Here is a 56,746-nt window from a genome sequence, read left to right on the forward strand (position 1 = left end):
TTGATGTATCATTGATAACTACAGGCTACAATTACCCATGCCAATACTTCGTCACTACCTGACGCAGGATGGCCGGGATCCTTTCAATGCTTTTTTAATGGACGTCAAAGACCCGATAGCAAAAGCAATGATTGCTGTTCGTGTCGCCAGGATGGGTGCAGGGAACTATGGAGACTGTAAGCCATGCAGGGAAGGCGTATCGGAATTAAGAATTGATCGGGGTCCGGGCTACCGTGTTTATTACTCGCCGGTTCCTGGCTCCTTTACCGGCGATATTGTTTTGCTGCTGCTCGGCGGTACCAAAAAGAAGCAAAATCAGGATATTGAGAAATCAATACGCTATCTGAAAGATTACAAAGAGAGGAAATAATATGGCTAAGTCGGTATTACATGATGATGCGATGGTGCAGCTAATCAAGGACGATCCGGCCTTTGCTCAAGTCTATTTGCACCAGGCGCTGATAGAAATTGATGAGGAAGGCGGCTACGAAGCTTTTATGATGGCACTGCGCCACGTTATTGAAGCCAGTGGCGGTATGTCCGCGGTGGCAAAACGGGCCGGAGTTTCGAGAGAGTCGCTGTATAAAACACTTTCTCCAACGGGTAATCCCTCTTTCAAAAGTATCAGAATTCTCGCATCTGCAACCGGATATCCTCTTTCCAGCATCGTAAAAGCCGTAGCCTGATTGCCGAAGATAAGCCCGCATAATGCGGGCTACGGTAATTACTGAGCCAAAGAACAGCTGTAGTCCAGCATCTCTTCAGCGGACCCCTGGTTACCGCCCAGCAGCTGGCGAGGATTGGCTAACAACATCACATCGCCTTTCGCGGTCACTACCCGCGCCAGACCAAAGTTTTCCATTTCATCGCCCTGAGCCTTCACATAAGCCGCCAGGACGCTAAACGGGTTTGCGTGAGCAGAAACTTTTATCGCCAGATATTTATGGCCAAGGATCTCCTCGCCAAACGGCTGCCATTGGTCGGTAACTTTATCCGCAAGCTGGTTAATCGACTGATAAACCTCGGGTCGCAGGCATGAAAGATGAATATGCAGCTGGTTCTGAGAACGCCCGTAGCGAGAGTTAATCGCCAGCACTAAATCGTCATCCTTCACCGGCTTAGTGGTTTCATCCAGCAGATAATGGCGGTTATCCCACGCATCCTGGAAGTAGTTCGGCGCCCCGTTTTCCAGAATCTTCGGGCTTTCAATGCCGGTAATTTTATCGGTTGGCATCAGCAAAGTATGGAGCGGGCCTTTCGCATCTTTGAACACCAGGTAGCGCTGCTGTAATTCAACCTTCAGGCACGGCGCCGGCGAATTGTGCTGCTGCTGGTTCGGTATGCACTGCTGGCTAATGATGTTCCACAGCGCATCGCTATGGCGGTGCAAAAGCCACAGGCGAATGGCGACGGCGGCTACCAGTAAAATCAGCAGCACAACCACCACACGCAGGATCTTCTTCATCTCGGGTTTTCCTTGTTAAATCAGGGCATTTTTCGTTGTTGTAATACTCGGACAATCAGTTGGAAGCAGGCTTCAATCTGCGGCGCAAACGGCTCGGTACTGCGCATCAGCGCCACGGTGCGGCTCAGGGAAGGTTGCTGCAGGTGGATAACCTTCAGCTCCGGGTCCTGCAAATAGGTCGTGTAAAGCTGCGGCAGGATTGCTACCGCCAGCTGCGAGCGCACCAGCCCGTAAAGTGTTTCAATAAAATCAACCTGATAGCGGGTGTTAAGCTTCAGGCGCTGGCTTTCCGCCATCGCCGCCACCAGCCGGCTGATGTTTCCTTTTGAAAACACCGCAATATCCCGTTTGACCAGGCTACGCCACGGAGCATGGCTGGATTCTGCCAGAGGATCGTGACGATTGACTACCGCTACGAAGGGATCTTCTTGTAACGGATTGATCTCAAGCGTGGCGGGCACCGAACTGTCCAGTCCGCCAAACCCGAAGTCGAGCTGGCCGTTTTCCAGCTGGGCTATCAGCGCATCATTGGTGCGATCGTGAAACTCCACCCGCAGGCGAGGAAAAGCGTCGGCCAGCAGTTGCGGGATATGAGGAAACAGCAGGCTGCCAACGGACGGCACCAGACCGATACGCAACGTGCCGTCCCCGCCGTCCTGCACAATGCGCTGCATATCATCGAAGGCTCGCTGGGCAACGTTGAGCACGCGCTCGGCGTGGGGCAGCAGCGCAGCCCCCAGCTCCGTCAACGTTACGGCAGAAGCGGTGCGGTTAACCAGCTTGCCTCCCAGCACCGACTCAATTTGTCGTAATGCGCTGCTTAGCGCGGGCTGACTGATAGCCAGCCTGCTGGCGGTATCGGTAAAATGACGAAGTTTCGCCAGCGTCACAAAATACTGGATCTGTTTTAACGAGAGAGCGGGAAGGCGCTGCCAGGGTTCAGCCATTGGAGTATCAGGGTTACCAGGTAAACGTTTGCGACAGGATAAACGTTTCTTATCGGCTGATAAATTAAATCATCTGGGCAAAGTTCACGCACCTGCCTAGAGTAGCCGCCAGAGCACATTTTTTGGACCCCAGCCATGACACCTGCTGATTTACGCCGCCGCGCGGTAAAAGCCGCCCTCGGTGAAGTTCCCTTCGACCTGCTGCTGACCAACGGCCAGCTTATCGATATGGCAACCGGCGAAATCCGCCAGGCCGATGTCGGCATTGTCGGCACGCTTATCGCCAGCGTGCATCCGCGCGGAAGCCGCGAAGATGCCGTAAAAATTCACGATCTTGCCGGAAGCTATCTTAGCCCGGGCCTGATGGACACTCACGTCCACGTCGAAAGCTCGCACCTGCCGCCCGCACGTTACGCCGAAATCGTCGTCGCGCAGGGGACCACCACCATTTTCTGGGACCCGCACGAGTTGGCAAACGTGCTCGGTATTGAAGGCGTGCGCTACGCCGTTGACGCCAGCCGTAACCTGCCGCTGCGCGTGATTTGCGCCGCGCCTTCCAGCGTGCCTTCCACGCCGGGGCTTGAGATGTCCGGTGCGGATTTCGCCGGGAAAGAGATGGAAACCCTGCTCTCCTGGCCTGAGGTGGCGGGCGTGGCCGAAGTCATGGACATGCACGGCGTACTCAACGGCAGCGAAAGAATGCTGGAGATCCTCAACGCCGGGCTAAACAGCGGCAAGCTTATCGAAGGGCACGCTCGCGGTCTTAGCGGTACGGGTTTGCAGGCTTATCTTGCCGCAGGCGTCACTTCCGACCACGAACTCACTTCCGCCGCGGACGCGCTGGAAAAACTGCGTGCCGGCCTGACGCTGGAAATTCGCGGCTCTCATCCTTACCTGCTGCCGGAAATTGTTGAAGCGCTCAACGGGTTACCGCACCTGTCATCTCAGGTTACGGTCTGCACCGACGACGTGCCGCCGGACATGCTGCTGGAAAGAGGCGGTATTGTCGCCCTGCTGAACCTGCTGATTGAGCACGGCATGAAAGCGACGGACGCCCTGCGCCTCGCCACGCTGAACGCCTCTCTGCGTTTACAGCGCCCCGATCTCGGGCTGATTGCCGCAGGCCGCACCGCCGACCTGGTAGTGTTTGATTCGCTGGAGAAACTCAGCGCCCGCACGGTCTTCGTTGCCGGTAAGCTAATGGCCGAACGGGGCAAAATGCTCGAACCCGTTACCGCACCGTCCATTGTTCCACCTCGTGATACCGTGCGTTTACAGTCGCTTAGCCCAAATGATTTTGTGCTGAAAGTGCCGGTAAACAATGGTCGCGCTCGCCTGCGTCACATAAAAGGGGCTCGTTTTACCCAGTGGAGCGAAGTCGAGGTTGAGGTCCGCGGCGGCGAAGTTCAGCTCCCGGAAGGCTTTAGCCTGATTTGGGTTCAGCACCGCCATGGCCGTCACGAAGCGAAGCCACAGCTGGCGCTACTCGAAGGCTGGGGGGAACTCAGAGGCGCGATTGCCACCACCTACTCGCATGACTCCCACAACCTCGTCGTGCTGGGCCGCAACCCGCAGGATATGGCGCTGGCGGCCAATCAGCTTATCGCCTGCGGCGGCGGCATGGCGCTAAGCCAGAATGGCAAAATGCTGGCGAAAGTTGAAATGCCCATCGCCGGGATGCTTTCCGATCTCCCGGCCAGCGAGCTGGCGCAGCAGTTTGCACAGCTACGCGAGCTGAGCAATAAAGTTGCCGACTGGGAACCGCCGTACCGCGTTTTCAAGGCAATTGAAGGCACCTGCCTCGCCTGCAACGCCGGGCCGCACCTGACAGATCTCGGGCTGACCGACGGCAGTACGCGTCAAATCGTCGACCCGCTTATTGAATGCCATGAATATCCGGCAGACACACACACAACACACTAGTCCAGGAGAGCCAAATAATGGCCGAAAATTCAGTGTCACAGGCAGCCGGCGAAAGCTGGCTGGAGCGGCGGTTCCAGCTCCGCGGTCGCCAGACTAAAGTTAAAACCGAATGCCTCGCAGGCGTCACCGGTTTTCTCGCCGCCGCCTACCTGCTGGTAGTCATTCCTGGCCTGCTGGCCGTTGGCGGGATGGACAAAGGCGCGGCCACCACCGGCACGATTATCGTGTTCGTGCTCGGCACGCTGCTAATGGCATTTTATGGCAACCTGCCGTTTATCGTCGGGCCGGGGATCGGCGGTTCGGTGCTGGTGGGCGTAACGCTTGCGGGCAGCGAACATATTGGCTGGCAGATTGGGCTAGGTATCGCCTGCTGGTCGGGTATTTTGTTCTTCGCTCTGACTCGCCTGGGCCTGCGTGAAGTCGTCACCCGCTCGGTGCCGCAGTCGATAAAGCTCGGCCTCACGGCGTCCATTGGCCTGTTCGTCGCCATCCTTGGCTTCCGCAATGCCGGGCTGGTGCTGGCTAACGCCAAAACCAATGCTCTGGCAATGGGTGACTTTACCGCACCCGGCGCGCTGGTTGCTCTGTGCGGGCTGTTCCTGGCGATTGCGCTTCAGGCTCGCCGCGTACCGGGCGCCATTCTGTGGGCCATTCTGTTTGCTACGCTGGTCGGCATTCCATTTGGCGTCACCCACCTGCCGCAAAGCTTTATCGCCATGCCGCATTCTCTGGCTCCGGTGCTGGGCCATGTTGATATGCTGGGCGCGCTGAACATCGCCTTCCTGCCGTTCCTGTTTGTCTTCTTTGCCTCGGAGTTTTTCTCCACCATGGGCACTACGCTGGCAGTAGGCGGCGAAGCAGGTCTGCTGGACGAGCACGGCAATATGCAGCACATCAACCGTCCGTTTATGGTGGACTCCATCGCCGCCGCGCTTGGCCCGTGGGTCGGCATTCCTGCGGCAACGGCGCTGATCGAGTCTTCAGCCGCTGCCGAAGCGGGCGGCAAAACGGGCCTTACGGCACTGGCCGCTGCGGTTATGTTTCTGCTGATGCTGCTGTTCACGCCGGTTGCGCTGATGATCCCAAAAGAAGCCACCGCGCCTGCGCTGATCCTTATCGGCCTGAATATGTTCAGCGGGCTGCGTAAAGTGGATCTGGGGAATTTTACCGACGGCCTGCCGGTGCTGATGATGGTAATGATAACGCTCATCGCCAACAGCTTCGGGACCGGTATCGCAGGCGGCCTGCTGTTCTATGTGGTAATCAAAGTGATTGCGGGTAAATGGCGTGAAATTCCGGTGGGGCTGTATCTGCTGGCTATTCCTCTGGTTTATTACTTCGCGACGCTGGTGAAGCACTAGAAACAACAAAGCCCTCTTTCGAGGGCTTTTTTCTACCGGCTGGATCAGCCGTTGTTCTGGATCTTCTTGATGATATTGGTGGTGGAGCAACCGTCTTCGAAGTTCAGCACCATCACTTCACCGCCGTTGGCCCAGACCTCTTTGCTCCCGGCAATCTGCTCAGGCTTGTAGTCACCGCCCTTTACCAGGCGATCCGGCAGGATCTCGCCAATCAGGCGCTGCGGAGTGTCTTCTTCGAACAGCACCACCCAGTCCACCGCTTCCAGCGCCGCCAGCACGATCATACGCTGATCCTGCGGGTTAACCGGGCGGGTTTCACCTTTCAGGCGTTTAGTAGAAGCATCGCTGTTCACCGCCACAATCAGGCGATCGCCCAGCTTGCGGGCATTGGCGAGGTAGGAAACGTGGCCCGCGTGCAGAATGTCGAACACGCCGTTGGTCATCACCACGCGCTCGCCGCGCTTGCGTGCTGCCGCAACAGCCACTTTCAATTCGGCCTCGGTCATCACGCCAAAGCCGGTTTCTGAACGACCGCGCACCGCGTTCTCCAGCTCAACCGGAGAAACGGTAGAAGTCCCGAGCTTGCCGACTACAACGCCCGCCGCCGCATTGGCAAAGTAACAAGCTTCTTCCAGAGAATTGCCCGCCGCAAGCGTGGCCGCCAGCACGCCAATCACCGTATCACCGGCACCGGTCACGTCGTAAACCTCCTGCGCCTGGGTCGGCAGGTGGAACGGCTCAATACCGGGTTGAAGCAGCGTCATGCCCTGCTCGGAGCGAGTCACCAGCAGCGCAGAAAGCTCGAAGTCGGCAATCAGCTTCATGCCGCGATCCACCAGCTCGGCCTCGGTTTTGCACTTGCCGACAACCGCCTCAAACTCGGACAAGTTCGGCGTCAGCAGCGTCGCGCCGCGGTAGCGCTCAAAGTCACTGCCTTTCGGGTCGATTAGCACCGGCACTTTAGCTTCACGCGCCAGGCGAATCATCTGCTGCACGCTAGCCAGCGCGCCTTTAGCGTAGTCAGAGAGCACCAGGGCACCAATATGCGGCAGCGCCTGGCTAATACGTTCGTGCAGCGGTTCAGGATCTACGCCCTCAAAACCTTCTTCGAAGTCGAGGCGGATCAGCTGCTGGTTGCGCGAAAGCACGCGCAGTTTGGTAATGGTCGGGTGGGTCGGAACGGAAACGAAGTCACACTTCACGTTTACGCCGGCCAGGCTCTGGCTGAGCGCACGAGCCGCGTCGTCGATACCGGTCAGGCCAACCAGGCGAGAAGCCGCACCCAGTGAAGCAATGTTCATCGCCACGTTAGCCGCGCCGCCGGGGCGCTCTTCGATGGTGTCCACTTTTACCACCGGCACCGGGGCTTCCGGGGAAATACGGCTGGTTGGGCCATACCAGTAGCGATCCAGCATCACATCACCAACTACCATGACGCCTGCACGGCTGTATTCGGGCAGCGTTACTTTCATTCCTGACTCTCCAGAGAGGGGATTATTTTTGCGCGGGATAATAACATATTTACACCTCCACGCGCGTTTGCGGCTCGCCAAGCCACGTTTTCCAGCTGTGCCGCACCTGTTCGCGCTCTACAAAAAACAAGTCCAGGGCAACGTTACCCGGCAGCTCCTGTAGCGCCAGATGGTGAAGCTCATCGCGCAGCGTGACGTAAGCGTGGGTCAGGGCTTTGGCCTCTTCCTCGCTCATAATGTCGTTTTGCGCCATCAGTTCCAGAATACGCACGTTATCCGACCAGCGGGTTAACTTCGGCGCTTCGCTGGCGTAACGCAGCACCAGATACTGAGTGATAAACTCGATGTCGGTTATCCCGCCTTCATCGGCTTTAATATCAAAGCGATCGCGGTGTTTATTGCCGAGGTGGGCGCGCATTTTTTCACGCATTTCGCGCACTTCAACCTGCAACTTTTCACCTTCACGCGCGGTACAGAGAATATCGCGGCGGATCGCCTCAAACTGGCGGTTAAGCGCCGGGTCGCCGTAGACAACGCGGGCGCGCACCAGGGCCTGATGTTCCCACGTCCAGGCTTCGTTTTTCTGGTAATCGGCGAAAGCTTCAGCGGTGGTGACCAACATGCCCGCCGCGCCCGACGGCCTGAGGCGAGCATCGACTTCATACAAAATCCCCGTCGAGGTGCGCGTGCTGAACAGATGCATGATTCGCTGCGCCAGGCGCAGGTAGAACTGACGGCCGTCGATTTCACGCTCGCCGTCGGTCATCACTTCCATCGGGCAGTCGTGCAGGAACACCAGATCCAAATCAGAGCTGTAGCCCAGCTCCCAGCCGCCGAGCTTGCCGTAGCCCAGCACGGCAAAACCGCGGCCTTCTCTGTCCTGCAAATGCTTCGGCTGGCCATAGCGCGCCACTATTTGCGTCCAGGCTCGCTGCACGACCGAGTCGAGAATCGCCTCCGCCAGCCAGGTAAGGTGGTCGCTGACCTTCATCACCGGCAGCGTTCCGGCGATATCTGCCGCCGCCACGCGCAGCATCTGCGCCTGCTTAAACTGGCGTAACGCCTCGAGCTGTTGCTCTTCGTCTTCGTCCGGCACCCGCAGCAGGTACTGGCGCAGCTCGTCGCGGTAGGCATCCATCGCCGTTGGCTGGTAGAGCGTACTCGGGTCGAGCAGCTCGTCGAGCAGCAGCGGATAGCTGGCCAGCTGCGCGGCAATCATTGGCGAGGCGGCGCAAAGAGAAATTAAATGCTTCAGCGCGCCGGGGAATTCGCTCAGCAGTTCCAGATAAGTGGTACGGGTGAGAATACCGAGCAGCAGCGGGATAAGGCGGGAAAACGCCAGCGGTGCGTCACCCCGGGAGCAGGCTTCGCTCAGCAGGCGCGGCATCAGATGATCCAACACCTGGCGGCCACGCGGGCCAAGGGTTCGCTTATCAATATCCCGGCGGAAATCGCCGAGCTGCTTCAGGACTTCATCCCGCTCCTGCGCCGTCAGATGAGCGAGCACAGGTGTGTTTTCATCGGCGTCCAGGGCGTCAATCCACAGCTCGCGCCACGCTTCGGAAACTTTGTCCTCACCGGCTTCCGGCTCGTCGTCGCCAATCAGGTCGTTAAAGACCTGGCGTACATCGCTCATGTGCTGTTGCAGCGCGCCCTGGAGTGCATCCCAGTCGGCGGCCTGCATGCCCCACGCCAGCCGGGCGCGATTTAACTCGTCGCCGGGCAGGGTTTGCGTCTGCTCGTCGTTGATGCTTTGCAGCAGGTTTTCCAGCCGCCGCAGGTAGAGATAGGCCGCACGCAGCTTTTGCGCATCCTCTTCGGGCAGCAGATGAAGCTGCTGAATAGCTTCCAGCGTGGGCAACAGCGAGCGGGATTGCAAAGAAGGCTCACGCCCGCCACGAATCAGCTGGAAGACCTGAACGATAAACTCGGTTTCGCGGATACCGCCCGCGCCAAGTTTAATATTGTCCGTTAGCCCCCGACGCCGCACTTCGCGGGCAATCATGCCTTTCATGTTTCGCAGGGACTGAATGACGCTGAAGTCGATGTAGCGGCGGAACACAAACGGCCGCAGCATGTTGCGCAGCTCCTGGCTCCAGACATCGCCGTTATCGCCCATTATCCGCGCTTTCACCATCGCGTAGCGTTCCCAGTCGCGCCCCTGCTCCTGGTAATAATCCTCCAGCGCGGCAAAACTCAGCACCAGCGGGCCGCTCTCGCCAAACGGACGCAGGCGCATATCCACGCGGTAAACAAAGCCGTCCTGGGTCGGCTGGTCGAGCACCTTAATCAGGCGCTGCCCCATGCGGGTAAAGAACTGAGCATTATCCAGCTCCCGCCGCCCACCGCGGGTGGATCCGTTTTCCGGCCAGGCAAAAATCAGGTCGATATCCGAGGAGAAATTCAGCTCCCCGCCGCCCAGTTTGCCCATACCGAGGATCAGCAGCGGCTGCGCCTCTCCCTCCGCATTGCCCGGAGTGCCCCATTCGCGGCAGCAGGCGTCATAAAGCCAGTCGCGAGCGGCAACAATCAGCGTCTCCGCCAGCACGCTCAGCTGTTGCAGGGTGCTTTCGGTCGCCACCTGCTCCAGCGCCTGCGACCAGGCGATACGCACCATAATGCGACGACGAAAAAGCCGCAGCGCCTTCATCAGCGCCGCTTCGTCATACACTTCCCGTAAATCATGCTGCAACCAGGCGGCGTAGTGCTGCCATTCGTCCGCCTGCGGCGCGGCCTGCTGCAATTCCTGCAGCCAGGCCGGATGCGCCACCACGCTATCACCAACAAAATCACTAATAGCCAGCACCGCGCGAGCTTCGTCGCTGAGTGTCCGGGAGTCAATCTCTTGCGGCAGGCGCGGTAAAAACGCCTGCAGGTGCTGCTGTAATAAAGGAGTAAGCGGCATCATGGTGGGTATCCGTTGCCAGTCAGTTATTTCCCGCTATGCAGCCAGAAAGGTGCCTGCGAGATCGCTTCGTTTCTGTAATGCTCAATTTCGATGTGCTGGCGCGTCATAATGGCGTGGCGCAGGCCCTGCCAGTTTTCCAGCCAGGGCTGAGATTGCTCATCGGGGTAAACGCCGGCAAGCAATCGAATGGCGTCAGTTTCACGCGTCAGGCGCGGCAGCTGGTCGCCGTAGCTGTCGCCGAGCGGGCGCTGGAAGGCACCTTTCAGCTCCGCTGCATGACGGGAGAGGTTTACGTCGGCAAAGCGTTTGAACGAGCCGTCCAGCTTGTTGCGGCTTTTCTCATCGATATACGGCTGCCACTGGCGCTCCACCAGCCAGCGGGTCAGCGCCAGTTTGGTCGCGCTTGCCTGGGCGCTGTAAACCACGGCCTCGGCTTTCTCACTCCCGGCAAGGCGGGTTTCAAAAGCGATCAGTTGGTTACGTAAGTGAGTGCTCGCTTTACGAGGGATAATGCCGCCAAACAGCGCCAGGGCATGGCGCACCAGGCCTACGGCATCAATCACCTGCTGCTTAGCCGCTTTGCTGCCGGAGAGCCACAGCTCTTCGTGATAAAGCCAGTGGCCCAGGGCAAGCTCCAGAGAACCTTCCAGGCCCTGCTCAACCGTGGCCTTAGCCGCCGGATGCAGTACGCCAAGCGGTTTAATCTCTCTTGCCGCATTACCCTGAGCGAGATGATACCCGCGTGCCGCCTTGCTCAGGCTTCCCTGACGCAGCCCCGGCTCGGTCACCAGGCTTTCCGCCAGCGCCAGTAAATCCGCGGTTTCCCCCGACAGCAGCTCAAGCTCCAGCTCGCAAATAGGCTCCCGGTGCTCCCCGGCTTTGACTTCACCGCGGTCCAGAGCAAGTTCGATGCGGCTTGTACCCTGAGTAACTACCCACTTTTCACGCTCAAAATCGGTGCTGAATAGCGGCTGAACTTCCGTCTGCAAAGCGGCAACGTCCAGCCCTTCAGGCCACACTTCAGCGGGCAGCAGAGCGAGATCCAGCTCGGGCTTGCTCAGCTCTACATTGTATTCAGGGCGCTGATGCAGGCCGCCAGTGACGCGCCCGGCGATTTTCATCGTCATTTCGTAGCGCCCGGCATCACCTCGAATGCGCAGCCCCATATCGTGACGACGCAGCAGTTTATCTGCGGTTTCGTAATAGATATTCAGAAGCTGACGAGGGTCGCTGTGTTCGCCCGGCAGGGCATTCAGCTTGTCACGCAGCGCATCAAGCGCCGCAGGGTTAACGATAAATTTAAGTTCGATTTCCTGAGCCATGTCTTATTTACTTTCGTTTACGTCACGCCGGGCAATTTCCCGGCGAACTAAATAGCGTCGATTAGGTCTGTAGATAGTACGACAAAATACCCTCTCGGGTAGCGAATTTGCGGTAGTGCAGCAGCGCCAGTGGTTAAAATGACATCAGGATGATTCTCATTCAGGTTTCCGGATTGCGCCTTCAGACTGTTGCCACTACTATCGTTCCACACTTAATGAAAATAACGACGAACTAATGCACAAATTACGCCTGATTTGCCTTACTTTGCTCTCTCTTAGCGTTTCCGTAGTGGCCCATGCCGAAGAAAAACGTTATGTCTCTGATGAATTAAACACCTGGGTCCGTAGCGGCCCGGGCGATAACTACCGCCTGGTTGGCACAGTCAACGCAGGGGAACAAGTCACGCTGCTGCAAAGCAATGAAGAAACCAAATACGGCCAGGTGCGCGACAGCAGCGGCAAAACATCCTGGATACCGCTGGCGCAGCTCAGCACCAATCCAAGCCTGCGTACCCGCGTGCCGGATCTGGAAAATCAGGTAAAAACCCTGACCGACAAGCTGAATAACATCGACACCACCTGGAACCAGCGCACCGCAGAAATGCAGCAGAAAGTTGCCCAGAGCGACACGGTGATTAACGGCCTGAAAGAAGAAAATCAGCAGCTTAAGAACCAGCTTATCGTCGCCCAGAAAAAGGTAAATGCCGCCAACGTGCAGCTGGATGATAAGCAGCGCGCCATCATTATGCAGTGGTTTATGTACGGCGGCGGCGTGGCTGGCTTTGGCCTGCTGATTGGCCTGCTGCTCCCGCACATGATCCCAAGCCGTAAAAAGAAAGACCGCTGGATGAACTAAAGGCGATACATTAGCCGTTGCTTCACCCTCGCATCTACACTTACCATTCGTGGTTCAAAAATGGCGCTTGGGGTGCAAAGGGTGAAGATTTATCTGGTCGGTGGTGCAGTACGTGACGGGTTATTAAAACTGCCGGTTAAGGATAAAGACTGGGTTGTGGTCGGCGCGACGCCGCAGCAAATGCTGGACGCTGGCTACCAGCAGGTTGGCAAAGATTTTCCGGTGTTTCTGCATCCGCAGTCCCGCGAAGAGTACGCCCTGGCGCGTACCGAGCGGAAGTCGGGCCAGGGTTATACCGGTTTTACCTGTTATGCCGCACCGGACGTCACGCTGGAGCAGGATTTACTGCGCCGTGACCTCACCATCAACGCCATTGCCCAGGATGAAACCGGCGAGCTAATCGACCCTTATAACGGGCGTTCGGATATTGAGCGTCGTTTATTACGCCACGTTTCCCCGGCCTTTAATGAAGATCCGCTCCGCGTTCTGCGCGTGGCGCGTTTTGCCGCACGTTACGCCCATCTGAATTTCCTTATCGCTCCCGAAACGCTGGCCCTGATGCGCGAAATGGCCGATAACGGCGAGCTGGCCCATCTCACCGCCGAGCGGGTCTGGAAAGAGACGGAAAATGCCCTTAGCAGCCGTAACCCACAGGTTTACTTCTCGGTGCTGCGCGAGTGTGGCGCGCTGAAAGTTCTGTTCCCGGAAATCGACGCTCTTTATGGCGTACCGGCTCCGGCCAAATGGCACCCGGAAATCGACACGGGGATCCACACGCTGATGACCCTGTCGATGGCGGCCCAGCTCAGCCCGGAAATTGATGTTCGCTTTGCCACTCTCTGCCACGACCTGGGCAAAGGGCTGACGCCGAAGGAAAAATGGCCAAGCCACCACGGCCACGGCCCGGCTGGCGTCAAGCTGGTGGAACAGCTCTGCGCTCGCCTGCGCGTGCCGAATGAAATCCGCGACCTGGCGAAGCTGGTGGCCGAATTCCACGATCTGATCCATACCTTCCCCATTTTACAGCCAAAGACGGTGGTCAAGCTGTTTGACGCCATTGACGCATGGCGTAAACCGCAGCGGGTAGAGCAAATCGCCTTAACCAGCGAAGCCGACGCGCGCGGAAGAACAGGCTTTGAAGCCAGCGATTATCCGCAGGGAAGAATGCTGCGAGCCGCCTGGGTTGCCGCTCAGAGCGTGAGTAATAAAGAGGTTATCGAGGCAGGCTTCAGCGGCCCGGCTATCCGTGAAGAGTTAACGAAGCGAAGAATAAAAGCGGTTGCGGCCTGGAAGGAACAGCATTGCCCTCAGCCTCAAGGCTAAGGGCAATATAAGCACTAGGTAAAGATGAAGAACACTACTGCGGCAACCACGAAGCGATAAATCGCAAACGGGATAAACGAAATACGTTTAATCAGCTGCAGGAAGGTTTTGATGGCGATAAGCGCAACGATAAAGGCGGTGACAAAACCGACGGCAAACATCGGCAGGTCGCCCATCGTCAGGAAACCGATGCTCTTGTAGAGATCAAGCACCGTTGCGCCCATCATCATCGGCACCGCCAGCAGGAAGGAAAACTCGGAAGCCGCATAGCGGCTAACGCCCATCAGCATCCCACCGGAGATGGTTGCGCCCGAGCGGGAGAAACCGGGCCACAGCGCCAGACACTGGAAGCAGCCAATCATAAAGGCCTGACGATAAGTAATATCGTCCACCCCTTCCGCAAGCGGCTTTTTCGGCTTCAGGCATTCCGCCGCAATCAGCAGCACGCCGCCAACGACCAGGGCATACATCACGTTAATCGGGTTAAACAACGACTTAATCATGTCGTGGAAAATAAGCCCAAGCACCACCGCCGGAACCATACCTAACAGGATATGAATCAACGAAAGACGCCCGGTTCCGGTGCCTTCATGCTGAGGCGGACGGCCAAAATGAATGCCAATCAAACCAAACAGACGACGCCAGAACATCACCACAACCGCGAGAATAGAACCAAGCTGAATCACCACTTCGAAGGTTTCGGCGGTCTTGCCTTCAAAGCCCAGAAGGTGACCAACGATAATCATGTGCCCGGTAGATGATACCGGCAAAAACTCGGTTAACCCCTCAACTACGCCAAGAATGGCGGCAATCGCCAGAGTTGGTAGATCGCTCATTACTTAACCCTCATCCCCAAAATAGACACAAAAAAACGGCCTACGCTGCGCGTCTGCCGCAAAAGATACGTTGATAAGACCAGGCTACCGTGGTTTGGTTTTATGGCCGCAGTAATTATTTGCTTTGTTTCAGATTATTGCCACGTTCAATCACCACCCCAACGTTAGCCGCCTGAGCAACCGCGCCGGGTTTACTGACTTTGAGACGCACCCAGGGCGAATTAAAGCGGGCAAGTAGCAGTTGAGCAACTTCTTCAGCTACGCGTTCAACCAGCGCAAAACGGCCGCCGCTAACGTGCTTAATGACCGCCTCGCTGACATCCGCATAGCTGAGACAGTCGCTCACGTCATCGCTCCCTGCCGCCTTACGATTATCCCAGGCCATTTCGATATCGAACACCAGCTTCTGCTCAATGGTCTGTTCCCAGTCGTAAACACCAATGGTAGTGATTACGGTAAGTTGCTCTATAAATACAATGTCCATCACGCCCTGCCCGGTTTTTAGTCATGCCGGATACCACTTCCGGCGAAATATGCGTATTATCCACAGATGCAAAGAAGACTTCGACACTTTCAACATGGAACAGCGTTATGAGTGCAATCGCGCCTGGTATGATCCTCCTCGCGTATCTTTGCGGCTCCATTTCTAGCGCCATTCTGGTTTGCCGCATTGCCGGTCTCCCCGATCCACGCGAGAGCGGCTCCGGTAACCCAGGAGCAACCAATGTATTACGTATTGGTGGTAAAGGTGCAGCCGCAGCGGTACTAATTTTTGATGTGCTGAAAGGCATGCTGCCGGTATGGGCCGCCTATGCATTAGGCGTCACGCCCTTCTGGCTCGGGCTGATAGCCATTGCCGCCTGCCTGGGCCATATCTGGCCAGTCTTCTTTAAATTCCGCGGCGGTAAAGGCGTAGCGACGGCATTTGGCGCCATCGCGCCCATCGGCTGGGACTTAACCGGCGTGATGGCCGGAACCTGGCTGCTGAGCGTGCTGTTGAGCGGCTATTCTTCTCTCGGCGCGATTATCAGCGCGCTGATCGCCCCGTTCTACGTGTGGTGGTTCAAACCGCAGTTTACCTTCCCGGTAGCGATGCTCTCTTGCCTTATCCTGATGCGTCATCACGATAATATCCAGCGCCTGTGGCGCGGGCAGGAATCAAAAATTTGGTCGAAGCTGCGCCGCAAGAAAAAAGCAGCAGCGCCGGAAGAAATAAAAAAAGAAGCAACAAAAAAGGAGTGATTTCTCACTCCTCTTTTCAACGCTTATCAGGCGGCGGGTAATTCTGCCAGCGGCCAACGCGGCCTGACGCTGACGCTCAACTCACCCGATGATCCGGCCTTAAGGCGGATCATGCCGGCATAGGCAATCATCGCGCCGTTATCGGTGCAAAACTCAGGGCGGGCGTAGAACACTTCGCCGCGGCGTTTTGCCATCATCTCTGCCAGCTTTGCCCGCAGCGTGCGGTTGGCGCTCACGCCTCCGGCCATCACCAGGCGCTTAAAGCCGGTTTGGTCGAGGGCTCGTTTGCATTTAATCGCCAGCGTATCAACCACTGCATCTTCAAAAGCGCGGGCGATGTCGGCTCGAGTCTGGTCGTCGGCTTCGTTCCCACGGATAGTATTCGCGGCGAAGGTCTTCAGGCCGGAGAAGCTGAAGTCCAGCCCCGGGCGGTCGGTCATCGGGCGCGGGAAGGTAAAGCGCCCTTCGGTGCCCTGCGCGGCCATTTTCGACAGCAGCGGTCCGCCTGGATAGTCCAGCCCCAACAGCTTGGCGGTTTTATCGAAGGCTTCACCAGCCGCATCGTCAACAGACTCGCCCAGCAGCTCATATTCACCGATGCCGGTCACGCTAATCAGCTGCGTGTGGCCGCCGGAAACCAGCAGCGCCACAAACGGGAACTCAGGAGGATTATCTTCCAGCATCGGCGCCAGAAGGTGCCCTTCCATATGGTGTACCGGTACGGCAGGAACATCCCAGGCAAACGCCAGCGCGCGGCCGACGGTTGCACCAACCAGCAGAGCGCCAACCAGGCCCGGTCCGGCGGTATAGGCCACGCCGTCAATATCTTTTGCGGTTAAGCCCGCCTCTTTTAACGCAGCCTGAATCAGCGGCACGGTTTTGCGTACGTGATCGCGGGAGGCAAGCTCCGGCACCACGCCGCCGTAGTCAGCGTGAAGTTTCACCTGACTATACAATTGGTTGGCTAATAACCCTTTCTCATCGTCATAAATGGCGATGCCGGTTTCATCACAGGATGTCTCGATTCCCAGTACACGCATGGCTAGTTTTACCTCTTTGACCCGGCGCGAAGTTTAATCCCGCCGCCCTCCTTTGTAAAACTTTGCTGCCCCAGGCCCCTGCTAATCGTGTATAATCCTCGGTCCTGGAAGATACCGGCCCTAAAAGCCAGGTTTCTGGTCGTTCGGTGCTTTACAAAGCAGCAAGAGTTGCAGTAAAATTCCGCACCATTTTGAATTAAGCTGGCACGTAGGCCAGCGGCAAACCGAATTATTAAAGGTGAGAGTTACATGCCGGTAATTAAAGTACGTGAAAACGAGCCGTTCGACGTAGCACTGCGTCGCTTCAAACGTTCCTGTGAAAAAGCAGGCGTTCTGGCGGAAGTTCGTCGTCGTGAGTTCTATGAAAAACCGACTACCGAACGTAAACGCGCTAAAGCTTCTGCTGTGAAACGCCACGCGAAGAAACTGGCTCGCGAAAACGCACGCCGCACTCGTCTGTACTAATCTTCTGAGGATTCACTCCTCAAATCAGACCGAGTAGTAGTTATAAGGCCGTGCTTCCGAAAGGAATGCGCGGCTTATTCTCGTTTATAAACTGACATATCCCTGAGCTTTTAGGCCACCGCCTGAGAGATGACGGATATAGCATGGGGCCTATGGCTGGACGAATCCCGCGTGTCTTTATCAATGACCTGATCGCTCGCACCGACATCGTCGACCTGATCGATGCTCGCGTGAAGCTGAAAAAACAGGGCAAAAACTATCACGCGTGTTGTCCATTCCATAACGAGAAAACCCCCTCTTTCACCGTGAACGGTGATAAACAGTTTTACCACTGCTTCGGCTGTGGCGCACACGGTAACGCCCTCGACTTCCTGATGAACTACGACAAGCTCGAGTTTGTAGAAAGCGTTGAAGAGCTGGCGACCATGCACAACCTTGAAGTGCCGTACGAAGCTGGCAACGGCCCAAGCCAGATAGAACGCCACCAGCGCCAGAGCCTGTATCAACTGATGGACGGCCTTAACGCCTTTTATCAGCAATCCCTGAAGCTGCCCGCTGCCGAACCGGCTCGCCAGTACCTGGGAAAACGCGGCCTGAGCGACGAGGTTATTGCCCACTTTGCTATTGGTTACGCGCCCCCGGGCTGGGACAACGCGCTAAAACGCTTCGGCGGCAACAGCGAAAACCGTCAGGCGCTGACAGACGCAGGCATGCTGGTCACTAACGATAAAGGCCGCAGCTACGACCGCTTCCGCGAGCGGGTGATGTTCCCGATTCGTGATAAACGCGGCCGGGTAATCGGATTTGGCGGGCGCGTGCTGGGCGACGGCATGCCGAAGTACCTGAACTCCCCGGAAACCGATATTTTCCATAAGGGCCGCCAGCTGTATGGCCTGTATGAAGCCCAGCAAAGCCAGCCGGAACCGGCGCGCCTGCTGGTAGTCGAAGGATATATGGATGTGGTGGCCCTGGCGCAGTACGGCATTTCTTACGCCGTCGCCTCCCTTGGCACCTCCACAACGGCAGACCACATCCAGCTCCTGTTCCGGGTAACGGATAACGTGGTTTGTTGCTATGACGGCGATCGCGCCGGGCGGGACGCGGCATGGCGAGCGCTGGAAACTGCGCTACCTTATATGACGGATGGTCGTCAGCTGCGTTTCATGTTCCTGCCCGACGGTGAAGACCCGGATACGCTGGTTCGTAAAGAAGGGAAAGAAGCTTTTGAAACGCGGATGGAGCAGGCTCAACCGCTCTCCACTTTCCTGTTTAACAGCCTGATGCCGCAGGTTGACCTGAGCACTCCGGACGGCCGGGCGCGTTTAAGTACCCTCGCGCTGCCGCTGATTAGCCAGGTGCCTGGCGAAACGCTGCGCATCTATCTGCGCCAGCAGCTGGGCAACAAGCTCGGCATTCTGGACGACAGCCAGCTTGAAAAGTTGATGCCCAAACAGGTCGATGGCGTAACGCCTCGCCCCGCGCCTCAGCTAAAACGCACAACCATGCGTATACTAATAGGGTTATTGGTACAAAACCCGGAACTGGCTCCGCTGGTCCCGCCACTTAGCGGGCTGGACGCGGCAAAACTGCCGGGGTTAACGCTTTTTAGCGACCTGGTAAATGCCTGCCTGGCCCAGCCTGGGTTAACAACCGGGCAGCTTTTGGAACAATATCGCGGAACAAATGAAGCCGCCACCCTTGAAAAACTCTCTGCGTGGGACGATATAGCAGATAGAGAGATTGCTGAAAAAACGTTCACCGACTCGCTGGATCATCTGTTCGATTCCGCGCTCGAGCTGAGGTTTGAAGAATTAATGGCACGTTCCAGGACCGAGGGGCTAACCCCGGCGGAGCGTGAAGAAGTTCGTGTGATAACTGAGTCACGCGCCAAAAAGTAGATTCGCGGCTTAACTGCCGAACATTGATCGGGTCACCCCCGAACGCCGCACGGACGGGCTGCGGCATAAAAATAAATTGGCCCTCGTAACGTTATTGTTGGCGGCAACGCCTACCGACACAACCCTAATACTGAAGTGTGGATACCGTCTTATGGAGCAAAACCCGCAGTCACAGCTCAAGCTTCTTGTCCAACGTGGTAAGGAGCAAGGCTATCTGACCTATGCCGAGGTCAATGACCATCTGCCGGAAGATATCGTCGACTCCGATCAGATCGAAGACATCATCCAAATGATCAACGACATGGGCATTCAGGTGATGGAAGAAGCCCCTGATGCCGATGATCTTTTGCTTGCTGAAAACTCTAACAGCACCGACGAAGATGCGGAAGAAGCTGCCGCTCAGGTGCTGTCCAGCGTGGAGTCCGAAATCGGACGTACCACCGACCCGGTGCGCATGTACATGCGCGAAATGGGTACCGTTGAGCTGTTAACCCGTGAGGGTGAGATCGATATCGCTAAGCGTATCGAAGACGGTATCAACCAGGTACAGTGCTCGGTTGCCGAGTACCCGGAAGCGATCACCTATCTGCTGGAGCAGTACGATCGCGTTGAGGCTGAAGAAGCCCGCCTGTCCGACCTGATTACCGGCTTTGTCGATCCGAATGCCGAAGAAGACCTCGCGCCGACCGCCACTCACGTTGGTTCTGAACTCTCTCAGGAAGAGTTGGACGACGATGAGGACGAAGACGAAGAGTCCGACGACGACAGCTCCGACGACGACAACAGCATCGACCCGGAACTGGCTCGCGAGAAATTTGGCGAACTGCGTAAGCAGTACGAGCTGGCTCGTGACACCATCAAAGCGAAAGGCCGCAGCCATGCTGACGCCGCCGCCGAGATCCAGCAGCTGTCTGAAGTCTTCAAGCAGTTCCGCCTGGTGCCGAAGCAGTTCGACTACCTGGTCAACAGCATGCGTGTCATGATGGACCGCGTTCGTACTCAAGAACGTATCATCATGAAACTCTGCGTTGAGCAGTGCAAAATGCCGAAGAAAAACTTCATCACCCTGTTCACCGGCAACGAAACCAGCGAAACCTGGTTCAACGCTGCAATCGCAATGAACAAGCCATGGTCTGAAAAGCTGCACGATGTTTCGGATGACGTTCACCGCAGCCTGCAGAAATTGCAGCAGATTGAAGAAGAGACCGGCCTGACCATCGAGCAGGTAAAAGACATCAACCGTCGCATGTCCATCGGTGAAGCGAAAGCCCGCCGCGCGAAGAAAGAGATGGTTGAAGCCAACTTACGTCTGGTTATTTCTATCGCCAAGAAATATACCAACCGTGGCCTGCAGTTCCTCGACCTGATTCAGGAAGGCAACATCGGCCTGATGAAAGCGGTTGATAAGTTTGAATACCGTCGTGGTTATAAGTTCTCAACTTACGCCACCTGGTGGATCCGTCAGGCTATCACTCGCTCCATCGCCGACCAGGCGCGTACCATCCGTATTCCGGTGCATATGATTGAGACCATCAACAAGCTCAACCGTATTTCGCGCCAGATGCTGCAGGAGATGGGCCGCGAGCCGACGCCGGAAGAGCTGGCTGAACGTATGCTGATGCCGGAAGACAAAATCCGTAAAGTGCTGAAGATTGCTAAAGAGCCTATCTCCATGGAAACGCCAATCGGCGACGATGAAGATTCGCATCTGGGTGACTTCATCGAGGATACCACCCTCGAGCTGCCGCTGGATTCTGCCACCTCCGAGAGCCTGCGCTCCGCAACTCACGACGTGCTGGCTGGCCTGACCGCTCGTGAAGCGAAGGTTCTGCGTATGCGTTTCGGTATCGACATGAATACCGACCACACGCTGGAAGAAGTGGGTAAACAGTTCGACGTTACCCGCGAACGTATCCGTCAGATCGAAGCGAAGGCGCTGCGTAAACTGCGCCACCCGAGCCGCTCTGAAGTGCTGCGTAGCTTCCTGGACGATTAATCGGTTTCGAAAATTAATCGGTTCCAAAAACAAGAAGCTCCCGTCCGGGAGCTTTTTTTTGCCTTAAATTTAACTACCGCCCGCGCGCCGCCAGCGACTCATCAAGCTCCTTATAGGCCTCGACCAGCTTCTCCAGCGTCGCCCGATTCAACCCGCTGGGATTCGGCAAAATCCATACCTCGGTCTCACCAATCGTAATATCCTGCCTGCCCCACTTTGCGCCACGCTGGTTAAAGGCCTGCTCAAACGCCTGCTTCCCGAGAATAGCCAGCACGCCCGGCTGGTAGTCCAGCATCTTCTGTACCAGCGCTCTGCCGCCGTCCCGAAGTTCCTGGAGCTTCACCTCGCTGGCCTGCACCGTGGGCCTTTCTACCAGCATGGTAATGCCGCAGCGGGTATCCAGCAGCTGCTGTTCTTCTTCGGGCTTGAGCAGCTTCTCGGTAAACCCGGCCTGATGAATCACCTTCCAGAAGCGATTTCCCGGATGGGCAAAATGAAAACCGGTATGTGCCGAGGACTTGCCGGGATTAATGCCGCAGAACACCACACGCAGCCCCGGAGCCAGAATATCGTGGATCATGCCTGGTACCTGAAGTTATGAATGAGCGATAAGTATAAAGGTTTGATTCACAATTGTTTATAAAAACAGCAGACGCCATATAAGCGCTGGATTGCAGCTAACAGTTACATTATAATTCAGCGCCACGGCCCCTTAGCTCAGTGGTTAGAGCAGGCGACTCATAATCGCTTGGTCGCTGGTTCAAGTCCAGCAGGGGCCACCAAATTTTAGCTTTAAATTCATATAATTAAGCCACTTTATTGAGTGGCTTTTTTTGTTTCTGCGGTCACTGTCCCCTTTTCCCCGGCAACCCTATGCAAAGCAATCGAGCGTATTCATTCGCAGCTCACTACTGCGTGAAAAAACCAACTACCGCTCTGTCCAGGATTGCGCACTTCTGCGCCGTTAACAGCAGATACATTTCCCCATTTTGGTTTTCCTGCCACAGCACATTCTGACAGTTAACTTCCTCAAACGCCTTCAGGTACACCGTTGAATTGTAAGCGGTCAATAGAGGATGTTTCTGTCCATTATCTCCTTCATGCATCAACAATTTCGATAGAGATATCGAAATTATCCATTAGAGCCAGCGCGGTAATTACTCTAATAATACTGGCTGGGGCATGGAGATGTTTCACTTTTTCACCAACAAGTCAGGGTGAATGAGCCTGCATTACGTTCTGTGGAACCCGGGGTAAAACTAAGAATAAAAATACGGAGTATGAAATGTTTATCCGACCGCTTAAGTTAACTCAGCATGTCGATGTAGAGGGGCCTGAAGAGGCTACGACATTGATACTTATCCACTCTTTGGGAACAGATTTGCATTTGTGGGATTTGCAAATTCCACGATTAACCGAGCGCTATCGTGTGGTCAGGCTGGATATTCGAGGGCATGGGCTAAGCGCGGTTGATGCGCAGCCGTTTTCAATGTCTGACCTGGCCGATGATGTTATCGCCGTAGTGGATCACCTGAAAATCGATAAATTTTATGTTGCCGGCGTTTCGATAGGCGGCACGATAGCGCAATGGATTGGATTCAAACTGCCTAAACGAGTCCAGGGCATGGTTATCATCGATACCTCACTGGTGAATGCCGCCCCTCCTTCCCTGTGGCGGGCCAGGGCGGAAGATGTCTTCCAGCATGGTCTTGAGCACCTTGAGAGGGGGATTATCAGCAACTGGGTTACGCAGGCATTTATCGACTCACCCGAGGCGGATGGTCTCAGGCAGATGCTGCGCCGTACCACGGTCGAAGCTTTCGCGGGCTGCTCTTTAGCGATTGCCGATACGGATTTGACAGATATGCAGATCCCCGGCGTCAAAGCGGTTGTCGTCCGGGGAGCGGAAGACAAGCTGACGCCGCAAGACTACGCCCAACGCCTGGCGAAAAAACGCAATGCAGAATTGCATATCATACCCGGTGCTTCTCATTTGCCGAATTTTGAGCGACCAGATGCGCTCACAGATGAAATCATATCGTTTATCGATAAGGCCAATACGCATTAATGCCCGCCAATACCAACAGGGTACGCATGGGCGTTATTAATGAGTAAATGGGTGGTGAACCCGATTGTGGGAATGGAGTCATGATATGAATCGTCGGTTATTTATAGGCGGGTGTCTGGGCTTATGTGCCAGTGCTGTCGCAGCCCCCGCCGCATTAAGATGGTTAAACGTTCAGGGAGATATTATAGAAATGGAGCTGGGGAGTGGGACTGCCACTATCCAGTTATTTTCAGACCTGGCCCCCAATCATGTTGCGCGTATAAAAATGCTGGTGCAGTCGAAGTTTTATGATGGCGTACCTTTCTCCCGCGTTATTGATGGTTTTATGGCACAAACCGGGGATCCGGTAAACAATACGAGATTCGATAGCTTAACATTGCCTAAACTGAGCGCGGAATTTAATCACATGCCGTTTGAACGCGGTACCGTCGGGATGGCGAGGTCGAGAAATCCGCATAGTGCCTGTCACCAATTTTTTATTACTTCCGCCAGAACGCAATTTTTAGATCAAAATTATACCGCATTCGGGAAAGTTACAGCGGGTATGGAGTTAATTGATCGGCTCCGTCGGGGTGATGCTGAAATGGGTACCGTCATGAATCCGGACGTCATAAAAAGAATGCGATTAGTCACAACAAGGGTTACGTAATCACTATTCTTAAAATAACCATTCGCAGGAGTTAATATCAAATGCCCAGCATTACCGTATATACCTCCGCAAACCATCGTATGGATGCGGTTTCTTTTTCTGAATTCTCTGACTCTTTAGCAAACCTGGCCATGGACATACTAAAAGCAAAAGAAAATAACATTCATATCAGCTATGTGACATGCGACATAAGTTTTGGAACCCCCGTTTACTTAGAGGCAAAACTCAGGCAAGAGGTTTTCCGTACCGGGCCGGTGATGAATGAGTTTTTGCATCAGGTTGATTTATTAATTAAAGAGAAGATCGGCGTTGTAGCGAGAATTCGCTGTTTTCTTTATGAAGCCAATGATATTTACGCAATAAATTGAAGGATAGATTATGAGTGAACAACTTCCATTGAAAGATCTTGGTGATGTCTCTGTTACCGCATTAAGCGATGGCTACCTCCAGGTTGATTTTGGACTGCTTGCTAATGTTGATGAAGCCGAGTGCAAAAAAATCCAGGAGAATGCCTGCATAAGTGAACATAACGCCGTTCATATTAATACTTTCCTAGTACAAAGAAAGGGAAAAAACATTCTAATCGATAGTGGCGCAGGCGGCATTAAAGGTTGGGGTGGCGCCCTGGTTGATAATCTTGCAAAGCTTGGGTTAAAGCCAGGGGATATTAATGCCGTTCTTCTTACACACACTCACCCTGACCATATTGGTGGGCTAATAAATTCACAGGGAAAAGCTGCATTTCCTCGCGCGGAGTTAGTCATAAGCTCTGATGAGTTTAATTACATACAAGACGATAAAAATTTTGCTGCCGTCACCGATCGCGTAAAAGGTAACTTTCTTTTAGCGCGGAGTGCCTTTAAAGAGTATCAGGACAATCTCCGCTTAATTGATGAAGGTGAGATTTTCCCCGGCATTTTTGCGATCCCATTAAAAGGTCATACCCCGGGCCATATGGGATATAGAGTTGAAGGCAGCAAAGGAAGCTTGTTGATTTGGGGAGATATTGTTCACTTTCCACATATCCAATTGTTAAAACCAGAAGTATCGATTGCCTTCGATCATGATCCGCAGGCAGCGGCGGAGACACGAACACGCATCCTTGCGATGGTCAGTTCTGACCGGATTCTTGTCGGCGGGATGCATTTTGGATCACAAGGATTTGGCTATATAGAAAAACAGAAATCAGGATATGAAATCATCGATGCTGACTAGTCAAAAACAATAAGGAAAATGTGTCATTCCATAAACTAATTTCCCTGGCCGTCATTATTATTTTAATAAACAGGATCCATGTGAACCCTGGATTACATTGCTTTGCCATTATTAATTTTTCTGTCTGTAACTATGATTCTATTTCAGAATAAATTATTGATATAAAAATACCATATATGGGGTGTGTGATGAATTCTTCAATGACCAACAAAGTAAATTCTGATGCTATTTATGGCGAAGTTAATGAAACATTAGTGAGACAACCAATGGCGGAAGGGAAATTAACGGTACGGCCCAAACTACCTTCGATTACCGGAAGTAGGTTCTGGGCCGCCTTTTTAGTTTTTTTATTTCATGCATCGCTGCCAAGCGATCTTGCTCCATTTTCAGACCCTACAATCCAGCATGTTTATACAGTTATTGTGGGTAAGGCTGGATGGTTAGGGGTTTCATACTTCTTTATCTTAAGTGGTTTTATAATGGTGTGGTCGGCAAAGGATAGCGATAGCGTGGGTGATTTTTACCTGCGGCGCTTTGCTAAGATATACCCCACTCATTTCCTGACCTGGGCGATTGCATTCGTTGTTGGCGCAGTGAGTATTTATCAGTACAAGCTGTGGTCGTCAAACCTTCTGCTGGTGAATACCTGGTTTGATGATGTTCGCTACTTTTTCGTGGCGAACAGACCCAGCTGGTCTCTGTGTATAGAAGCGATGTTTTATCTCTCTTTCCCGCTTCTTTTTAAAGTGATGAGATCCATACCTGAAAAATACGACTTAGCGGGATTATTTACCGTCACCGTAGCATCCTTCCTGGTTCAAATGTTTATTTATCTGTGGGTTGAGCCAAACAAAATGATGGGAGCATTTCCTATCTCTCAGCATCACTTTTGGATTTCGTATATTTTCCCGCCAGCGCGCATATTTGAATTCCTCGCAGGTATGTTTGCTGCACGCTTGCTGATAAATGGGCGAGCAATCATGCTCACGAAACCAGCGGCGTTTACCTTACTTGCCGCAACGTATGTTGGAGCCATGTATGTTCCATACCAATTCAGTATGAGTGTCGTATTTATCATTCCCGTTTGTTTATTAATTACCGCCTTTGCCGGTGACGACTTAGGTAACAAAAAAACCGTTTTAAACCATAAAACATCGGTTTGGTTAGGCGAGATATCTTATGCATTCTATATGATACATTTTTTAGTGCTTTTTTATTTTTTGAATTTAACCGCAGGAAAGAAGTTCAACTTAATGGAGGGAGTCGGGCTTATCGTCGTAGCGCTCATTCTGACAATCTCTTGTGCTTCTTTTTTATACAAGTATTTTGAAGTCCCAATGATGAAAATAATTATGGCGAAGTTCAGAGCAAAAACGCTGGTCGCTCTGCGTGAGTCTTCGTAACAATAAATCGTAGCCTTATAGGGGAATCATCTCGTTTAGTTTTCGGGATGGTTCCCACTCATAAGCCAGGAGAGCATACGGTAAGGGATTACTCTTCCACTCTCTTTATGTCTTAATCAGCAAGAAACCTTAAGCCTTTTGCCAGTCTCTTCCGTGAACGGAAATATATTCCTGTTAGCCACTTTACCGATCGTGCTTGAATGGTTTATGTCTTTTTTATCCTGATAAAGGCATTACGTGTGCAGTAAGGAAAGTCTGTTAATAGCCGATGTCGCGCAGGCGCGGATCCTGGAAGACGGAAGTCATCATACCGGCAAACTTTGCACAATCCAGATAGGGGCAATCCGGGCGGTATACCAGTTCGATGTTGAAATCATTGAACTGACCGGATAGCGGATGGATTTCTATCTTGCTCTTTACTTCGCTACTGATCGAACAACGTAACACCAGCGAGACGCCTTTACCGGCGGCAATACTTGAAAACAGCACAGGGTAGGAACCACACTCCACTACACGTTTGGGTGTGATATTGCCTTCGCTGAAGAGCACATTGAAATTGCGGGTTGAGGTTGCACATTTTTTACTGCTGAGTAAAAAAACCTCACCATCCAGGCTGGATATATCGGTAATAGAAGGGCGATTTTTCTCAGTAATAATCACCAGCTCGCTGGAAAGTAATATGGAACGTGTATGTTGTGCGCTGGAAAATCCAGCGCCAATGATGACTGCATCAAACTCATTTTTATCAAAGGCGCTCAGCAAGCTGATTGTATTCCCGATGGATATATCGATATTCCAGCCCAGATCCTGCCCTAAATCAATCAACGAACTAATAATATAAGGGGGTAAGCATTCAATTATTCCCACCCTGATGGTTATCTGATTAGTTTTAGAGTAGGAAATATTGTTTTTGCAATCATCCGCAAGATTCAGAATTTTAAGTGCGTAATCATAAAGTATCTGGCCTTGCGCTGTGGGTGAGCATCCATCATTTTTTCTATCAAACAAGATTACATCAAGGTTATCTTCCAGGCTTCGTATTCGATGGGAAATACTGGATTGCACTCGATTCAGGCGCTCTGCGGCTTGGGTTATGTTCCCTGTCTCCACGACTGTCACGAACGCAAGAAGTTCACTTAGCTTCATTTGAGACCTCATGCTAAAAGTTAGTTCAATGTTTCAACAATATTTATAATTTGTTAAAAACCATTTGTCACTCTGTTTATGACTATTAACATAAGCCAGGCTAATGGCTGCAAGGCATCCTCCAGACCCTCCTCAGTAACAACCCTTCCTCCTTTATGCTTCATTCTAACCCGTCGTGCTCGCCTGATATGGCACAGGTATCAATCTTTTCGATGAGTACCTCGATTTTATTCGCTGGTTTTTCATTCTGATGCCCATTACGATTTTATCGGCAGGGCTCGTTCATTATCTTAAAAATCAATTGGTTATTTAACTATATGCAAATGTATACCTTCCCGGGCCTTCATTACTTGTATTGGTGAAAACTTCTTTTCGTTTATGGGATAAAACATGGCGCACGCTGAGTTTGATAAAATAATGATCGAGCTGGTTGACTATGCTTATCAGCAAGCAACCTTTGACAATGAGACACTCCACCTGGCACGTTTTTGCCTGCTGGATTCGATAGGCTGTGCGATCGCTGCCTCTACTGACGACGATTGCTCCAGGCTCATGCGCAGTGTGCAATTCAGTAAAAACAGCGAGGGTGTACCTGTAGTAGGCACCCCACTACGTTTAGGCCCCATTGAAGCAGCTTTTCAGATGGGTTCGATGATCCGCTGGCTTGAGTTCAACGATACATGGCTTGCGCAAGAATGGGGGCATCCATCCGATAACCTGGGGGCGATTCTGGCGGCTGCGGCATGGCGTAGCCTCTCCGATAGCACTCAGTCAGCTGTCAGTATGTCAACCGTCTTGAACACGATGATTCGCGCTTATGAAATTCATGGCGTGCTATGCCTGTCGAACTGCTTTAATGCTCTGGGCATTGACCACGTCGTGCTGGTTAAAGTGGCCTCTGCCATCGCTGCCGCCCAAATTCTGGGATTATCAAAAGACCAGGCGCTCAGCGCGCTGTCCAATGCCATTATCGATGGCCATTCTCTCAGAACCTACCGACATGCACCAAATGCGGGAACACGTAAATCATGGGCCGCCGGTGACGCAACGGCACGCGGTCTGCAGCTGGCTCTTTTTGCACAAACCGGTGAGATGGGATACCCAACGGCGCTCACGGCCAGTCGCTGGGGGTTTGATGATGCCGTGCTCAGAGGCCAGCCGCTCAACCTGACGCGTAACCTGTCTGACTTTGTCATCAGGAACATCCTGTTTAAAGTCCCCAACCCGGCTGAATATCATGCTCAAACGGCAGTGGAGGCGGCTATTTGCCTTCGTGAGCGGATGCTATCTGATGGGTTCTCCCCTGAAAGCATTGAATATGTGCGCGTAGAAACGACGCGACCTGCGATTCAAATCATTGATAAGTCTGGCGTGCTGACTAACTCTGCGGATCGCGATCACTGCCTTCAGTACATGATTGCAGTAGGGCTTCAAACCGGAAATCTGACCATTAAAGATTTTCACGAACCTCTCGCCTCTAATCCCCAACTGGAAGCACTACGCCAGAAAATTACCTGTACTGAACGTCCTTCATTTACCGAGAGCTACTACGACCCGGAAAAGCGCGCAATCCCTAACGCACTCTACATAAAGTCTCATGGGATGGCGGAGGAGATCTCGGCACTCATCGAGTATCCGCTCGGTCATGTTAGCCGCCGTGAAGAATGTTTCGACGCACTTCTGACGAAATTCCATCTGAATCTTTCCGATAGCCCGCTACGAGACAGGGCACAGAGCCTGGCCGACATCCTGACTTCAGGCACGAAGCTGGATGCTATGCCCGTTACTGACTTCCTGAAAATGCTTTCCTTAGATTAAGAATTATAAAAAACCAAATAATTCATATCATTAGAGGTAATTAAAGTGAAAAAGGCAATACTGGTAGGCTGTGGTGCAGAGATTGGCGCAAACCTGTTGATTCAGAATGATCCGCAGCAGGATGGTTTCGCGATCCAGATGGTCGTGACGAATCCCCCTGCTGTAGATAAACACTATCCTGAACTCCGCCCAATAGACGGCATTGTTGCACGTCTGGCGATGGCTCAGCCCGGCATACAATCCCGGATCAACATTATCAGCAGCAACGCCCTGCAAATTAATGGTCGTGAAATTGGCTTTTTCTTTGGCGATTTAGCCAAAGAGTGCCCACCAGTCGAGGGACGATTCGATATTGGTTTTATAGCGACCAGCAAGCAGGATATGGATCTCAACAGCCCTGTAGCACGCAATATGTTAGAGCTGGCAGACGTAGTCCTGGGCGTTGCGGAGGCCGATAGCCTGCCTGCCATTTACGGCTGTCTGGGCAGCCTGACTGAAGACAATATCAGTACGATACAGCGCCAGGTCGTTAACTCTGGCATGTTCTGCCTGGGCTCCTGCCAGACGAATGGTATGCATGTTTCATTGCGAGTCTTAAGCGACGCGCTGAGCGCTATTAATTGTAACGCTTCACATATTGTGGCGGTTGAAACCGATATTGTGCATCCCGACACCCCCAATGGCGTGCTGGGCACACGCTCGTTTGAAGGGCGAATGCAGGACGCCCGCGACAATCTCCGTCCCAGCTTTTCCCAAATTGCCATGAGCCAGAAAAAAGTAATGCCCTGGGCATCACTGGTGAATACCGTATCGTTACGTGCACCGGTTCATGCCCCGGGTTATCAGATAAATCGCTTTATCGTTAAAGATAATGGCGCGTTAAGCACCAATCTTATTGAGGCGGCAATTGAGCGGGTGAACAAAGCACATCCTTATATTGTCCAGGCCTCACGGACGCCGTTAGGCGGGCGTGCTTATGCTTACGAACAGCGCTGCTCAACCATTCTCTCGGACACTAACCATTTGTTGATCCTTCGTCCGGCGTATCTGGCAAACCAGAATCTCAGCGAAGTTATCATCCAGTCGTTTGTTAATAATACGGTGGGTTACACCGCTGTTGTCCGTTCCGTAGCGCGCAATATCGCGCTGGGACAGCCCGTTGCCACTTTCCCGGGGATTGAAAAATGACCCGTTCACATACCGTTGATTTTTTGAGTTCTGGCTTTGTCGTGAAGACGGCCACGTCGGCAGCGTTTAATGCAAAGCTGAAGGCTGAGGTCGAGCAGATACGCACCTTACACGAAATCTACCCGGAGCTGATGGTTCCGGTTCTGCACGATGGCCTGGCCGCCGGTCGGCAGTTCTACGTTCTTGAAAAGAAAGACGCCCTTCCGCTCTCCAGCATTGTGTTTGATGAACGGCGGTCTCTGGGTGAGAGAAGAGAAATTATCCTGCATGCGCTGGAAAACATCCAAAAAGCAGTCAGCCTGGAGATAAGCAGCCAGTGTCCGCTGGCGAACGATATGCCAGCCAGATTGCTGGAGGAATGGGAAGGCACGCGTTTTGCCCACGAACTGTTTGATAAACCGGTTTTGCTTAACGGCGCTCGCTTCGGCATCACGGCCAGGGAGGTCTTTGAAAAATCGCTGGATATGGCCCGTAGCGAGCAATTCCGTTCGGTGGAAAAAGCTCACTTCAATTTCCATTTTGGCAACGTGCTCTATAACGAGGAGCGATCCCAGACCAGCTTCATTGATCCCGATTTTTCTGTACGAGGCCTCGATCCGCTTTTTGGATTCTCCCGGTTTGCCTTTTCGTTTTGGCATGAACTGGCAGCCGAAGTTGAAGACTCGGTAAAAATCGTACCGATGTCAGACGCGCTTATGTTCGTTCTGGCGAAACAAGACTACGGCAATATCCTGAATGAAATCCCGGAAATAGGAGGCATATCCGGCCTGCTGCCGCTGATGGGCGAAGATATGCGTAATCGATTTTATGTTCTCACAACCTACTGTTTCCTGAGAAGTATTCGTATCAACGGGAGCAAACAGGACTGGAAAGCACCGCGTTCTCCTGTGATAGCACGGCCTGAAGAGGTGCTGATGCTGGGCATGCTGGCTTATCTCGAAGGCGCGGGCGTTGAGAGCGAAAGTCTTTGCGCATAATTTCATCCCAATAAAGGACCTGAGGATATGTCGTTGGTAAGCAGTAGTCACACCTTAGAACAAGGCTTTGAAACGCCGAGGCGCTATCTGGCAGCGGCGGCCATCTTGATAGGCGTTTTGATGGCAGCGCTGGACAGCTCTATTGTCAATATCGCCTTACCCTCCATTGCTAATGCATTACAGGTAGATTCGGCCTCCAGTATCTGGGTGACCAACGGCTATCAGGTGGCGAGCGCAGCAACAATGCTGATTTGTGCTTCGCTCGGCACCAGGATAGGGGAGCGGCGCTTTTACACGATAGGGATGGTGCTGTTTACGCTGTCTTCTCTGGGCTGTAGCCTCTCTCCGACCTTTGGCGTACTGGTTTTCATGAGGGTACTTCAGGGGGTGAGCTATGCGGTCATGATAAGCGTTGGGCTGGGGCTTTACCGGGTTATCTTTCCCCCCGCCGCGCTGGGGACGATATTTGGACTGAATGCGCTGGCATTTGCGGTAGGCACGGCCATAGGCCCTGCGCTGGGCGGCCTGATAATTTCTTACCTGTCCTGGCCCTGGCTGTTTTATATCAACATTCCGCTGGGAGGGCTGGCCATTGTCTTTTCGCTGATCTCATTGGGTATGGATACCGAAAAAGAGAAGGGATTCGACTGGGGAGGGGCGATTTGTTCCGCTGCTGCATTAGGTCTGATGGTTATTGCCGTCGATCAAATCGGGCGCTGGGAAAGTCGTACTCTACTATTTTGCGGCGTTGCGTCTGTGGTGCTCTTCGCCTTCTTTATAAAAGCCCAGATGAGTTCGAATAACCCTCTGTTGCCGCTGGATATATTTCGTTCCAGGCAATATACCTTCGCGGTGCTCTCTTCTGTCTCTATGTTCGTTGCACAGGGGATGGCGCTGGTGGGGTTACCCTTTGTGCTACAGCACACTTATCACTACTCTGTGCTGGAATCAGCATTCATCTTTACCCCATGGCCGCTAGCTGTGGCGTTCTGCGCGCCGCTTGCAGGGAAGTTGTCGAACCGTTTCAATCCGACCCAGATATCCACCGTTGGCGTGGTGATATTTAGCCTCGGCCTGGGCTCACTGACGCTATTGCCGGATGCTGCGACGGTGAATGATTTTCTGTGGCGCGTGGCGGTTTGCGGGATTGGCTATGGTCTGTTCCTGCCGCCAAACAACAAAGAAATGTTTTTAAATGTCGCAGCAAATCGGACGGTAACGGCCTCCGGAGTACTGTCAACGGCCAGAACGGCAGGGCAATCTATTGGTGCCGCGCTGGTTGCGATGATCATTGCGTTGTTGAATGGCTTAACGGGGGACGCGGGCGTTCAATTTGCCGTATATGTGTTTGGGATGGCCTGCGCCATAGCGGCAATATCGTCTCTTGCCAGTACGCTACGCCTGCATCGCTAATGGACTGAGGCAAGCCTGGAATTATGCCAGCAAGAGCAACAAACAAAAAGGGCTGACGATATCGTCGGCCCTTAGTTTTTCAGGAGAGCTGATACTTAACTCATACCAGCGCGCGGAGTTCTTCTTTCATATAAGAAGAAAAGTATTCCGGGTGTTTGGCGATAACACGATCGCCAGCCTCAATTTTATCGGCCCAACTGGCCAGTTTTTTCGTGAACTCGGCGTTCCAGCCTTCCTGAGTGCCTCGCGCTGTAATTTCAGCTGCGCTGGCCGGCACTCCTAACTGCTTCAAATACTTGAGCATTTCCTTCGCTGTACTTTCGTCCATCGGATGTGGTGCAGATGCGGATGTATTCATACCACCAATGAAGTCTAATGCTTTATCAATTACCTCTGGCATATTTTTATCCTTAAAATTAACCACTTAATCAATAAGACTATAGTTCGCAAGATTAAAGATATCACTAATCCTGATTCATTTTTTCAGGGTCAGTCACGTTTAGACCCCTATAAAATCCTGATAGACGCCACAACCAACCGATAAGAGCCAAAGCCCATTCTTCAACACCTTTACAGCTGAGTAAAAAACGAACCTTTACAAGCGTGCGATGATGTTTTTATAAGTTATCATCATAATTTTATTAAATTATATAAGCCAAGTGCTTTAATATTTATTTTCAGCCAGATTAAAAAATTAAGATTTCAAATCTCCCATGCAGAACCCCTCCCCTGTCAAAAAATGCAACCAACTATCACAGAGATCTAAAATCTTTAGAAAGATCAAAAGATTTATAATGCCTCTTCTTTAAACTTCCGTCAGCAATCCGGTCGTTCATTTCTTTTATAAAATAATCAATATCATCACACTTATTATTATCCGGGAGATCCGGGTAGTTATACTCCCACCATTTTATTGATAATAATTCTTTAACGACATCAGTATTGAATCGATATTTAATAACCCTGGCAGGGATGCCACCCACTACCGCATAAGGAGGTACGTCTTTTGTCACCACCGAGTTTGCCGCAATAACAGCCCCATCTCCAATCGTAATTCCGCCTTTCAAAACCACGTCGTTGCCAATCCAGACATCGTTACCTATAACCGGATTTTTTTGAGTAGTATCAAACGGTTTTAATATCCACTCGCTATTAAATTCAGTCCTTGCATACCGATCAAAGTCCCCGTTGTAGGTCAGCATATGCGTGGTAAATCTATCCATTGGATGATTCCCTCCCATTATCTTCACATGTGAGGCAATGCTACAAAATCTACCGATAACAACGTTTCCTGAAAAATGGCAAGTTGGGAATGAAAATGCGCCCACGCTGGAAAAATTCCGCACCGGCATTGTTGAATATTCTTCGGCTATGACATTATCGTCGATTTTAACTTTATCACCTTTAGCGAGGCGTAATAAACTCTTCTCTTTATAAACCTTCTTACCTTTATGCCCCAGGAAAATATGATTATCTGCGCAATACTCATGATGTTTGCGGGTCCATCTAAATGCATATCCATTATTATTTTCTTCAGTAAACTTAAATAATTCACTTTTCATATTCACAGAATCTATAAAATTAGTCTAATATTAAAAATAACGATAACCCACAAGCCTATTTTTATCAATATCCACCAGGAAGTTAATACATAAATCTGTGACTGACCAGAAATAGGCAATGCGTACTTTTTAGGTTAGAAACTGAATCATTCACAAGCGCCGTTAACAAAATGCAGGGGAAGCACGTCGAGAGAACGAAGGATAAGACTCCGCTGCGACCAGGTGGCCTCACCTGACTGCGCCAATCTGCCCTGAGTAAACAATGCCGTGGCCATTTGTTCGGCCTGAAACTGCGCCAGGAGTTGGCCTATGCACTGATGCATACCGATGCCAAATCCTAGCTGACGCTGAGCGTTTTTCCTGCCAGGGGTGAAACTGGCAGCATCTTCAAAAACGGACTCATCGCGGTTAGCTGAGCCCAGGCACAACAGTAAATTATCGCCCGACCGTAATTCTCTGCCGTGGAGCTCTGTCGGAGACTGAACTTTGCGGCGCACCATTTGCAGCGGAGATTCAAAGCGCATTGTTTCGGTCACAATGTCGCGCATTCGTAGCGAGCCATTTTGCACCCCTTTCTGTAGCTCAGTGCGCTGCGCCAGCATCAATAGCAGGTTTCCCGTCAATGCCTCGCTGGTTTCACTGCCACCTATCAGCATAGTGATACAGTCCGTACTGAATCTCTGTTGCAACGTTGCCAGGTCGCCATCATAGCCTTTCACCAGCGAGCGGAAAAACAACGAGTCATAACCCGCTAAATGGGCCTCCAGCAGCTGATTAAAACCTTTATCCAGTTGGCTCATCGCCTGCATAAGCTGTTTTAGTCCAGCGTCATCAATTGCGCTGGGATCGAGCAATAAACGAATCGAGGTCTTTTCCCGCTCAACAATCTCCTGCAGCTCCGGCGGTAGATTAAGCCAACGGGTAAATACCTGCCTCCAGAGCGGTGCAGCAAAATCGCGGATGCCATCAAAATGCCGCCCAGCGGCGGCGTGAGTTGCCAGCCTTTGAGCCTGCCGGGTAACCATCTCACTCACTTCATTCCAGGCTTCACCCTTGAATAATGCCTGCAGCGCCAAACGGTGAGAGGCATGTCGTTCGCCATCCTCAAAAAGTACAATCCCGAAGAGAAAAGCGCGCAAGGCGGGAGAAAACTCAAAACCCAGACGATCCAGTTCGTTATGCAGTTGTTCCGGAATGCCTGAGCTAATAAAAGATCGATTCTTTAAAACGTTAGCAATGTCATGATAACGCGTAAGTATCCACGTCCTGCCGAGGCGAACCAGCGGCTGCTCGCCACGCATATTGCTGTACACTGCGTAGAGATTAGCGTGGAAGTCGGGAGAGGCTGGGTTAAAACGGAGCAATTTGTTACGCGTTTGAGTCATGCCAGAACCCTCGATAACGTGACGAATATCACATTGAGTTAAGCAGACGTCCGTTTCACGTCAACGACAAACTGATTAAATTTCACACAAAAATAAAGACTCGAGCAAAACTCGAGCCTCCTTTTTAAATCAGCGAGCGGTAACCCCTTAGAACTGTTCCCAGTTTTCAGACCCGGTTGCCACCGCTGCGGGCTGGCGTTTGATAGCCTTTGGTACAGCAGGAGACGGGCGAGCGTTCGCGGCAGCAAGTGACTGCCCGGTATTAAAGATGCTCATTAGCTGCACTAATTTGGCGGCCTGGTCGCTCAGGCTATCTGCGGCGCTGGCAGATTCCTCAACCAGGGCGGCATTCTGCTGGGTCACCTGATCAAGCTGGGTAATCGCCACGTTAATCTGATTAATGCCCTGCCCCTGCTCTTCGGTAGTCACGCCTATCTCGGAGATCAGGCCCGCAACGCGGTGAGACTGTTGGACCAGGTCATCGATCGTAACGCCCGCCGAACTCACCATATCCGATCCTTTTGTCACCGTACGCATGCTGTCCTCAATCAGTGCCTTAATTTCGTTAGCCGCTGAAGCAGATCGCTGTGCCAGGGAACGAACCTCTCCGGCTACGACCGCAAAGCCACGCCCGGACTCGCCGGCACGGGCCGCTTCAACCGCGGCATTCAGCGCCAGGATATTGGTCTGGAAAGCAATACCGTCGATAACGCTGATGATATCGCCAATCTTCTGCGAGCTGTTGCTAATTTCCTGCATGGTCAACACAAGGTTATTCACCGCGTTGCCGCTTTTGGTCGCGGTCTCGCTGGCGGAGTTTGCCAGGCGAGTAGCCGCCCGAACCGTCTCGGCGTTCTGCTGAATGGTCTGGCTCATTTGCTCCATTGAGGCCGCGGTTTCTTGCAGGCTGGCGGCCTGCTCCTCGGTGCGCTGACTCAGGTCGGTACTGCCGGCAGCAATCTCACTGGCGCCGATTGAAATGGAGTGGCTGCTGTCGCGTACCTCGCGGACAACACCCAGCAGGCGGGTGCGCATCGCATCCATCGCGGCAAGCAGGCTGCGGGTATCGCCAGCCTTCAGCTCGACGCCAGTATTGAGCTGCCCTTCAGAAACTTGTTTAGCAACTAAAGCGGCATAAGTTGGCTCACCGCCAAGCTGCCCTTTAACCGCGCGGCTAATTCCCCAGGCTATCAGCGCGCCAATCAGGGCACTGATAATAGTAATAATAAGCAAAAGGTTACCGGCATAATGAGCTTCTTCAACATAATGACGGGACATACTAACCGTAGAACCGGAGTGATCGGAAATCATGTCGCTAAGCGCATCCAGCACCCGAGCCTGAGGGCCGATAACTTCATTAATCACCAGCGCACGGGCAGTGTCGTACTGCCCGGCAGCGCTCACTCCCATCACTTTGCGCAGCGCCTGTGAATAGGCGGGGCGAACGTTATTCAGATTGTCGAACAACTCGCGGGAACGCTTGAGCTTCAGCGCCTTATCCAGCTGCTGTAACAGGACGTTGTTATCGGCGATGCGCTTTTCGAGCACCAGGTTGGTTTTTTGGATGTATTCCCGGCTCTCTTCTTCGGTATGCGGCAGCGTGGTGTACAGCGCCATATCGCGAATATCGTGGGCGTTATCGGTAATGTTGTCTTTAATTTTTACGATAGTCAGTAAATTCACCAGGCGAACATTCGCGGCGTAATTAAGATTATTTCCGACTGAAACCAACTGCATTCTGGCAAATAATGCGACAAAAAATCCAATGGCGATGACCAGCGCAAAGCCGGCACCCAGCATGGTGCTGAGTCGCATATTTTTCAGTTTGTTCATAAATCCCTCTGAGCTTTTATGGTTATATCGCAGGCAAGAAGAGGAGGTAATCGGTAGAAATCACATCAACGGTTGCGACTATAGTTTTAAAATTATCAAAAAAAACATCGGCAACGAAAATGAATTCTTTAGCGCTATTTATGAATTTTTAACAATAGCAAAATAATGACAAAAACATTACGGCTAACGCAGGCGTAATTTATATAATCAGAAAGGAATAAAACTACTATATTTAGGGATAGCAGCCCCGCACCTTTTTGTGGTTAACGGGGTTTTAATTAAATTAAAAAATCATTGATGATTATTTATCGGCAATGAAGTGGTCGTCTTCACCTACCGGGATGTAGACACGCACCCACTCCTTACCGTCAACAATATCCCAGCTGTGGCCTTCTCCTGCTGTGTCCGCCGCAAGCAGTACCGTTCCAGGCTCGATAATGAAGGTGGAGCCATCGCTGACCTTAAACTTCAGCTTGCCCTTCAGGGTCACCACATACTGTTTTTTCGGTGCCGGATGAACGCCTTTTTGCCACTCTTCAAAGGTGTTGCTGAAATAGAGATCCTCGGAGGAGAGCTTTGCCAGAGAGGGAATGGAGCCCTTAACAAAGGCGGAGTGATTATCTGCCGTATTAATTAACTTCACTGCCGGAATACGGTGTTCAGCATTGACACTTTTTACTGATTCAGCCTGTCCCACCATAGCAAAAAGCAAACCGGCAGTCGCCAGCAAAAGCCGTATTATTTTTTTCATGATTATTTCCAGAGTTAAGTTCAGCTTATTGTCTTCAGGTGAATCAATCACCAACGAACTGAATAAAATACCGTCGTAGTACATCAGAGGTACATAGCTTCGTCAATATCGCACCATTCATGTTTTTTTAATTAAAAAATTAAATATACATAAAGAAATTCACCGCACTGGAAATAACAGATATTCATTCCATCATAAGTTAAATAACTAGCCGTGGCGGCTGTAATAAGGAGAAGATGAAGATTGCATGCATGAGCCAGATGCTGCCGGGATATCGAAGCGCCACGCTTTCGCCTGATTTACTGAACCAGCTGGCAATAAAAAACGCTGATTGACCGGCAATCAGCGTTTGGAGGGGGCTAACAAAGCGCTATCAGAGTTTTTCGCCGTTAGTCGCGATAACGTCCTGATACCATTTGAAGGATTTCTTGCGGCTGCGGCTCAGGCTGCCGTTGCCTTCGTTGTCTTTATCAACATAGATAAAGCCGTAGCGTTTTTTCATCTCGCCCGTCCCGGCGGAAACCAGATCGATGCAGCCCCACGGGGTGTAGCCCATCAGGTCAACGCCATCTTCAACTACCGCTTTCTTCATTTCGGCAACGTGGGCAGACAGGTAATCGATGCGGTACTGGTCATCCACGTAGCCGTCTTCCTGAGCCACATCAATCGCGCCGAAGCCATTTTCAACAATAAACAGCGGCAGCTGGTAGTGATCCCAGAACCAGTTCAGCGAATAGCGCAGGCCAACCGGGTCAATCTGCCAGCCCCAGTCAGATTTCTGCACGTAAGGGTTGGAGACCAGGCTTTTGCTTTCGTCGTAATCGAACTGCGGGTTATCGGCGCTCGCTTTGGTAGCAAACGACATGTAATAGCTGAACCCGATGTAATCCACGCAGCCTTCGGCCAGAGCAGCCAGATCTTCGCTGGTGATATCCAGCTCAAAGCCACGGCGCTCGAAGTAGTTCAGCAGGTGCTGCGGATATTTACCGCGAACATGCACGTCGGTGAACCAGTAGCGGCGGTGCATGGCGTTCATCGCCATCATCATATCGCCCGGTGCGCAGGTCAGCGGATAGATTGGGCACATGGCAATCATGCAGCCGACCTGCAGCTCAGGGTTGATTTCGCGGGCGGCGCGTACGGCCAGCGCGCTGGCAACCAGTTCATAATGGGAGGCCTGATACATCACCGGCTCGCGATCTTCGCCCGGCTGATATTTAAGGCCGGAGTTGGTGAACGGCGCGAAGTCTTCGTGGAAGTTGGCCTGGTTGTTGATCTCGTTAAAGGTCATCCAGTACTTCACTTTGTGCTGATAGCGGGTGAAGACCACTTTGGAGAAGCGCACGAAAAAGTCGATAAGCTTGCGGTTACGCCAGCCGCCGTACTCGGTCACCAGGTGATAAGGCATTTCGAAATGCGACAGGGTAATAACCGGTTCGATGCCGTGCTTCAGGCACTCGTCAAACAGGTCATCATAGAATTTCAGGCCAGCTTCGTTTGGCTCCTGCTCGTCGCCCAGCGGGAAAATACGCGTCCAGGCAATCGAGGTACGGAAGCATTTGAAGCCCATTTCGGCAAACAGCTGGATGTCTTCTTTGTAGCGATGATAGAAGTCGATTGCCTCGTGGTTCGGGTAGTTTTTACCCTGCAACACGCCGTCGGTAATTTCTCGCGGTACGCCATGGGCACCCGCCGTCATCACATCGGCCACGCTAATTCCCTTCCCGCCTTCTTTCCAGCCGCCTTCCAGCTGATGCGCCGCTACCGCCCCACCCCACAGAAAGCCTTCTTTAAATCCGGACATATTCTCTCCCTCAATTAGAGATCGCAGGATGCGACCGATAGTGCTGATTAAAATGGTAGACCGCGCCGATTAATCCGGCGTCATTGCCGTGGCTGACGGTGTCGATATATTCGTCAATCGTGAACCAGGCGAGATGCTCGCGCAGCAGGGCCAGGAAGCCGGGGCGCTCGACGATGCCGCCGCCCAGCAGAATTTTTTGCGGGTCGAACAGATTGACCAGGTTATAGAGGCCGGTTCCCAGATCGTTAAAGAATTCCGTTACCAGGCGCAGGCAGACCACGTCGCCCGCGTCAAAATGGTCAAAAATCTCTTCGCCGCTGACCTCTTCGAGGGGGCGGCCGGCATAGTCGGCATAGTGTTTACGCAGCGTACGCAGCGTGCAGTTGTCGTTCATGGTGTAGCGGCGAACATCGCGCGGGCCAGGCCGCTCCGTCAGCATGTAGCCAAACTCTCCGGCACGAAAACGTGCGCCATGAACCAGTTGGTTATTACAGAAGATTGCGCCGCCGATGCCGGTGCCTATGGTCAGCACCAGGAAGTTGCTCATTTCACTCGCTTTGCCCTGCCAGCGTTCGGCCAGCAGCACGCAGTTGGCGTCGTTTTCAATGGCAACAGGAAGTTGGGTTTGCTCTTCAAGCCAGGCTTTGATGGCGAAGTTGTCGAAGCGGCGAATGGCACCGCCCATTTCGATGAAACCGGTGTGGGGATTAACGTAGCCCGGTGCGCTAATCGCAATCCCTTCACATTCGGGATGTGCGGCAATCCAGTTCAGCATGGCCCGCAGGATTTGTTCGCCGTCGCTGTCGTTGATTGTCTCTTTGTCTTTTTCCAGCATCTCGCCCTGAGAGGTGATAATGCCCATTTTCAGCGCTGTGCCACCGATATCAAACGCGGCAATTTTCATACGTTAATTTCTCCCGGATATACCCGCAGCGGCATATTCCCCGCCTGCAATGGAGAAAAGCTTAATCAATCGAAAGCCTATCCGGCAAGCGTGGAGAAATTACAAAATGAACAACTTATGAACCTGTTAAAATGCATTATTTACAGATAGTTAACTATGCTTTTAACAGCGCTTACAGAATAGGTTCATTTATTAGCTGAGTAATGAACCTCTTTTTCGAACAGAACTGTGACAGCCATTGCGAATACGGGCACCCGGACGTTAACCCACTTTGCGCGGCAGAAAATATTTCACCTGAAACTCAAACACGTTGGTATAGAGAATCGAATAGTCAATCGGGCCGTGACTTTCATCAACTGATTGAGTTTCCATGCGAATAATCGGATCACGCACGCTGATGTGCAGCAATTTGGCGATGTCGCTCGGCGGCAAAAGCGGCTGAAATGACTCGTAGCAGCCGTGAATTTTAACGCCGCACTCATCTTCAATGTAGGAAAATTTCGATCGTTTCATATGGTTCACCGTCAGGTCAGGGAAGCGGTTAACCGACAGCCAGGTCTCCTCCACCTGCATCGGCACGTTGTCGATGTGGCGCAGCCGCTTAGCGTAGTAAACCGGTTCGCCAATCGCCAGCTGCAGGCGGCTGGCTATCTCTTCGGAGGCCTGCTGTAGCTCAAACCTCAGCACCTGGCTTGAAGGTTTTTTCCCTTCGCTTTTAGCGATTTCCGTAAAGCTGTCCAGGTGGGTCACCGAGGCCTGGAAATGTTTGTTTCGCACATAGGTGCCGGACCCGTGCCTGCGCTCAATCAGGGCCTCATCTTCCAGCACCCGCAACGCTTTACGCAGCGTATTGCGCGAGACATTGTAGAACTCAGCAAGCTCTTTTTCCGGCGGGAGGCTGTCGCCGATATTGTAGGTCGGGCTGCTGATCCTGCTTTTTAGTAAGTTAACAACATCTTTGTAAACCACTTTTGAACCTCCCTATTTCATTAAAAAACAATTAATTACTATCTTAATCGCATTTGAAATTCAACACATGTTCATTTTTATCTTATTTATTGCACCACTCTGTGGTTACTAACTGTGATCGAAATGGCAGATGAAGAAATTGATATTCATTAAGTTAGCCGCTGTCTGATTACCAACAAAGAGTTAAGGGTAAAAATGAAGAATATTTTATTGGTTTGCGCCGCAGGGATGTCCACCAGCATGCTGGTTAAAAGAATGAAAGAACACGCCGAGGCGGGAAATATTGAGGTAAATATCAACGCACTGGCAATCTCAGAAGCCAAAGAAATAATCAAGAAAAATGGAGCCGATGTTGTTTTACTTGGCCCGCAGGTTCGCTTCCAGAAAAGTGAAATAGAGGATGTTGCACAGGGTAAAATCCCTGTTTCAGTTATTGACATGAAACACTATGGGCAAATGGATGGAAAATCCGTTTTAGATACCGCATTAAATCTTTTGGCCAGTCATTAATTAGCGCCGCGTATAACATAAATAATTCATTGAATTTATCGTCACTTCTCTCGAGCTCCATCTCGTATTTCGTCGATAAATTCAAACAATTGTTCAATATCCTCTTATGATAAAGGGCTCATCATGAGTATAATGAATGCCTTTGAACGCGGTATGGAAAAACTTCTTGTTCCTATTGCGATTAAATTAAACTCTCAGATACACATCTCGGCTATCCGCGATGCTTTTATATTGTCATTCCCGATTGTCATGGCCAGTTCTCTGATCGTGCTGATCAACTTTGCTATTTTGTCTCCGGATGGCTTTATTGCCTCGCTTTTGCATTTAGGCACGTTATTCCCGAATTTAGCCGAAGCGCAGAAGATCTTCTCGCCGGTGATGAACGGTTCGGTCAATATTATGTCGATAATGATTGCCTTCCTGGTGGCGCGTAATATCGCCATTAGCTACCAGCAGGACGACCTGCTGTGCGGCCTGACGGCAATCGGCGCGTTCTTCGTGGTCTACACGCCTTACCAGATGATAGACGGCTCGGCTTACCTGACAACCCAGTATCTCGGTCCGCAGGGGCTGTTCGTCGCTATCATCGTGGCGCTTATTACCGGCGAAATTTTCTGCCGCCTGGCGCGTAATCCGAAAATCACCATTACTATGCCAGCGGCCGTTCCACCTGCGGTTGCCCGCTCCTTCAAGGTGCTGATCCCTATTTTCTTCGTGATGATTTTCTTCTCGGTGCTGAATTACTGCCTGACAAAAATCTCACCTAACGGCCTGAACGAACTGATTTATACCCTTATCCAGGCACCGCTTAAAAACATGGGCACCAACATTGTTGCTGTTCTGGTACTAGGCGTAGTAGCTAACTTTCTTTGGGTTCTGGGTATCCACGGGCCAAACACCGTGGCCGCTATTCGCGAGACTATCTTCTCCGAAGCCAACCTCGAGAACCTCTCGTTTGCGGCCTCCAACGGTACCACCTGGGGCGCGCCTTACCCGATAACCTGGGGCGGTATCAACGACGCCTTCGCCAACTACGGCGGCTCCGGGATGACGCTTGGCCTGCTGCTGGCGATATTTATTGCCTCACGCCGCGCCGACTATCGCGATATGGCAAAAATGGCTTTTGTTCCCGGCCTGTTTAACATCAACGAGCCGGTTATTTTTGGCCTGCCGGTAGTGCTGAACCCTATTCTGATTATTCCTTTTATTACCGTACCCTTCGTCAACTCGCTGGTAGGTTATTTCTTTGTCAGCATGGAGATTATCCCGCCAATTGCCTATGCGGTGCCGTGGACCACACCGGGGCCGCTGATAGCCTTCTTTGGTACAGGAGGAAACTGGCTCGCGCTAATTGTAGGGCTGCTGTGCCTGGCCATCTCCACTTTAATTTATTTACCGTTCGTTATTGCCGCTAATAAGGTAAATGCAGTTCAGGCGGCACAATAGAAAGTACACCGATGATAGCGATTTAATTTTCACCTGCCTCCGGCAATTAATGTCGGAGGCAAATAATAATTATACTTCTGGGGTATTCTATGAATTCAAATTTATTGAAGGTCAGTCTATTGTCTTCAGCTATCCTGTTAGCGTTATCCTCAACCAGCGCAGTAGCGGCAAAATTAACGGTTGAGCAACGTCTGGAGCTGCTGGAAAGACAATTATCAGAAAACAAATCCGAACTAAATAAAACACAGAAAGAGTTAGCTGTTTATAAAGACAAGGTTGTTCAGCTACAAACCTCAGGCAACAATAATCAATCCAGCACGGCGAATGTGAACCCTACGGTATATTCTCCGGTTGCAGATAACATCGAAAATGAAAATAATCATTTTGGCACTAAGCCTGCGCCAACGCCGGTTAAAGGCGACCAGAGAATTGCCGTCGCCAATAAAAAAGACGGTAAAACCAGCGTTGAAAGCGTGACGCTGAAAGACATCAGTAAATTTATTAAAGACGATATCGGCTTCAGCTACGAAGGCTATTTCCGTTCCGGCTGGGCCGCCGGGAACCGTGGTTCGGCGCAAACCTATGCCGCCGGGTCTCTCGGTCGTTTTGGTAACGAAATGAGCGGCTGGTTTGACTTAACGCTCAACCAGCGCGTCTATAATCAGGACGGCAAAACCGCCAACGCCATCGTCACCTATGACGGTAACGTGGGCGAGCAGTACAACGATGCCTGGTTCGGCGACAACAACGGCAATGAAAATATCATGCAGTTCAGCGATATCTTCCTGACCACGCGGGGTTTCCTGCCGTTTGCGCCGGAAGCCGACTTCTGGGTGGGTAAACACAAGTTGCCGGAATACGAAATCCAGATGCTCGACTGGAAGTCATTGACCACGCAGGTTGCCGCCGCCGTGGGGATCCAGAACTGGAACCTTGGCGTGGGCCAGCTTGACGCCTCCGTCAGCCGTAACGACGTCGACGTTTACTCCCGCGACTTTAGCCATACTACGCAAATGAACACCAACTCGGTTGATTTGCGCTACCGCAACATCCCGCTGTGGGAGAACGGTTCGCTGTCGTTGATGGGTAAATACGCCTTCGCCAACAAAACCGACGACCAGAAAACCAATGAAGATAATGGCTCGTTCTTCAAGCTGAAGGACACCTGGATGGCAACGGCCATCGTACGCCAGGATCTGCCGCGCGATACCTTTAACGAGTTTACGTTGCAGGTTGCCAATAACTCCTACGCCAGCAGCTTCGCCAACTTCTCGGGTGCCAGCAACTCAATGGCACCGGGCCGATACTACTATGGCGACCAGACCGACGGCGTGGCATGGCGACTGATTTCCCAGGGTGAAACCTACCTTGCCGACCGTATCATCATGGCAAACGCGCTGGTTTACTCCCACGGGGAAGACGTTTACAGCTATGAAAGCGGTGCCCACAGCGACTTCAACAGCATTCGCGCAGTTATCCGCCCGGCATGGATCTGGGATACATGGAACCAGACCGGCCTCGAACTGAGCTGGTTTGCCCAGAAAAACAAAACCGAGCAGGGCGTGAACCTGAAAGAGTCCGGCTACAAAACTACGCTGTACCATGCTCTGAAAGTCGGTCCGAGCCTGCTCGGCTCGCGTCCTGAGATTCGTTTCTACGGCACCTATCTGAATATCCTGGATAACGAGCTGTCGCAGTTCCGCTTCAACGAGAACAGCAAAAACGAGTTTATGGCGGGCGTTCAGGCTGAAGTGTGGTGGTAATCTTCGGTTAAACACATAAAAAACCCGTCTGCTCAGACGGGTTTTTCTTTTCCAGTCAGCTTGCGGCCGCGCAGCTGTCCGGCACGTTATTCAAGCCTTCCGCTCCGCGAGTAAAAGACTTGAAACGCTGTTGATCATCCAGCTTGATGATGTACAGCGAGTCAAAATCAGAACCCGGCCACTTGGGCACCACCGCCGGATCGCCGCCGGTTTTTTTCACCAGCTTCTGCGCCGCCACGACCAGATTTTTATGCTCCCAGGAGACAAACGTCAGGTGATTGCTGCCCTGACTTTTCAGCAGAGCATCAACCAGGCCATCCGTTTGCTCGGCGTGGTAATGCAGGTCGATAGCCTGTGAAAGTCGAATGGCGGTCGGCGTAATTGTCGTCAGCGGGCGCAGGGAGCTACCGGTTTTGTTCTCTTTCGGCGCAGAGGCATAAATCGCGTCAGGTTTACCGTACTGGCTAAGTAATACCGAAGGCAATTGCAGCGCGCGGTTTAGCCCTTTACAGGTCAGCTGCCCGCTGTTGTTGTCCGGCTTTTCTCCGTGACGTAAGAACACAATCGTGCTGTCCGCACTGGCTATCATCGGGGCAAGTAACGCGGAACCAAGTAATACGACTAGCGCTTTTTTAATCATTTTTCTCACGTTTGGCTGGGGGGAAAGAGACATTAATATAGAGAATAAATCAGCCAATAAAACAAAACTTTGGTAACCAGAAGTCACGCCACTCTCGCCCGCGCATCCGGTTAACAAGCCGCCTGCATTTTGCTATCCTCATGCCCGATATCGTGATGATATATTCTATAAAAATCATTAAAAACAATTAATAAGGAACCTCCGTGAACGCCCAGAACGAGATGTTTATCAAAGAGATTGAGTGGTCCCGTCGCCATATGGTTCGCACCCTGAAGCAGGTTGAAGCGCTGCCTGACTTAAGCCACGTCCGCCTCGCCTGCAATATGCATCTCGACCTGAAGATGATCCCTCTGGTGGAAGGCCTGCTGAAAAAAAACGCCAAAATATTCCTCACCACCTGCAACCCAACCACCGTGCAGGATGACGTGGTGGCTTATCTGGTCGCCGCCGGAGCCGAAGCCAGCGCGTGGCGCAATATGAGCGATGCAGACTGGCGCGATTCCTGGGAAAAAGCCATCGCCTGGCGCCCGACGCATCTTTGCGAAATGGGTGCCGACATCACCACTTTGCTGCACCAGCGCGGCGAATTTGGCGATGTTGTGGCCTGCCTGGAAGCCACCGGCTCCGGGGTTAACCGCCTTGCCGACCTGCGCCCGGGCTACCCAATCTTCAACTGGGACGACCTCCCGGTTAAAGAAGGCCTGCACAACCGCCACATGGTTGGCCTCACCGCGTGGCAAACCTTCTTCCAGACCACTCACCTGACGCTGCATGAAAAACGCGTTCTGGTTATCGGTTATGGCCTGGTGGGCCAGGGCGTTGCCGCGGCGGCCAAAGCCTACGGAGGCCAGGTCATGGTGGCAGAACTCGATCCGGCTCGCCGCCTGCAGGCTGCTTACGATGGCTGGCACGTAGTTGATATTCAAGATGTTATATCCACAACTGACGTAGTGGCAACCGCTACAGGCGCGAAGAAAGTGGTTAGCGCTGCGGTGCTGGATAAGGCAAAAGACGGAGTATTCATCCTCAACGTCGGCCACGTTGCCGAAGAGATCGACTGCGGCTACCTGCAACAATTCCCGAACGAAGAAGTGATGCCGTTTATCAACGCCTATCAGCTGAACGGTAAAACGCTGTACCTGATGGCGAACGGCTCGATGCTGAACCTGACCGCCGGATTCGGCGACAGCCTCAACGCATTTGACGTGACCCTGGCGGTGATGGCGAGCGGCATCAAACACATCGTGACCGACGGCCAGCAGGCAGAAAAAGCCGTCTATCTGCTGCCGCAGTCCGTATGGCAAAAGGCGCTGTAAGCACGCTTTGCATACCGATTATGTAAGGAGCCACCCGGCTCCTTAATTTTTTTCAAATGCCTCCGAATAAACTCCCCCGCCCGATTGTTTACTCCTTACCAGAACCTGAGGAACAAATAATCATGAGCCACCAGCCCCCTGAAGCCCGAGCCGGGCGTAAACGCTACGACGCCTTTAGCATCACCCTGCACTGGTTAACCGCCGGATGCGTTATTTTCCTGTTCGCCAGCGCCCACATCTGGGAACTCCTTGAGCGCGGAACGCCGCTGCGCAAAGGATTACAGTCCCTGCATATCTCTTTTGGCATTCTGCTGAGCGCCATCATCCTGGCAAGGCTGGGCTGGCGCATTAGCGCCGCGTTCTCGCCATCAAGAAAGATGGAGAAAGTGCCGATGCCGGGAGCATTTCGCATCGCCGCCCACGCCACCCACGGCGTGCTGTATCTGCTGCTGATAGCTCAGGCCACGCTCGGCTTTCTGTTCCGCTGGGCGCAGGGAGAGCCGTTTTGGTTCTTCAATATCATTGAAATTCCTGACCTGTTTAACATTGACCCAATGCTGCGCCGTACCTTCGGCATGCTGCATAACAACGTGGCCTGGGCGCTGGTTATTCTGGCCGGCGCACATGCCGCCGCCGCGCTGCTTCACCACTATGTTCTACGTGACGGCACGCTACGCCGCATGCTCCCCGCCTGCAAAGGCCACTCTCGCTAACCCACAGGACAACATCATGAAAACGCATTCAACCGCTAACCTGCTGCCTTTGCTGTGCCTGGTCGCCAGCGGCCTGCTTTACTCCGCCGCCGCCAGCGCAATGGGCGATGACGATTCCAAAACGCCGGACTGCCCAAAAGGCCAGGTTTACGACAGTAAAACCAAAACCTGTCTGGTCGAGAAGAGCAGCATGATCGATGACCAGGACAAAACTCAATATGCTTACCATTTGGCAAAATCTGGCCGCTATCAGGAGGCGTTAAACCTGCTGGATACTTTGCAGCAGCCCAATACTCGCGAAGCCTGGAACTACCGCGGCTATGCCACGCGTAAATTGGGGCGAACTGACGAAGGGATCGGCTATTATCAGCGTTCCATCGCCCTGGATCCGCATTACGCCAAAGTGCGTGAATACCTCGGCGAGGCGTGGGTAATCAAAGGTCGCCCGGACCTGGCTAAAGCCCAGCTGGCGACGATTAAAACGCTCTGCGGAACCGGCTGCGAGGAGTATCGCGATTTGAAAGCCGCCATTGACGGGCACCCGGAGTCATAAGCTTGAGGGCATAAAAATCACCGTCAACGAAGTTCGTTTACAGCTGGGACTGCATCTTGCCCGCCTCTGGCGCTACGGCATGGTGCTGTCCCGCAATCGCGATGTGGCTGAGGATTTGGTTCAGTCTACCTGCGTGCGCGCCCTTGAGCGCGGCGACCAGTTTCAGTCCGGCACCCGAATCGACCGCTGGCTGTTTACAATTTTGTACTCTATCTGGATCAACGAAATCCGCGCCCTGCGCGTTCGCCAGGGCCAGGGCTTTGTCGACGGCGACGAACTCAGCGCCCTGGCCGACGTGGAAAGCACCGAGGATCGCCACCAGTATCACGCCCTGCTACAGCAGGTCAGCGAGCTTCCCGAGGCGCAGCGCAACACGGTATTTTTGGTTTATGTAGAAGGTTTTAGTTATCAGGAAGCCGCCAACACGCTGGCTATTCCCATCGGCACCGTGATGAGCCGCCTGGCCGCCGCGCGCCTGACGCTGGCAAAACAGCTGATGCCGACGATGAAGAAGGAGCTTAAATGACACGTCAATCCTTCTCCGCTCCGTGGAGCGATGAGGCCATCGTTGCCTGGCTGGACGGCGAGATGAGCGCAGCAGAGCGTAGCGCCTTTGACCAGCAGTTGAACAAAGACGACGGGCTTGCCGCTCGCGTGGAGCAACTGATGCAAAGCAACCAGCCGTGGGAGCAGGCTTTTGCCCCGCTGCTACAGGATGCGCCGCTGGAAAAAATGCAGGCCAAACTCCAGATATTGCTTCACCAGCCGGTGAAGGTAAAACCGCAGCCTGAAGGGGTCAGCCGCCGCAGCCTGATTGCCGCCTCGATCAGCTTCCTTGCCGTAGGCGTGCTGGCCGGGCGCTTTATTCATCCTGAGGAGAAAGAGCTTAGCGGTGAGCCGGAAATCCGTGACCTGATAGCCCAGTACATGTCGCTGTACAGCGCCGAAACGCTGGCGGATATCAACGTCACTCCGCAGGCGCTACAGCAGGGGCTAAACCGGATGCAGCAGGACATCGGGCTGACGCTTGCTCAGGACGAAATTCAGCTACCGGAAGCCGAGCTAAAAAGCGTGCGCATGTTGCGTTATGACAGCACATCCATCGCGCAAATCGCCTGGCTGCATGCCAGTTACGGGCCGATGGCGCTTTGTATTTCGCGGGCTAAAACCGCCGGATCGGGCGGGCTGAAACATGAGGTACGCAGAGGCCTGAACCTGGTCTGGTGGCGCGAGAAAGGTTTTGAATACGTGCTGATTGGCCGTAACCCGCAGCAGGACTTGCAAAATAGCGGCGAACTGTTGCAACAGCAGATCTAAAAAAGGCCAGCTCATCGGCTGGCCTCACGGGCGCTTAACGTTCCGTTTCGTTTAGCGGCCAGGACTCGAACAGATAGCCGTCGAAATTAATATCATCGACGTCGGACAGCGCCAGCAGCCGGTTTTTTACATTTTCCAGATGCTGCCACATGGCATGTTTGGCGGCTTTGGCGTCTTTTTTGATAAGCGCAGCCAGGATAAGCTTATGGTCGCTAAGCCACTCGCTGCGATAGTGATTATTTTCCAGATGGCTGTGCAGCTGAACCCACATCGGGTTGTTCTCGCGCCACTGCCAGGATTGCCTGAACAGCTCCACCAGCATGCTGTTATGGGTCGCCTCGGCAATCGCCAGGTGAAACTGCCTGTCGCCGCTTTCCCCCTCTTCCGACGCCAGCTCCTGCTCTTCAACCTGCAAAGCACGGCGCATTTTCATGATGTCTTCGCGGGTAGCCTGCTGCGCGGCGAACTCGGCGATATTGCTCTCCAGCAGTTGGCGAGCCTGCAATAGCTCAAACGGCCCGGCATCGTTGCACTGCGTGGCGGAAACCGTCTCTCCGGCAATCGCCTCGCGGGGCATAGCAATAACAAAAATACCCGCACCGCGCCGGACTTCAATCAGCCCCTCGATTTCCAGCATGATCAGCGCTTCACGCACTACGGTGCGGCTAACCGCCAGTAAAGAGGCAATCTCCCGCTCCGGCGGCAGCCTGTCGCCCAGGGCATACTGCTGCCCGGCTATCATCTCGCGCAGCATCACGCCCACTTCCTGGTAAGGGCGCTGCGGCGGGATGGCGGATTTTTCGTGGGTTTGAGGTTTCATCATTGCTCACAACAGGCCGGGAATGCGCCAGACTATAGCATAATTGGTTGACCCATTCCCTTGCCCCGGTGAACGTGTGCAGGCTTTATTTCGGGAAGAAGGCCCGCTGGATAGCCAGCTCAACCCCACGAACCTCCGCCAGCCCTTTCAGGCGGCCAATCGCCGAATAACCCGGATTCACTTTCTTTTTCAGATCGTCGAGCATCTGGTGGCCGTGATCCGGACGCATGGGGATCAGGTCTTCCCGCCCGGCAGCCTTGCGGCGCTGCTCTTCTTCTGCGATAGCCTTCACCACTTCATACATATCCACATCGCCATACAGATGAGCCGCCTCATGGAAGGTCTTCGGGTTATCTTCCCGAAGCGTGGAGCGTAAATGGGTGAAGTAGATGCGCGGGCCGAAGCGTTTAATCATCCCGACCAGATCGTTGTCGGCGCGCACGCCGTAAGAGCCGGTACACATAGTGAAACCGTTCGCCTCGCTGCTAACCGCCTCAACCATCCACTGCATATCTTCCACGGTAGAAACAATGCGCGGCAGGCCGAGAATTGGGCGCGGAGGATCGTCCGGGTGCACCGCCATGCGAAGACCCACTTGTTCGGCAACAGGAATAATACCGCGCAGGAAGTAAGCGAAGTTCTCGCGCAGCTTTGTTTTGTCGATATCTTTGTAGGTATCAAGCCGGGCGCGGAACTGATCCAGCGTATAGCCTTCTTCCGCTCCGGGCAGGCCAGCAATGATGTTGCGCGTCAGACGGGCTTTTTCTTCATCGCTCATTTCGGCAAAACGCCGGTTCGCCTGCTCAATTTCTTCGGCGCTGTAGTCCGCCTGTGCACCTTTACGTTGCAGGATGTGCAGCTCAAAGGCGGCAAATTCGATTTGGTCAAAGCGCAGCGCTTTGGAGCCGTCCGGCAGCTGATATTCGAGGTCGGTTCGCGTCCAGTCCAGCACCGGCATAAAGTTGTAGCACACGGTATATATGCCGCACTGCGCCAGGTTGCGCAGGCTCTGGCGGTAGTTTTCAATCCACAGGTCGCACTGCCCGCTGTGGGTTTTGATCTCTTCGTGGATAGGCACGCTTTCAACCACCGACCACTCCAGCCCAGCCGCCTCAATCATCGCTTTACGCTTGAGGATCTCGTCCACCGGCCAGACTTCGCCGTTTGGAATGTGATGCAGTGCGGTGACAACGCCTGTGGCACCGGCCTGGCGCACATCGGCCAGCGTTACCGGATCGTTCGGACCATACCAACGCCAGGTTTGTTTCATGTAGCATCCTCGATAGCTTTTAATTGGTTGACCACCCAATCTCGCGACTGAGCACCATGATTCATCTACTCTATGACGAACAAATTCGGCTAATTTAGCCAGGCTGTCAATCAGATAAGAATAATTGGTTAACCAAAATCACAATTTAGCACACAACATTGAGGATAAATCGCGAAAAGCTATAGGACATCTATAAACTGCGGGCACAAAAAAACCCGCCTAAGCGGGTTTTTTAACTACTGAAACGTCAGGCTGGATTACAGCGCAACAACGTTAGCAGCAGCTGGGCCTTTAGCGCCGTTCTCGATAGAGAACTCAACTTTCTGGCCTTCGTCGAGAGTCTTGAAGTTATCGCTCTGGATTGCAGAGAAGTGTACGAACACGTCTTTGCTGCCGTCAGCAGGAGAGATAAAACCGAAACCTTTCTCAGCGTTGAACCATTTTACTAAACCAGTCATTTTGTTAGACATAGATATTACCTTTTTCATTATCTTGAGCCACTAAACGCGGCGAACATGGTCTGTTCAGCAGAGTTGGACTTATTCGGGCACTTAGGAGGAGACTCGAGAAGAAGGGATATCTAAGATAGCGCTTGAACTGAGGACTGCTTTACTAAAACTGCTTTCATAAGGTCTGTGTTCCAAACCGAGCGCTAATCTCTCACGTCCTTACTCATTTATCAAGAACAACTTTCAAATAAAAAATATTCTCATTTAATTTTCCGGGAAATGGCCCCTCTCTTCCGCGGAGGAGAGGGGGTTGTATTACTCAGCCACCTTAACAATCAACTTGCCGAAGTTCTTCCCGGAAAGCAGGCCCTGGAACGCCTCGACGCTTTTCTCCAGGCCGTCCACGATATCTTCGCGGAACTCAATCTCACCGGCAGCAATCCATGCGCTCATCTGTTTAAAGAATTCTTCGTAACGATGGTCGTAATCCAGGCTGATGATAAAACCTTCCACGCGCATGCGTTTTTTCAGAATGGTCGACATCAGCAGCGGCAAACGGTCTTGTTCAAAGGCGCTATTTTCACCGTTGTACTGGCTTATCATGCCGCAAACAGGGATGCGCGCTTTGGTGTTGAGCAGAGGGAGCACCGCGTCAAACACCGCGCCGCCGACGTTTTCAAAATAGACATCGATGCCGTTCGGGCAGGCTTTTGCCAGCTGTTCGGCAAAGTCGCTGGCGCGGTGATCGAGGCAAACATCAAACTTCAGCGTCTCTTTTACATAGCGGCATTTCTCTTCCCCGCCGGCAATACCAACGACCTTTGCGCCACGCAGGCGAGCGGTTTGCCCGACAACGGAACCCACGGCTCCGCTGGCCGCCGCTACCACCACCGTTTCACCCGGCTGCGGATTGCCGATATCGGTCAGCCCCATATAGCCGGTAAAGCCCGGCATCCCAAGCAGCCCCAGCGCCCAGGAAGGATGCGCCATATTTTTATCCAGCTTGCGCAGACCTTCGCCGTTCGAAATAGCGTAGTCCTGCCAGCCAGCATAGGACAGCACCAGGTCGCCGGGCTGATAATCGGGATGCTGAGAGCTTTCCACGCGGCTAACGGTCCCGCCAACAATCACTTCGCCGATACCAATGGGTGCAGAGTAAGATTTGGCGTCACTCATGCGCCCACGCATATACGGGTCGAGTGAAAGATAAAGAGTGCGCAGCAGCACCTCGCCTTTACCGGGCGCGGGCACGGCGACCTCTTCCAGATGAATATCTTCGCGAGTTGGCATGCCCTGCGGGCGCTGTGCCAGGATGAAGCGACGGTTTTTATCAGCAGACTGGGCCATCAGGAGCTCCTTAGTTTTCCAGAGTGAAAACTTCAGACTAGTCAAAATCGGGCCGGGGCAGCATGAAATTCGTGCGGCATAGGATTTATGCCGCAACTTCCGCTAAAACGATACTTACGGCCAGCAGATCGGCGCTGCCGCCGGGGCTGAGATTACGGGCCATCAGCTCCGAGTCCATCTGCTGCAAATCTTCTGTCGTCCAGCCCTGTTTCAGCAGGCGAGCGGCATAGCGCTGAACGTAGCGCAGGCCGGTCAGCCCGCCTCGCGACGCCAGATTGGTATCAGGATTAACCGCTATCAGGCGCAGCATCGCATTCAAAAGGCGGCGCTGCGGGTCGGCTTCCTGATGCCAGTAAGGCAGCACATGTTGGCGCACCGTCAAAAATCCGCTTTCGGCTTCGCCACGCGCCCCGGTCAAACCAAACTGCTGATACAGCCTTTCACCAACGGTTGCCGCCTTACGCGCCATAACCAGCTCTCTTTCCACCAGGCCGCTGCACATCTCACCCACCGTGGCACACAGCTTCGCGGCGGTCAATTTTTCCCCCTGCCCCAGCAGGCGGCCTGCGGCGGTAGACAGCAGCCCGAGAGAGAACACGCCGCCTTTATGCGTGTTCACCCCGCCGGTGGCCTGATACATCGCCTGCTCGCAGGCTATTCCGGCCGGGCGGATCAGCCGCAGCATTTCACCGCTCCCGCGCCCGGCGTGCTCAAGCCCAAGCGCGTGAAAAGTGCCGAACCACGGCGATATAGCGGCGATACTGCGAAGAAACATCGGCAAGTCCATATCCCGATGCGAGCCGTTATTTGCGCTATCCACCAGCCCAGGCTTTGGCGTCAGCCAGACTTCATCCAGCAGGGCCTGCCGCACCAGCCCCGGAACGTCCGGCAGCGGCACGGCGACGGGATTAATCCCTGGCAAACCAGCCATCTATTAGCCTCTCTACGCGTTGAGTCACCTCATCCAGCGGATGGCGACGGGAACGGGCGCAGGCATGAGCCGGTTCGTTACATACCAGGCAACGCCGCCCCGCCATATCCAACGAGCTTCGCCCCACCGGGCCGTTCTCCGGGCAGATAACATCTGCGTCCCACAGCCGGCCGAGCGGGTGAGTTTGCTCCAGCTCTACCGTTGCCGCTTTCAGCTCGCTAGTCGCATGTGCCACGCTCCACATCGCTTCCGCCCCGGTTGGCAGCCAAAATACCTGCCTCTCCAGCACCGGCCAGTGACGCTGCCACAGCAGCTGATCGCACGCCTGCAAAGCCACCGCCATGCAGTTGCGGTAGCGAATGCTGTCTTTGACAGGACCGGGCGTTACCAGAGTAAGGGAAAGCACCGGCTGCCGGTGGCGCACCAGCCAGTCATTCTGCCTGCGGGCGCGCTTCTCTTTGGCCTCCAGCAGCGCTTCAAGGGTAATGCCTTCATGCTCCAGCAGGGCTTCGCTCATGGTGTTTACTCCTCTTTAACCTGGCGCACCACGTCGATCACGCTGCCGTCACGGTAGCGGATCACGCCGACAATACGCCGGGTGAACTCGATAGGCCTTGGCTCCCCGGTCAGGGAAATGGCGCGTTTGTAGAGATCTGCGATATCCACAACTTTCACGCCCGCGGCCAGCAGCCGTTCGCGGATCTCCGGACGCGCCGGATTCACGGCAATGCCGTGGTCGGTAACCAGGACGTCGATACTTTCACCCGGCGTTACCCGCGTGGTGACGCGTTTGACTACGGTCGGAATGCGGGTGCGCAGCAGCGGCGCGACCACAATCGTCAGGTTTGCGGCGCTGGCTACGTCGCAGTGGCCGCCGGAAGCGCCGCGCATGACGCCGTCGGAGCCGGTTATTACATTGACGTTAAAATCGATATCTATCTCTAAGGCGCTGAGAATAACCACGTCCAGCTGGTCGCAGCTGGCGGCTTTTGCCGTCGGGTTGGCGTAGACGTTGGTGGAGATCTCAACGTGGTTCGGGTTACGCGCCAGCGAGGCCGCTGCCTGTCCGTCAAAGCATTGAGTATCGAGCAGCTTTTCGATCAGGCCTTTCTCATGCAGATCAACCAGGCTCCCGGTGATCCCACCCAGCGCGAAGCGAGCCACCACGCCGTTGCGTTCCATTTTCTCTTCCATAAAGCGCGTGCAGGCGGTAGCCGCCGCGCCGGAGCCGGTTTGCATTGAGAAGCCGTTACGGAAATACCCCGAGTGCTCGATAACTTCCGCGGCCGCACGGGCAATCATCAGCTCGCGCGGATTGCTGGTTACGCGAGCCGCGCCCACGCTAATTTTGGCCGGATCGCCGACGGTATCGACCTTGACGATGTAATCCACTTCGTCCTGCATCAGGCTGGCAGGCATGTTGGGAAACGGCACCAGTTCTTCGGCCAGTAGCACAACTTTGCGGGCAAAGTGAGCGTCCACTTTGGCATAGCCAAGCGAGCCGCAGCAGGATTTACCGTGAGTGCCGTTGG

Annotated in this window: 53 protein-coding genes and 1 tRNA gene (1 of these 54 cut by a window edge); 28 read left to right on the forward strand and 26 right to left on the reverse strand. The window is 53.2% G+C overall.

The genetic code is table 11. The annotated features are described in order from the left end of the window. The first annotated feature begins 37 nt into the window (after positions 1 to 37). Positions 38 to 370, forward strand: a complete 333-nt coding sequence (locus ACG1VR_RS19920; protein WP_395489626.1) for a type II toxin-antitoxin system RelE/ParE family toxin — start codon at positions 38 to 40, stop codon at positions 368 to 370. Between the two features lies 1 nt (position 371). Then, positions 372 to 686 (forward strand): DNA-binding protein, encoded by a 315-nt coding sequence (locus tag ACG1VR_RS19925; protein WP_016534762.1) that lies wholly within the window; start codon positions 372 to 374, stop codon positions 684 to 686. Between the two features lie 38 nt (positions 687 to 724). Here ACG1VR_RS19925 and ACG1VR_RS19930 read toward each other — a convergent pair whose 3' ends face one another. Together ACG1VR_RS19930 and ACG1VR_RS19935 are read right to left on the reverse strand one after the other, a co-directional pair. Beyond that, positions 725 to 1,465, reverse strand: a complete 741-nt coding sequence (locus ACG1VR_RS19930; RefSeq protein ID WP_395489627.1) for a CDP-diacylglycerol diphosphatase — start codon at positions 1,463 to 1,465, stop codon at positions 725 to 727. Between the two features lie 20 nt (positions 1,466 to 1,485). After that, entirely contained in the window at positions 1,486 to 2,412 is a 927-nt protein-coding gene (locus tag ACG1VR_RS19935; RefSeq protein ID WP_395489628.1) for a LysR family transcriptional regulator, read from the reverse strand. A gap of 135 nt (positions 2,413 to 2,547) precedes the next feature. On the opposite strand from ACG1VR_RS19935, the gene ACG1VR_RS19940 reads away from it, so the two are divergent. After that, entirely contained in the window at positions 2,548 to 4,335 is a 1,788-nt protein-coding gene (locus ACG1VR_RS19940; protein ID WP_395489629.1) for an adenine deaminase, read from the forward strand. A gap of 17 nt (positions 4,336 to 4,352) precedes the next feature. Then, positions 4,353 to 5,696, forward strand: a complete 1,344-nt coding sequence (locus tag ACG1VR_RS19945) for an NCS2 family permease (protein ID WP_016534758.1) — start codon at positions 4,353 to 4,355, stop codon at positions 5,694 to 5,696. 44 nt (positions 5,697 to 5,740) lie between these two features. Here the strand turns inward: ACG1VR_RS19945 and hldE are convergent, their stop codons facing one another. The 3 genes from hldE to ACG1VR_RS19960 are packed head-to-tail and all read right to left on the reverse strand — an operon-like array spanning position 5,741 to position 11,398. Next, the gene (hldE, locus tag ACG1VR_RS19950; protein WP_395489630.1) at positions 5,741 to 7,168 is read right to left on the reverse strand and encodes a bifunctional D-glycero-beta-D-manno-heptose-7-phosphate kinase/D-glycero-beta-D-manno-heptose 1-phosphate adenylyltransferase HldE; all 1,428 of its coding nucleotides are present in this window, start codon (positions 7,166 to 7,168) and stop codon (positions 5,741 to 5,743) included. Between the two features lie 49 nt (positions 7,169 to 7,217). After that, entirely contained in the window at positions 7,218 to 10,076 is a 2,859-nt protein-coding gene (gene glnE, locus ACG1VR_RS19955) for a bifunctional [glutamate--ammonia ligase]-adenylyl-L-tyrosine phosphorylase/[glutamate--ammonia-ligase] adenylyltransferase (RefSeq protein ID WP_395489631.1), read from the reverse strand. 23 nt (positions 10,077 to 10,099) lie between these two features. After that, positions 10,100 to 11,398 (reverse strand): inorganic triphosphatase, encoded by a 1,299-nt coding sequence (locus ACG1VR_RS19960; RefSeq protein WP_395489632.1) that lies wholly within the window; start codon positions 11,396 to 11,398, stop codon positions 10,100 to 10,102. A gap of 235 nt (positions 11,399 to 11,633) precedes the next feature. On the opposite strand from ACG1VR_RS19960, the gene ACG1VR_RS19965 reads away from it, so the two are divergent. Then, entirely contained in the window at positions 11,634 to 12,254 is a 621-nt protein-coding gene (locus tag ACG1VR_RS19965) for a TIGR04211 family SH3 domain-containing protein (RefSeq protein ID WP_016534754.1), read from the forward strand. 81 nt (positions 12,255 to 12,335) lie between these two features. Next, complete coding sequence (locus ACG1VR_RS19970; protein WP_395489633.1) at positions 12,336 to 13,577, forward strand: multifunctional CCA addition/repair protein; 1,242 nt, start codon at positions 12,336 to 12,338, stop codon at positions 13,575 to 13,577. Positions 13,578 to 13,591: 14 nt separating this feature from the next. On the opposite strand, the gene bacA is transcribed toward ACG1VR_RS19970, so the two are convergent. Beyond that, the gene (bacA, locus tag ACG1VR_RS19975) at positions 13,592 to 14,413 is read right to left on the reverse strand and encodes an undecaprenyl-diphosphate phosphatase (RefSeq protein WP_172568414.1); all 822 of its coding nucleotides are present in this window, start codon (positions 14,411 to 14,413) and stop codon (positions 13,592 to 13,594) included. 115 nt (positions 14,414 to 14,528) lie between these two features. Beyond that, a complete protein-coding gene (folB, locus tag ACG1VR_RS19980) occupies positions 14,529 to 14,897 on the reverse strand; it encodes a bifunctional dihydroneopterin aldolase/7,8-dihydroneopterin epimerase (protein WP_016534751.1) in 369 nt (122 codons plus the stop codon). Between the two features lie 107 nt (positions 14,898 to 15,004). Between folB and plsY the strand changes: the two genes are divergently transcribed. Continuing rightward, entirely contained in the window at positions 15,005 to 15,655 is a 651-nt protein-coding gene (gene plsY / locus ACG1VR_RS19985) for a glycerol-3-phosphate 1-O-acyltransferase PlsY (RefSeq protein ID WP_016534750.1), read from the forward strand. 26 nt (positions 15,656 to 15,681) lie between these two features. Here plsY and tsaD read toward each other — a convergent pair whose 3' ends face one another. Continuing rightward, complete coding sequence (tsaD, locus tag ACG1VR_RS19990) at positions 15,682 to 16,695, reverse strand: tRNA (adenosine(37)-N6)-threonylcarbamoyltransferase complex transferase subunit TsaD (protein ID WP_395489634.1); 1,014 nt, start codon at positions 16,693 to 16,695, stop codon at positions 15,682 to 15,684. Between the two features lie 249 nt (positions 16,696 to 16,944). Between tsaD and rpsU the strand changes: the two genes are divergently transcribed. The 3 genes from rpsU to rpoD all read left to right on the forward strand — a co-directional run bounded on the left by rpsU (position 16,945) and on the right by rpoD (position 21,054). Further along, positions 16,945 to 17,160, forward strand: a complete 216-nt coding sequence (gene rpsU, locus ACG1VR_RS19995) for a 30S ribosomal protein S21 (protein WP_001144069.1) — start codon at positions 16,945 to 16,947, stop codon at positions 17,158 to 17,160. A 152-nt stretch (positions 17,161 to 17,312) separates the two neighbouring features. Beyond that, positions 17,313 to 19,058, forward strand: coding sequence for a DNA primase (gene dnaG, locus ACG1VR_RS20000; protein WP_039899090.1), 1,746 nt, complete (start codon positions 17,313 to 17,315; stop codon positions 19,056 to 19,058). 151 nt (positions 19,059 to 19,209) lie between these two features. After that, positions 19,210 to 21,054 carry an RNA polymerase sigma factor RpoD gene (gene rpoD, locus ACG1VR_RS20005; RefSeq protein WP_016534747.1) on the forward strand — a complete coding sequence of 615 codons (1,845 nt, stop codon included), beginning with the start codon at positions 19,210 to 19,212 and terminating at the stop codon, positions 21,052 to 21,054. A 73-nt stretch (positions 21,055 to 21,127) separates the two neighbouring features. Here rpoD and mug read toward each other — a convergent pair whose 3' ends face one another. Continuing rightward, positions 21,128 to 21,634 (reverse strand): G/U mismatch-specific DNA glycosylase, encoded by a 507-nt coding sequence (mug, locus tag ACG1VR_RS20010; protein WP_172568418.1) that lies wholly within the window; start codon positions 21,632 to 21,634, stop codon positions 21,128 to 21,130. 126 nt (positions 21,635 to 21,760) lie between these two features. On the opposite strand from mug, the gene ACG1VR_RS20015 reads away from it, so the two are divergent. The 6 genes from ACG1VR_RS20015 (at position 21,761) to ACG1VR_RS20040 (ending at position 26,389) form a co-directional block, all read left to right on the forward strand. Beyond that, positions 21,761 to 21,836, forward strand: a tRNA-Ile gene (locus tag ACG1VR_RS20015). A 503-nt stretch (positions 21,837 to 22,339) separates the two neighbouring features. Next, entirely contained in the window at positions 22,340 to 23,122 is a 783-nt protein-coding gene (locus tag ACG1VR_RS20020) for an alpha/beta fold hydrolase (RefSeq protein ID WP_395489635.1), read from the forward strand. Between the two features lie 85 nt (positions 23,123 to 23,207). Further along, positions 23,208 to 23,771, forward strand: coding sequence for a peptidylprolyl isomerase (locus tag ACG1VR_RS20025; RefSeq protein ID WP_395489636.1), 564 nt, complete (start codon positions 23,208 to 23,210; stop codon positions 23,769 to 23,771). Between the two features lie 41 nt (positions 23,772 to 23,812). Beyond that, complete coding sequence (locus ACG1VR_RS20030; RefSeq protein ID WP_395489637.1) at positions 23,813 to 24,139, forward strand: hypothetical protein; 327 nt, start codon at positions 23,813 to 23,815, stop codon at positions 24,137 to 24,139. A gap of 10 nt (positions 24,140 to 24,149) precedes the next feature. Then, positions 24,150 to 24,986: an MBL fold metallo-hydrolase gene (locus ACG1VR_RS20035; RefSeq protein ID WP_395489638.1), complete on the forward strand. Its 837-nt coding sequence runs from the start codon at positions 24,150 to 24,152 to the stop codon at positions 24,984 to 24,986. A gap of 200 nt (positions 24,987 to 25,186) precedes the next feature. Next, positions 25,187 to 26,389 carry an acyltransferase family protein gene (locus tag ACG1VR_RS20040; protein WP_395489639.1) on the forward strand — a complete coding sequence of 401 codons (1,203 nt, stop codon included), beginning with the start codon at positions 25,187 to 25,189 and terminating at the stop codon, positions 26,387 to 26,389. Positions 26,390 to 26,647: 258 nt separating this feature from the next. On the opposite strand, the gene ACG1VR_RS20045 is transcribed toward ACG1VR_RS20040, so the two are convergent. Further along, on the reverse strand, positions 26,648 to 27,535 hold the full coding sequence (locus tag ACG1VR_RS20045) for a LysR family transcriptional regulator (protein ID WP_395489640.1): 888 nt from the start codon (positions 27,533 to 27,535) through the stop codon (positions 26,648 to 26,650). A 390-nt stretch (positions 27,536 to 27,925) separates the two neighbouring features. Between ACG1VR_RS20045 and ACG1VR_RS20050 the strand changes: the two genes are divergently transcribed. The 4 genes from ACG1VR_RS20050 to ACG1VR_RS20065 are packed head-to-tail and all read left to right on the forward strand — an operon-like array spanning position 27,926 to position 32,931. Further along, positions 27,926 to 29,353, forward strand: coding sequence for a bifunctional 2-methylcitrate dehydratase/aconitate hydratase (locus ACG1VR_RS20050; RefSeq protein WP_395489641.1), 1,428 nt, complete (start codon positions 27,926 to 27,928; stop codon positions 29,351 to 29,353). 45 nt (positions 29,354 to 29,398) lie between these two features. Beyond that, positions 29,399 to 30,541: a hypothetical protein gene (locus ACG1VR_RS20055; protein WP_395489642.1), complete on the forward strand. Its 1,143-nt coding sequence runs from the start codon at positions 29,399 to 29,401 to the stop codon at positions 30,539 to 30,541. Further along, the gene (locus tag ACG1VR_RS20060; protein WP_395489643.1) at positions 30,538 to 31,518 is read left to right on the forward strand and encodes a hypothetical protein; all 981 of its coding nucleotides are present in this window, start codon (positions 30,538 to 30,540) and stop codon (positions 31,516 to 31,518) included. The genes ACG1VR_RS20055 and ACG1VR_RS20060 overlap by 4 nt, the downstream gene beginning before the upstream one ends. 27 nt (positions 31,519 to 31,545) lie before the next feature. Further along, positions 31,546 to 32,931: a DHA2 family efflux MFS transporter permease subunit gene (locus ACG1VR_RS20065; protein ID WP_395489644.1), complete on the forward strand. Its 1,386-nt coding sequence runs from the start codon at positions 31,546 to 31,548 to the stop codon at positions 32,929 to 32,931. Positions 32,932 to 33,031: 100 nt separating this feature from the next. Here ACG1VR_RS20065 and ACG1VR_RS20070 read toward each other — a convergent pair whose 3' ends face one another. The 8 genes from ACG1VR_RS20070 to ACG1VR_RS20105 form a co-directional block, all read right to left on the reverse strand. Beyond that, positions 33,032 to 33,331, reverse strand: a complete 300-nt coding sequence (locus ACG1VR_RS20070) for a DUF1889 family protein (RefSeq protein WP_039897871.1) — start codon at positions 33,329 to 33,331, stop codon at positions 33,032 to 33,034. 352 nt (positions 33,332 to 33,683) lie between these two features. Next, complete coding sequence (locus tag ACG1VR_RS20075; protein ID WP_395489645.1) at positions 33,684 to 34,493, reverse strand: CatB-related O-acetyltransferase; 810 nt, start codon at positions 34,491 to 34,493, stop codon at positions 33,684 to 33,686. A 146-nt stretch (positions 34,494 to 34,639) separates the two neighbouring features. Further along, positions 34,640 to 35,878: a cytochrome P450 gene (locus tag ACG1VR_RS20080; protein ID WP_395489646.1), complete on the reverse strand. Its 1,239-nt coding sequence runs from the start codon at positions 35,876 to 35,878 to the stop codon at positions 34,640 to 34,642. Positions 35,879 to 36,025: 147 nt separating this feature from the next. Further along, complete coding sequence (locus ACG1VR_RS20085; RefSeq protein ID WP_395489647.1) at positions 36,026 to 37,711, reverse strand: methyl-accepting chemotaxis protein; 1,686 nt, start codon at positions 37,709 to 37,711, stop codon at positions 36,026 to 36,028. Between the two features lie 301 nt (positions 37,712 to 38,012). Beyond that, positions 38,013 to 38,462: a hypothetical protein gene (locus ACG1VR_RS20090; RefSeq protein WP_395489648.1), complete on the reverse strand. Its 450-nt coding sequence runs from the start codon at positions 38,460 to 38,462 to the stop codon at positions 38,013 to 38,015. A gap of 373 nt (positions 38,463 to 38,835) precedes the next feature. Then, on the reverse strand, positions 38,836 to 40,266 hold the full coding sequence (locus ACG1VR_RS20095; RefSeq protein ID WP_016534725.1) for a 6-phospho-beta-glucosidase: 1,431 nt from the start codon (positions 40,264 to 40,266) through the stop codon (positions 38,836 to 38,838). A gap of 10 nt (positions 40,267 to 40,276) precedes the next feature. Next, positions 40,277 to 41,170: a beta-glucoside kinase BglK gene (gene bglK / locus ACG1VR_RS20100; RefSeq protein WP_395489650.1), complete on the reverse strand. Its 894-nt coding sequence runs from the start codon at positions 41,168 to 41,170 to the stop codon at positions 40,277 to 40,279. Positions 41,171 to 41,431: 261 nt separating this feature from the next. Then, complete coding sequence (locus tag ACG1VR_RS20105; protein WP_016534723.1) at positions 41,432 to 42,139, reverse strand: GntR family transcriptional regulator; 708 nt, start codon at positions 42,137 to 42,139, stop codon at positions 41,432 to 41,434. 195 nt (positions 42,140 to 42,334) lie between these two features. Here ACG1VR_RS20105 and ACG1VR_RS20110 point away from each other — a divergent pair, with 195 nt between their 5' ends. The 3 genes from ACG1VR_RS20110 to ACG1VR_RS20120 all read left to right on the forward strand — a co-directional run bounded on the left by ACG1VR_RS20110 (position 42,335) and on the right by ACG1VR_RS20120 (position 45,858). Next, on the forward strand, positions 42,335 to 42,649 hold the full coding sequence (locus ACG1VR_RS20110; protein WP_016534722.1) for a PTS sugar transporter subunit IIB: 315 nt from the start codon (positions 42,335 to 42,337) through the stop codon (positions 42,647 to 42,649). Positions 42,650 to 42,772: 123 nt separating this feature from the next. Then, positions 42,773 to 44,095, forward strand: a complete 1,323-nt coding sequence (locus ACG1VR_RS20115; RefSeq protein WP_016534721.1) for a PTS sugar transporter subunit IIC — start codon at positions 42,773 to 42,775, stop codon at positions 44,093 to 44,095. A gap of 89 nt (positions 44,096 to 44,184) precedes the next feature. Further along, on the forward strand, positions 44,185 to 45,858 hold the full coding sequence (locus ACG1VR_RS20120; RefSeq protein ID WP_395489651.1) for a carbohydrate porin: 1,674 nt from the start codon (positions 44,185 to 44,187) through the stop codon (positions 45,856 to 45,858). Between the two features lie 55 nt (positions 45,859 to 45,913). On the opposite strand, the gene ACG1VR_RS20125 is transcribed toward ACG1VR_RS20120, so the two are convergent. After that, on the reverse strand, positions 45,914 to 46,498 hold the full coding sequence (locus ACG1VR_RS20125; RefSeq protein WP_016534719.1) for a histidine phosphatase family protein: 585 nt from the start codon (positions 46,496 to 46,498) through the stop codon (positions 45,914 to 45,916). A 221-nt stretch (positions 46,499 to 46,719) separates the two neighbouring features. Here ACG1VR_RS20125 and ACG1VR_RS20130 point away from each other — a divergent pair, with 221 nt between their 5' ends. The 5 genes from ACG1VR_RS20130 (at position 46,720) to ACG1VR_RS20150 (ending at position 50,397) form a co-directional block, all read left to right on the forward strand. Then, on the forward strand, positions 46,720 to 47,814 hold the full coding sequence (locus ACG1VR_RS20130; RefSeq protein ID WP_055696382.1) for an adenosylhomocysteinase: 1,095 nt from the start codon (positions 46,720 to 46,722) through the stop codon (positions 47,812 to 47,814). A gap of 122 nt (positions 47,815 to 47,936) precedes the next feature. Next, positions 47,937 to 48,527: a cytochrome b gene (locus tag ACG1VR_RS20135; protein ID WP_279049753.1), complete on the forward strand. Its 591-nt coding sequence runs from the start codon at positions 47,937 to 47,939 to the stop codon at positions 48,525 to 48,527. Positions 48,528 to 48,543: 16 nt separating this feature from the next. Then, on the forward strand, positions 48,544 to 49,080 hold the full coding sequence (locus ACG1VR_RS20140; RefSeq protein WP_016534716.1) for a M48 family metallopeptidase: 537 nt from the start codon (positions 48,544 to 48,546) through the stop codon (positions 49,078 to 49,080). Further along, positions 49,058 to 49,606 (forward strand): RNA polymerase sigma factor, encoded by a 549-nt coding sequence (locus ACG1VR_RS20145; RefSeq protein WP_395489653.1) that lies wholly within the window; start codon positions 49,058 to 49,060, stop codon positions 49,604 to 49,606. Before ACG1VR_RS20140 ends, ACG1VR_RS20145 begins: the two co-directional genes overlap by 23 nt. Beyond that, entirely contained in the window at positions 49,603 to 50,397 is a 795-nt protein-coding gene (locus ACG1VR_RS20150) for an anti-sigma factor family protein (protein WP_395489654.1), read from the forward strand. Before ACG1VR_RS20145 ends, ACG1VR_RS20150 begins: the two co-directional genes overlap by 4 nt. A gap of 34 nt (positions 50,398 to 50,431) precedes the next feature. Here the strand turns inward: ACG1VR_RS20150 and uxuR are convergent, their stop codons facing one another. From uxuR to citF, 7 genes are all read right to left on the reverse strand, one after another. Then, complete coding sequence (gene uxuR / locus ACG1VR_RS20155) at positions 50,432 to 51,217, reverse strand: Uxu operon transcriptional regulator (RefSeq protein WP_395491126.1); 786 nt, start codon at positions 51,215 to 51,217, stop codon at positions 50,432 to 50,434. An 85-nt stretch (positions 51,218 to 51,302) separates the two neighbouring features. After that, positions 51,303 to 52,487, reverse strand: coding sequence for a mannonate dehydratase (gene uxuA / locus ACG1VR_RS20160; protein ID WP_395489655.1), 1,185 nt, complete (start codon positions 52,485 to 52,487; stop codon positions 51,303 to 51,305). A 257-nt stretch (positions 52,488 to 52,744) separates the two neighbouring features. Continuing rightward, positions 52,745 to 52,957 (reverse strand): RNA chaperone/antiterminator CspA, encoded by a 213-nt coding sequence (gene cspA / locus ACG1VR_RS20165; protein WP_039897868.1) that lies wholly within the window; start codon positions 52,955 to 52,957, stop codon positions 52,745 to 52,747. Between the two features lie 294 nt (positions 52,958 to 53,251). Then, positions 53,252 to 54,283: an NADP-dependent oxidoreductase gene (locus ACG1VR_RS20170; protein ID WP_395489656.1), complete on the reverse strand. Its 1,032-nt coding sequence runs from the start codon at positions 54,281 to 54,283 to the stop codon at positions 53,252 to 53,254. Positions 54,284 to 54,368: 85 nt separating this feature from the next. Then, positions 54,369 to 55,214 carry a triphosphoribosyl-dephospho-CoA synthase CitG gene (citG, locus tag ACG1VR_RS20175; protein WP_395489657.1) on the reverse strand — a complete coding sequence of 282 codons (846 nt, stop codon included), beginning with the start codon at positions 55,212 to 55,214 and terminating at the stop codon, positions 54,369 to 54,371. Next, entirely contained in the window at positions 55,192 to 55,731 is a 540-nt protein-coding gene (gene citX / locus ACG1VR_RS20180) for a citrate lyase holo-[acyl-carrier protein] synthase (protein WP_395489658.1), read from the reverse strand. Before citX ends, citG begins: the two co-directional genes overlap by 23 nt. A 5-nt stretch (positions 55,732 to 55,736) precedes the next feature. Beyond that, positions 55,737 to 56,746 carry the 3' portion of a citrate lyase subunit alpha gene (gene citF, locus ACG1VR_RS20185; RefSeq protein WP_279049734.1) on the reverse strand. The gene runs 514 nt beyond the window's last position, so the window shows 1,010 of its 1,524 coding nt (coding positions 515–1,524); its start codon lies beyond the right edge, outside the window — the gene reads right to left on this strand; it ends in the stop codon at positions 55,737 to 55,739.

Source organism: Cedecea davisae (assembly GCF_044095835.1).
GTDB classification, from domain to species: Bacteria; Pseudomonadota; Gammaproteobacteria; order Enterobacterales; family Enterobacteriaceae; genus Cedecea; species Cedecea davisae.

What these genes read in the sequence shown, in the direction of transcription:
- ACG1VR_RS20050 (WP_395489641.1), top strand. Translation starts at nt 27,926, where the DNA reads ATGGCGCACGCTGAGTTTGATAAAATAATGATCGAGCTGGTTGACTAT.
- ACG1VR_RS19965 (WP_016534754.1), top strand. Translation starts at nt 11,634, where the DNA reads ATGCACAAATTACGCCTGATTTGCCTTACTTTGCTCTCTCTTAGCGTT.
- glnE (WP_395489631.1), bottom strand. Translation starts at nt 10,076, where the DNA reads ATGATGCCGCTTACTCCTTTATTACAGCAGCACCTGCAGGCGTTTTTA.
- folB (WP_016534751.1), bottom strand. Translation starts at nt 14,897, where the DNA reads ATGGACATTGTATTTATAGAGCAACTTACCGTAATCACTACCATTGGT.
- ACG1VR_RS20020 (WP_395489635.1), top strand. Translation starts at nt 22,340, where the DNA reads ATGTTTATCCGACCGCTTAAGTTAACTCAGCATGTCGATGTAGAGGGG.
- ACG1VR_RS20045 (WP_395489640.1), bottom strand. Translation starts at nt 27,535, where the DNA reads ATGAAGCTAAGTGAACTTCTTGCGTTCGTGACAGTCGTGGAGACAGGG.
- ACG1VR_RS20130 (WP_055696382.1), top strand. Translation starts at nt 46,720, where the DNA reads ATGTTTATCAAAGAGATTGAGTGGTCCCGTCGCCATATGGTTCGCACC.
- ACG1VR_RS20070 (WP_039897871.1), bottom strand. Translation starts at nt 33,331, where the DNA reads ATGCCAGAGGTAATTGATAAAGCATTAGACTTCATTGGTGGTATGAAT.
- ACG1VR_RS20110 (WP_016534722.1), top strand. Translation starts at nt 42,335, where the DNA reads ATGAAGAATATTTTATTGGTTTGCGCCGCAGGGATGTCCACCAGCATG.
- bacA (WP_172568414.1), bottom strand. Translation starts at nt 14,413, where the DNA reads ATGAGCGATCTACCAACTCTGGCGATTGCCGCCATTCTTGGCGTAGTT.
- plsY (WP_016534750.1), top strand. Translation starts at nt 15,005, where the DNA reads ATGAGTGCAATCGCGCCTGGTATGATCCTCCTCGCGTATCTTTGCGGC.
- ACG1VR_RS19925 (WP_016534762.1), top strand. Translation starts at nt 372, where the DNA reads ATGGCTAAGTCGGTATTACATGATGATGCGATGGTGCAGCTAATCAAG.
- mug (WP_172568418.1), bottom strand. Translation starts at nt 21,634, where the DNA reads ATGATCCACGATATTCTGGCTCCGGGGCTGCGTGTGGTGTTCTGCGGC.
- bglK (WP_395489650.1), bottom strand. Translation starts at nt 41,170, where the DNA reads ATGAAAATTGCCGCGTTTGATATCGGTGGCACAGCGCTGAAAATGGGC.
- citG (WP_395489657.1), bottom strand. Translation starts at nt 55,214, where the DNA reads ATGGCTGGTTTGCCAGGGATTAATCCCGTCGCCGTGCCGCTGCCGGAC.
- ACG1VR_RS20040 (WP_395489639.1), top strand. Translation starts at nt 25,187, where the DNA reads ATGACCAACAAAGTAAATTCTGATGCTATTTATGGCGAAGTTAATGAA.
- ACG1VR_RS20075 (WP_395489645.1), bottom strand. Translation starts at nt 34,493, where the DNA reads ATGAAAAGTGAATTATTTAAGTTTACTGAAGAAAATAATAATGGATAT.
- ACG1VR_RS20150 (WP_395489654.1), top strand. Translation starts at nt 49,603, where the DNA reads ATGACACGTCAATCCTTCTCCGCTCCGTGGAGCGATGAGGCCATCGTT.
- uxuA (WP_395489655.1), bottom strand. Translation starts at nt 52,487, where the DNA reads ATGAAACAAACCTGGCGTTGGTATGGTCCGAACGATCCGGTAACGCTG.
- ACG1VR_RS20060 (WP_395489643.1), top strand. Translation starts at nt 30,538, where the DNA reads ATGACCCGTTCACATACCGTTGATTTTTTGAGTTCTGGCTTTGTCGTG.
- ACG1VR_RS20135 (WP_279049753.1), top strand. Translation starts at nt 47,937, where the DNA reads ATGAGCCACCAGCCCCCTGAAGCCCGAGCCGGGCGTAAACGCTACGAC.
- rpoD (WP_016534747.1), top strand. Translation starts at nt 19,210, where the DNA reads ATGGAGCAAAACCCGCAGTCACAGCTCAAGCTTCTTGTCCAACGTGGT.
- ACG1VR_RS20065 (WP_395489644.1), top strand. Translation starts at nt 31,546, where the DNA reads ATGTCGTTGGTAAGCAGTAGTCACACCTTAGAACAAGGCTTTGAAACG.
- ACG1VR_RS20115 (WP_016534721.1), top strand. Translation starts at nt 42,773, where the DNA reads ATGAGTATAATGAATGCCTTTGAACGCGGTATGGAAAAACTTCTTGTT.
- citX (WP_395489658.1), bottom strand. Translation starts at nt 55,731, where the DNA reads ATGAGCGAAGCCCTGCTGGAGCATGAAGGCATTACCCTTGAAGCGCTG.
- ACG1VR_RS20170 (WP_395489656.1), bottom strand. Translation starts at nt 54,283, where the DNA reads ATGGCCCAGTCTGCTGATAAAAACCGTCGCTTCATCCTGGCACAGCGC.
- ACG1VR_RS19935 (WP_395489628.1), bottom strand. Translation starts at nt 2,412, where the DNA reads ATGGCTGAACCCTGGCAGCGCCTTCCCGCTCTCTCGTTAAAACAGATC.
- ACG1VR_RS20140 (WP_016534716.1), top strand. Translation starts at nt 48,544, where the DNA reads ATGAAAACGCATTCAACCGCTAACCTGCTGCCTTTGCTGTGCCTGGTC.
- ACG1VR_RS20030 (WP_395489637.1), top strand. Translation starts at nt 23,813, where the DNA reads ATGCCCAGCATTACCGTATATACCTCCGCAAACCATCGTATGGATGCG.
- dnaG (WP_039899090.1), top strand. Translation starts at nt 17,313, where the DNA reads ATGGCTGGACGAATCCCGCGTGTCTTTATCAATGACCTGATCGCTCGC.
- ACG1VR_RS19930 (WP_395489627.1), bottom strand. Translation starts at nt 1,465, where the DNA reads ATGAAGAAGATCCTGCGTGTGGTGGTTGTGCTGCTGATTTTACTGGTA.
- ACG1VR_RS20080 (WP_395489646.1), bottom strand. Translation starts at nt 35,878, where the DNA reads ATGACTCAAACGCGTAACAAATTGCTCCGTTTTAACCCAGCCTCTCCC.
- ACG1VR_RS20120 (WP_395489651.1), top strand. Translation starts at nt 44,185, where the DNA reads ATGAATTCAAATTTATTGAAGGTCAGTCTATTGTCTTCAGCTATCCTG.
- ACG1VR_RS19940 (WP_395489629.1), top strand. Translation starts at nt 2,548, where the DNA reads ATGACACCTGCTGATTTACGCCGCCGCGCGGTAAAAGCCGCCCTCGGT.
- ACG1VR_RS20085 (WP_395489647.1), bottom strand. Translation starts at nt 37,711, where the DNA reads ATGAACAAACTGAAAAATATGCGACTCAGCACCATGCTGGGTGCCGGC.
- ACG1VR_RS19920 (WP_395489626.1), top strand. Translation starts at nt 38, where the DNA reads ATGCCAATACTTCGTCACTACCTGACGCAGGATGGCCGGGATCCTTTC.
- uxuR (WP_395491126.1), bottom strand. Translation starts at nt 51,217, where the DNA reads ATGAAACCTCAAACCCACGAAAAATCCGCCATCCCGCCGCAGCGCCCT.
- cspA (WP_039897868.1), bottom strand. Translation starts at nt 52,957, where the DNA reads ATGTCTAACAAAATGACTGGTTTAGTAAAATGGTTCAACGCTGAGAAA.
- rpsU (WP_001144069.1), top strand. Translation starts at nt 16,945, where the DNA reads ATGCCGGTAATTAAAGTACGTGAAAACGAGCCGTTCGACGTAGCACTG.
- ACG1VR_RS19945 (WP_016534758.1), top strand. Translation starts at nt 4,353, where the DNA reads ATGGCCGAAAATTCAGTGTCACAGGCAGCCGGCGAAAGCTGGCTGGAG.
- ACG1VR_RS20035 (WP_395489638.1), top strand. Translation starts at nt 24,150, where the DNA reads ATGAGTGAACAACTTCCATTGAAAGATCTTGGTGATGTCTCTGTTACC.
- hldE (WP_395489630.1), bottom strand. Translation starts at nt 7,168, where the DNA reads ATGAAAGTAACGCTGCCCGAATACAGCCGTGCAGGCGTCATGGTAGTT.
- ACG1VR_RS19960 (WP_395489632.1), bottom strand. Translation starts at nt 11,398, where the DNA reads ATGGCTCAGGAAATCGAACTTAAATTTATCGTTAACCCTGCGGCGCTT.
- ACG1VR_RS20125 (WP_016534719.1), bottom strand. Translation starts at nt 46,498, where the DNA reads ATGATTAAAAAAGCGCTAGTCGTATTACTTGGTTCCGCGTTACTTGCC.
- ACG1VR_RS20025 (WP_395489636.1), top strand. Translation starts at nt 23,208, where the DNA reads ATGAATCGTCGGTTATTTATAGGCGGGTGTCTGGGCTTATGTGCCAGT.
- ACG1VR_RS20090 (WP_395489648.1), bottom strand. Translation starts at nt 38,462, where the DNA reads ATGAAAAAAATAATACGGCTTTTGCTGGCGACTGCCGGTTTGCTTTTT.
- tsaD (WP_395489634.1), bottom strand. Translation starts at nt 16,695, where the DNA reads ATGCGTGTACTGGGAATCGAGACATCCTGTGATGAAACCGGCATCGCC.
- ACG1VR_RS20095 (WP_016534725.1), bottom strand. Translation starts at nt 40,266, where the DNA reads ATGTCCGGATTTAAAGAAGGCTTTCTGTGGGGTGGGGCGGTAGCGGCG.